The sequence below is a fragment of the Reichenbachiella sp. MALMAid0571 genome, from assembly GCF_040151475.1.
Taxonomy (GTDB): domain Bacteria; phylum Bacteroidota; class Bacteroidia; order Cytophagales; family Cyclobacteriaceae; genus CAXBNB01.
The window spans coordinates 1-40,883 of record NZ_JBDKWG010000082.1; the positions used below are offsets into that span (position 1 = coordinate 1).

At 36.2% G+C, this 40,883-nt stretch carries 37 protein-coding genes; 17 read left to right on the top strand and 20 right to left on the bottom strand.

Annotated features, from left to right (window positions below):
- Positions 1–105: 105 nt before the first annotated feature.
- The 7 genes from AAOP42_RS02030 to AAOP42_RS02060 form a co-directional block, all read right to left on the bottom strand.
- Positions 106–1,107 (bottom strand): cyclic GMP-AMP synthase DncV-like nucleotidyltransferase, encoded by a 1,002-nt coding sequence (locus tag AAOP42_RS02030; protein WP_349526786.1) that lies wholly within the window; start codon positions 1,105–1,107, stop codon positions 106–108.
- 1 nt (position 1,108) lies between these two features.
- On the bottom strand, positions 1,109–1,726 hold the full coding sequence (locus tag AAOP42_RS02035; RefSeq protein ID WP_349526787.1) for a Cap15 family cyclic dinucleotide receptor domain-containing protein: 618 nt from the start codon (positions 1,724–1,726) through the stop codon (positions 1,109–1,111).
- A 2-nt stretch (positions 1,727–1,728) separates the two neighbouring features.
- On the bottom strand, positions 1,729–1,902 hold the full coding sequence (locus tag AAOP42_RS02040; protein ID WP_349526788.1) for a hypothetical protein: 174 nt from the start codon (positions 1,900–1,902) through the stop codon (positions 1,729–1,731).
- Between the two features lie 276 nt (positions 1,903–2,178).
- Positions 2,179–3,291: an amidohydrolase family protein gene (locus AAOP42_RS02045; RefSeq protein ID WP_349526789.1), complete on the bottom strand. Its 1,113-nt coding sequence runs from the start codon at positions 3,289–3,291 to the stop codon at positions 2,179–2,181.
- Between the two features lie 12 nt (positions 3,292–3,303).
- The gene (locus tag AAOP42_RS02050; RefSeq protein ID WP_349526790.1) at positions 3,304–3,855 is read right to left on the bottom strand and encodes a DUF2911 domain-containing protein; all 552 of its coding nucleotides are present in this window, start codon (positions 3,853–3,855) and stop codon (positions 3,304–3,306) included.
- Between the two features lie 112 nt (positions 3,856–3,967).
- Positions 3,968–4,549, bottom strand: a complete 582-nt coding sequence (locus tag AAOP42_RS02055) for a helix-turn-helix domain-containing protein (protein ID WP_349526791.1) — start codon at positions 4,547–4,549, stop codon at positions 3,968–3,970.
- A gap of 31 nt (positions 4,550–4,580) precedes the next feature.
- The gene (locus AAOP42_RS02060) at positions 4,581–6,137 is read right to left on the bottom strand and encodes an SDR family NAD(P)-dependent oxidoreductase (protein ID WP_349526792.1); all 1,557 of its coding nucleotides are present in this window, start codon (positions 6,135–6,137) and stop codon (positions 4,581–4,583) included.
- Between the two features lie 195 nt (positions 6,138–6,332).
- Here AAOP42_RS02060 and AAOP42_RS02065 point away from each other — a divergent pair, with 195 nt between their 5' ends.
- Positions 6,333–8,282: an LTA synthase family protein gene (locus AAOP42_RS02065; RefSeq protein WP_349526793.1), complete on the top strand. Its 1,950-nt coding sequence runs from the start codon at positions 6,333–6,335 to the stop codon at positions 8,280–8,282.
- Here AAOP42_RS02065 and AAOP42_RS02070 read toward each other — a convergent pair.
- Positions 8,269–9,180, bottom strand: a complete 912-nt coding sequence (locus AAOP42_RS02070) for a hypothetical protein (RefSeq protein WP_349526794.1) — start codon at positions 9,178–9,180, stop codon at positions 8,269–8,271. The two genes, AAOP42_RS02065 and AAOP42_RS02070, sit on opposite strands and share 14 nt — an antisense overlap.
- Positions 9,181–9,527: 347 nt before the next feature.
- Here AAOP42_RS02070 and AAOP42_RS02075 point away from each other — a divergent pair, with 347 nt between their 5' ends.
- From AAOP42_RS02075 to AAOP42_RS02090, 4 genes are all read left to right on the top strand, one after another.
- Positions 9,528–11,144: an ABC-F family ATP-binding cassette domain-containing protein gene (locus tag AAOP42_RS02075; RefSeq protein ID WP_349526795.1), complete on the top strand. Its 1,617-nt coding sequence runs from the start codon at positions 9,528–9,530 to the stop codon at positions 11,142–11,144.
- 481 nt (positions 11,145–11,625) lie between these two features.
- On the top strand, positions 11,626–12,183 hold the full coding sequence (locus tag AAOP42_RS02080) for a TOL_0243 family YfiR-like periplasmic protein (protein ID WP_349526796.1): 558 nt from the start codon (positions 11,626–11,628) through the stop codon (positions 12,181–12,183).
- Between the two features lie 5 nt (positions 12,184–12,188).
- On the top strand, positions 12,189–13,589 hold the full coding sequence (locus tag AAOP42_RS02085) for a sensor histidine kinase, YfiR-like protein-associated (protein WP_349526797.1): 1,401 nt from the start codon (positions 12,189–12,191) through the stop codon (positions 13,587–13,589).
- 11 nt (positions 13,590–13,600) lie between these two features.
- Positions 13,601–14,005, top strand: coding sequence for a response regulator (locus AAOP42_RS02090; protein ID WP_349526798.1), 405 nt, complete (start codon positions 13,601–13,603; stop codon positions 14,003–14,005).
- Between the two features lie 23 nt (positions 14,006–14,028).
- Here the strand turns inward: AAOP42_RS02090 and AAOP42_RS02095 are convergent, their stop codons facing one another.
- Complete coding sequence (locus AAOP42_RS02095) at positions 14,029–14,679, bottom strand: pyridoxamine 5'-phosphate oxidase family protein (protein WP_349526799.1); 651 nt, start codon at positions 14,677–14,679, stop codon at positions 14,029–14,031.
- Complete coding sequence (locus tag AAOP42_RS02100) at positions 14,676–15,149, bottom strand: OsmC family protein (RefSeq protein WP_349526800.1); 474 nt, start codon at positions 15,147–15,149, stop codon at positions 14,676–14,678. The genes AAOP42_RS02095 and AAOP42_RS02100 overlap by 4 nt, the downstream gene beginning before the upstream one ends.
- 73 nt (positions 15,150–15,222) lie before the next feature.
- Here AAOP42_RS02100 and AAOP42_RS02105 point away from each other — a divergent pair, with 73 nt between their 5' ends.
- Positions 15,223–16,686: an aminotransferase-like domain-containing protein gene (locus tag AAOP42_RS02105; protein ID WP_349526801.1), complete on the top strand. Its 1,464-nt coding sequence runs from the start codon at positions 15,223–15,225 to the stop codon at positions 16,684–16,686.
- A gap of 3 nt (positions 16,687–16,689) precedes the next feature.
- On the opposite strand, the gene coaD is transcribed toward AAOP42_RS02105, so the two are convergent.
- From coaD to AAOP42_RS02125, 4 genes are all read right to left on the bottom strand, one after another.
- Positions 16,690–17,148 carry a pantetheine-phosphate adenylyltransferase gene (coaD, locus tag AAOP42_RS02110; protein WP_349526802.1) on the bottom strand — a complete coding sequence of 153 codons (459 nt, stop codon included), beginning with the start codon at positions 17,146–17,148 and terminating at the stop codon, positions 16,690–16,692.
- Between the two features lie 11 nt (positions 17,149–17,159).
- Positions 17,160–18,053: a DUF3822 family protein gene (locus AAOP42_RS02115; protein ID WP_349526803.1), complete on the bottom strand. Its 894-nt coding sequence runs from the start codon at positions 18,051–18,053 to the stop codon at positions 17,160–17,162.
- 8 nt (positions 18,054–18,061) lie between these two features.
- On the bottom strand, positions 18,062–18,652 hold the full coding sequence (locus AAOP42_RS02120) for a hypothetical protein (protein WP_349526804.1): 591 nt from the start codon (positions 18,650–18,652) through the stop codon (positions 18,062–18,064).
- A gap of 64 nt (positions 18,653–18,716) precedes the next feature.
- Positions 18,717–19,211 (bottom strand): NUDIX domain-containing protein, encoded by a 495-nt coding sequence (locus AAOP42_RS02125; RefSeq protein WP_349526805.1) that lies wholly within the window; start codon positions 19,209–19,211, stop codon positions 18,717–18,719.
- A gap of 117 nt (positions 19,212–19,328) precedes the next feature.
- Between AAOP42_RS02125 and AAOP42_RS02130 the strand changes: the two genes are divergently transcribed.
- On the top strand, positions 19,329–20,726 hold the full coding sequence (locus AAOP42_RS02130) for an ATP-dependent DNA helicase (protein ID WP_349526806.1): 1,398 nt from the start codon (positions 19,329–19,331) through the stop codon (positions 20,724–20,726).
- A 79-nt stretch (positions 20,727–20,805) separates the two neighbouring features.
- Positions 20,806–21,243: a DUF1573 domain-containing protein gene (locus AAOP42_RS02135; protein ID WP_349526807.1), complete on the top strand. Its 438-nt coding sequence runs from the start codon at positions 20,806–20,808 to the stop codon at positions 21,241–21,243.
- 37 nt (positions 21,244–21,280) lie between these two features.
- Here AAOP42_RS02135 and AAOP42_RS02140 read toward each other — a convergent pair whose 3' ends face one another.
- From AAOP42_RS02140 to AAOP42_RS02155, 4 genes are all read right to left on the bottom strand, one after another.
- Positions 21,281–22,963: a sodium:solute symporter family protein gene (locus AAOP42_RS02140; protein WP_349526808.1), complete on the bottom strand. Its 1,683-nt coding sequence runs from the start codon at positions 22,961–22,963 to the stop codon at positions 21,281–21,283.
- Positions 22,964–23,187: 224 nt separating this feature from the next.
- A complete protein-coding gene (locus AAOP42_RS02145) occupies positions 23,188–25,713 on the bottom strand; it encodes a PIG-L family deacetylase (RefSeq protein WP_349526809.1) in 2,526 nt (841 codons plus the stop codon).
- Between the two features lie 157 nt (positions 25,714–25,870).
- The gene (locus AAOP42_RS02150) at positions 25,871–26,734 is read right to left on the bottom strand and encodes a hypothetical protein (RefSeq protein WP_349526810.1); all 864 of its coding nucleotides are present in this window, start codon (positions 26,732–26,734) and stop codon (positions 25,871–25,873) included.
- Between the two features lie 147 nt (positions 26,735–26,881).
- Entirely contained in the window at positions 26,882–31,138 is a 4,257-nt protein-coding gene (locus tag AAOP42_RS02155; RefSeq protein WP_349526811.1) for a S8 family serine peptidase, read from the bottom strand.
- A 197-nt stretch (positions 31,139–31,335) separates the two neighbouring features.
- Here AAOP42_RS02155 and miaB point away from each other — a divergent pair, with 197 nt between their 5' ends.
- The 9 genes from miaB (at position 31,336) to AAOP42_RS02200 (ending at position 39,177) form a co-directional block, all read left to right on the top strand.
- Positions 31,336–32,790 (top strand): tRNA (N6-isopentenyl adenosine(37)-C2)-methylthiotransferase MiaB, encoded by a 1,455-nt coding sequence (miaB, locus tag AAOP42_RS02160; RefSeq protein ID WP_349526812.1) that lies wholly within the window; start codon positions 31,336–31,338, stop codon positions 32,788–32,790.
- A 13-nt stretch (positions 32,791–32,803) separates the two neighbouring features.
- Positions 32,804–34,072 (top strand): sigma 54-interacting transcriptional regulator, encoded by a 1,269-nt coding sequence (locus tag AAOP42_RS02165; protein ID WP_349526813.1) that lies wholly within the window; start codon positions 32,804–32,806, stop codon positions 34,070–34,072.
- Entirely contained in the window at positions 34,056–34,589 is a 534-nt protein-coding gene (locus tag AAOP42_RS02170) for an LptE family protein (protein ID WP_349526814.1), read from the top strand. The genes AAOP42_RS02165 and AAOP42_RS02170 overlap by 17 nt, the downstream gene beginning before the upstream one ends.
- 42 nt (positions 34,590–34,631) lie before the next feature.
- On the top strand, positions 34,632–35,933 hold the full coding sequence (locus AAOP42_RS02175; RefSeq protein ID WP_349526815.1) for a tetratricopeptide repeat protein: 1,302 nt from the start codon (positions 34,632–34,634) through the stop codon (positions 35,931–35,933).
- Between the two features lie 27 nt (positions 35,934–35,960).
- Positions 35,961–36,284 carry a preprotein translocase subunit SecG gene (gene secG, locus AAOP42_RS02180; RefSeq protein WP_502947639.1) on the top strand — a complete coding sequence of 108 codons (324 nt, stop codon included), beginning with the start codon at positions 35,961–35,963 and terminating at the stop codon, positions 36,282–36,284.
- Between the two features lie 235 nt (positions 36,285–36,519).
- Positions 36,520–36,798: a co-chaperone GroES gene (locus tag AAOP42_RS02185; RefSeq protein ID WP_349526817.1), complete on the top strand. Its 279-nt coding sequence runs from the start codon at positions 36,520–36,522 to the stop codon at positions 36,796–36,798.
- Between the two features lie 37 nt (positions 36,799–36,835).
- Positions 36,836–38,467 carry a chaperonin GroEL gene (gene groL, locus AAOP42_RS02190; protein ID WP_349526818.1) on the top strand — a complete coding sequence of 544 codons (1,632 nt, stop codon included), beginning with the start codon at positions 36,836–36,838 and terminating at the stop codon, positions 38,465–38,467.
- A gap of 126 nt (positions 38,468–38,593) precedes the next feature.
- Positions 38,594–38,809, top strand: coding sequence for a DUF2191 domain-containing protein (locus tag AAOP42_RS02195; protein ID WP_349526819.1), 216 nt, complete (start codon positions 38,594–38,596; stop codon positions 38,807–38,809).
- A complete protein-coding gene (locus AAOP42_RS02200; RefSeq protein WP_349526820.1) occupies positions 38,806–39,177 on the top strand; it encodes a PIN domain-containing protein in 372 nt (123 codons plus the stop codon). Before AAOP42_RS02195 ends, AAOP42_RS02200 begins: the two co-directional genes overlap by 4 nt.
- A gap of 2 nt (positions 39,178–39,179) precedes the next feature.
- On the opposite strand, the gene AAOP42_RS02205 is transcribed toward AAOP42_RS02200, so the two are convergent.
- Together AAOP42_RS02205 and AAOP42_RS02210 are read right to left on the bottom strand one after the other, a co-directional pair.
- The gene (locus AAOP42_RS02205) at positions 39,180–39,647 is read right to left on the bottom strand and encodes a pyrophosphohydrolase domain-containing protein (RefSeq protein WP_349526821.1); all 468 of its coding nucleotides are present in this window, start codon (positions 39,645–39,647) and stop codon (positions 39,180–39,182) included.
- A 160-nt stretch (positions 39,648–39,807) separates the two neighbouring features.
- On the bottom strand, positions 39,808–40,755 hold the full coding sequence (locus AAOP42_RS02210) for a sodium-dependent transporter (protein ID WP_349526822.1): 948 nt from the start codon (positions 40,753–40,755) through the stop codon (positions 39,808–39,810).
- Positions 40,756–40,883: the final 128 nt, after the last annotated feature.

Genomic DNA, 40,883 nt, shown 5'->3' on the forward strand with positions numbered 1-40,883 from the left:
TGTGTTTGAGTTTATAGAAATCTGGTACAACCGTAAAAGAAAACACTCATATCTAGGGTATAAAACCCCCGAACAATATGGGAAAATTAATTGTTCAATATGCGCTTAACTTTTTGTCCGGTTTTTTGTTGTAAGTCCATCTGATGAAATCGCTTTATTAGCGCTATCTATAAATTTATCAAGCGCATTTTTGAAGTAATCTTTTTTCGCCTGCGAATATTCTTTAAATAGATCCTCTCCTTGTGGCGTTGTTGGTCTAGGACATTTAAAACCATTATTACTCAGCCAATTACTAATATTTACTAATGTATTTCTTAGGCAGATATCATCTCGCTCATGTTCTTGATAGTTTGAGTCTGAACCGGCCAGAATAGTCATTACAACACCTGGAAGCATTTCACCTTTTATATGATCACCCCAAGCTTTCAGATACCTTACTATTCTTCTAAGTTGATGGTCTTTTTTTCTCCGATCATTTAGCCATTGATCATATTCCTTTTCATATAATCGACTCTCTAAGATATACTCAGCTTTAAATCCAGACTGAATTAGCTCCTCAAACCAAACTATAAACTCAATAGGATTACTTGTATGCCACCATTCCTTAGTATCAGCAAGATCTGGTTCTCGAACGCTAATAGCATAATAAATGGGTAAGTCTACATGATAGTTGAAATCTCCGTTACGACCCTTATACCTAACCCGCACACACGTATTTTTATCCTTTATCTCTTCAATTTCATTCTCTCCTCGTCCCTTTTTTATTGATTCAATTACAAACTGATGAAATTGATGTGGTTCAGGCCTTTGGCTTCTATTTCTAGTACCAATGAAATAAACTCCATCGTCTATATCATATTCGTCATCTTTTTTACTTGGATTTATTATGGTGTCCATCACATATGAGCCTTGACTTTGAAATTCAATTTCTTCCTCTACCTGTGTATTTAGACTCTCAGCAAAGAAGCGGACACTTTTAAGCTCAGAAAATCCATTTTTTATCCTCTTTCTGAGATTATCCCGTTTTTCTTTTAGAATTCCTCTACGATCGCCATCTAATTTAATGACAGCATTATAAGATTGAAATAGATTGTGTGTATTTGCCATATTAGAAATCGTGTTGTTCGTTATTGCTTACCCATTTAAGATCAGTGAATTTGCCTTTTGTGCTAAATGGAAGCCTCTCGGTAAAATATCTACCTGATAGAACTTTGTTTTCTTTTGAACCAATCACCTTAATAATTTCAGTGCCATAATGTGGTGAGAAACCTTGTTCCTGACTTCCTTGATTTAGATATGAATAGATTAAGTTAAAATGTTTGTCACCGTTAGTCTTTTCAACATACATACCTTGACTTTCAGACATTGAAGATGCTGTTCCATCTGGTTTAATTGTAAATGAGAATATGATGATTTTGCTGCCAGATTGATGGACGATTTTTACGTGTTTGAGCGAACCTGTTTTTATCTGACAATTTTCATCTCTATACTCATATTCCAACCAGCCTTCATATCTTCCTGAGAAGTCATCGACCCAAAACATCCAAGAAAAAAGGCGTGTATTCCAGAGCCACTTATCAATAACGAATAATAGACTGGTCATAATCGAAACGATTGAGATAGAGAGTCCCCAAAAGTCTTTCGCTAAGTACAATGCAATTGCGAGTATTGCTAGAAGTGAAATAAGAATGCTAGATTTATAATATTTAAAATATCCATTATTCATACTCAGGAATTTTCAGACAATAAAAAAAGGGGTTGTAAACCCCTTTTCTTTTCACCATATATATTTAATATCAATGCCACGTGCATGCCTCTTACACCATTCCCCCAAAGATTGTCGTTTGGTGGAGGAAAAGGGAATCGAACCCTTGCTTCAGCAGTATCTTGATTTAAAACCATGCACGTTAAATATCACTTAATGTGCCAAATTTTAATTTTTCCCATTATTGTAGAATAACATGACATAATTACAGTATTTAACTACAATTTCTTGTTATATCAAATATGACTGACTAAAAGACTCATTAAATAAATTGTATTTGACTTCCATTCCCGGAATGAAAAAGTCCATTGAAGAAGGAATGAAAACTCCTTTATCTGAGCCATCCACTAATTTGATGTGGCAAAATCGAAGTAACTCGTCTATGGACACATTATGAATAAGGCGCTTATCTCTTACTCCTCAAACAAACCGGCATCCAAACCGGGAATGACACCAAGGGCATTTTTATAATAGACTTTTTTCAAAACTGAATCCGGGAGATTCAGCCCATACATTTTCCAATGGGCATGACGCTTGCGGTAGTAGTCGAAATACTCGTCGGCTGTTTCAAGCACTCTAAAATAGGTGTAGTATTCCTCTTTTTTATACGTGTCTTTACCCATCATCACCCTATCCTGATACTTGATCATCCAGGCTCTGGCATGTCGTGGTTGTCGGCCAAGCTCAGCAAGCACTGCACCCAATTCGGTGTAAACATTGGGCAACTCATCAAACAATTGCCCTAACCTGTCAAGGTCATTGCCAAACCATCCTAAATGTGCATTGATGAAAATGGTATTAGGGTGCTTACGAAATACATGATGCTGTTCCGTCATGACTTCCTCAAACGACGGATATTTGTCGGGAGACCGATAACGGCTGGGGTATTGTTTCAGTTCCAGCCAACGCTCGTTGTATTTGTCTTTGTCTTTCCAAAATGCAGCAGGCTCACCGGAGTGAATGAGAATGGGAATACCCAATTCACCACATTTTGCCCAGATAGGATCAAGCCTTTCGTCATCAATGGCTATTCTGTTGCCTTCATTGTCTTTGTCTGTAAGACCCAATCCCTTATACACCTTGAGTCCCTTCACGCCTTGTTTCACGGCTTCTTCCATCATTGTCAGGGCATTCTGCGGCCATCCTTCGTCATCAAGTTCTTCGAAGTTGATGTTTAGAAAAATAGCAAACCGATGACCCAGATGGTCTTTTACATTGTCCAAAGACCACTCCAGATATTTGCCACGAAAACCACTGAGATTAACCATCACTGCCATGTTAAGCTCATCCATATCTGCGACCAGTTTGTCCAGGTTTTGAATAGGCATTGTCCATTGATGGTTGTGTACATCAATAAATGGAAATTTTGCCCTTGTCAGCAGGGTTTCAGGTACTTTCAGTGTGGAAATGGGAGAATACTCTTCGACATCCATCACATTCATTCGGTATTGAATTTTACCAATACACCAATAAACTGTACCTAAAAAAACCAAAACAAGCAAGGGCAAAAGAAACCACTTTTTCATAAAGAAAAATGCTTATTGTACGCTTATTGGTATGCTGAATTTTATTTTGTCCCAAACAAAATCCATCATAATATCTGAATCACTGTTGCTAAAGCTGATGGTAAACATTTCAGTAACTTTGTCTTGAGGTACAACCGGAACCGTTACAGAAAAAAGATCCAACTCCGGGTCAGCTTCGGACACAGCGAAAAATACGTCCAGTTCACTGTTCACCCGTACTTCAAAAGAGTCAGCACCGGGAATGGCATACAAACGATAGCTTCCAGCCTGAAGCGGCTTGCCTCCAAACAATACATCTTTACTGAAAGTAACTTCAGTAGCAGCATTGGCTCCTAATCTCCAGTATTTTCCATAAGGTTGCAAGGCTCCCTCGGACTCATTTCCGAAGATCAGACGCCCCTTTTTATAAGGCCGGCTGTAATCAACCGAAATTTCTAAACCTTGTGCTGAATGTTTCACAGTAGCAGGCGGGCTGGCAGGTGTGGCTATAAATATCGAATAAACCACAAAAAGTACAAACAGAAGTACAGCTACTCCTATTCCGATAAAAATTTTCTTAATCATGTTGGTAAGTTTTGTTGAAGAAGTAATATAAACTGCATTGAAGCTGGAATGTTACCAGAATGCCATAAATAATTGTAATGCTATATCACACAGCACTAACTAGAATACATCATTATATGATATTGTCAAGGGTTTTTCGACTGTCATTTTCTCTCATTTTCTTAAATTCAGTGGGGGTAAATCCGGTAACCTTTTTGAATTGTGATGACAGATGAGCCACACTGCTGTATCCTAGTTTGTAAGAAATTTCTTTGACAGACAATTCATCATAAAATAGAAACTCTTTCGCTTTTTCTATTTTTTGTTTGATAATGTATTGCTCCAGTGTGATTCCAGTAACAGTTGAAAATAAGTTGCTCAAATAATGGTAGTCCTGGTTAAGCTTATCTGCAAGGTAATACGACCAATTGATGTTGATATCAAATTGTTCATAATGATGAATTGCCTCAATGACAGTGGTTTTAATAAGCTCCAGTAGTTTGCTTTTTTTATCATCAATTCTTTCGAAACCATGCTTCACCAAAGCTGTGTCCAACAAGCCTAAGGTTTCTCTGGTTGGTTCTTTCGTTAATTCTACCTTTCCCAAGGTAACAGCACCTGAGTCTATGTCAGCTTCTTTTAATATCTGATCTACTACAAGAATGCAGCGGTCACAAACCATGTTTTTTATATACAAACTATGCTTTCCTTCCATACATACTGCGTTTATTAGATTCAATTACAACCTACCAATCTATTGGAAAATAGTCTTTCAGGAATTTACCACACCAGTGTTTGCCTGTGTTTATCCCATCAATCAAAGGATCCATCACCCTCGCTGCTCCATCGACAATATCCAATGGAGGTTGAAAATCATGTACTTCTACTTTCTTTTTTGATAATTCAGCAGGATCTTCATCTGTCACCCATCCGGTATCAACAGCATTCATGTAAATACCATATTTAGCAAAATCCGATGCAGCAGTATGTGTCATCATATTCAATGCGGCCTTTGCCATATTTGTATGGGGATGGCGATCTTCCTTGTGAAAGCGATGAAATTTCCCTTCCATAGCTGACACATTGATGATGTGCTTTTGTCCGGTATTTTCTTTTTTCATCAACTCCACCAAACGATTGCAGAGTACAAATGGCGCAATAGAATTAACCAACTGAACTTCAATCATTTCAGTAGTCTCAATTTCACCCAGTTTTAGCCTCCAACTATTGGTTTTTCTCAGATCTACCTGTTGCAAATCAGCATCTAATTGCCCTTCAGGAAAAACCTCTTTAGACGTAATCGAATTATCAAAACTATAGGGTATTTGAGATAATTTGGCTGAAGCACTGATACCAACTCCCAGCTCTCTTCCATGCCAGGTCACCGGAAGATTCTTACCATCACTGGTGGCAACTCCGGAACTCAATGTTCTGAGTTCGTCCAGACAATAGGCATGATCAGAAAGTAATTCCCGGGCATAGGGAGGTAAAGCATCTATAGGACACTCCTCATTGCCCATCAAATGCTGATAAAAACCAGCTGGCCTCCTTACTGTTTGAGCCGCATTATTGATCATAATGTCTAATCTGTCATATTGCTGCTCTATAAAATTACAAAAGATTTCAACACTGGGAATATGCCTTAAATCAAGACCGTGAATTTTGAGGCGATGGCCCCATTCGGTAAAATCTTCTTCTTTGGAAAAACGAAGTGCTGAGTCAACAGGAAATCTGGTAGTCGCTACCACAGTTGCTCCTGCCCTTAAAAGCATTAAAGTTATATGGTACCCAATTTTCAATCGTGAACCTGTCACCACTGCCACCTGGCCAGTCAGATCAGCTGTTTGAAATCGTTTGGCATAATTAAAATCACCACATTCAGGACACATGGTATCATAAAAGTGGTGTAATTTGGTATAAACAGCTTTGCATACATAACAATTTCTGGGAGATTCCAACTTCAAGTCTCTCTGTTTATGCTCTCCTGATAAAGCAATCATTTTTGGGGCAGAAAATACAGCAGCTTCCCGGGCACTTCTTATCCCCGTTTCGGCACGAGCATGCTTGTCTCGTTCTATTTGTTTACGCCTGGCTGCTTTTTTAGCATCCTTCCTTCGGCGGGCAAACTCTTCTCGGCTTGGTCTGGTGAGTAAGCCAGCCATTTTCATCAACTCCACCCTCTTTTCTTCAGGTAGTTCAAAAAGCTGATTGGTATCCCCTACCAACTTGCTCAATATAGATATACAATCATCAATTTGCTTGTGACTGACCGTCTCTTCCTGTTCTAAATTGTTATCACTCATAAATCTCACTTACATGCCGCAAAGATAGGCTTAAGTAGCATTATTGACTATTCTCAATAGTAGCTTTTCTTCAGAACAATGAAACATGACAAATAGAAATGGAGTTAAAAATCACGAGCAAACTAACCCTGAATTAATACTCTGTTAATGATAAATTAATTTTTAGTTTTGCGACATCATAATTTTAATTCGTAAATGGCAAAATCACTCAGCAGTCCTTCCTTTAAATTAAATATCTACCCTGCTCTGATTTATCGATTACTGATTGTTTTTGTACTATTGGCACTGTGCAGGTTGTTTTTCTTTTTATACAATCATGAATATTACACTGACATAGATTTTCCTCGCCTTGCATTGATCTTCTGGGGTGGGTTTAGGTTTGATTTGACTGCATTGCTCTACTTAAATGCCTTGTATCTTTTTATGCAAATCATTCCCTTCAAAATCAGGCATAACCGGATATATCAGCAGACAGCCAGATGGATCTTTGTATTCACTAATGCAGTAGGTATTATTATAAACATGGCTGATACTGTGTACTATCAGATTACTTTGAAAAGAACTACAGCTGCCATATTTCAGCAATTTGCCCATGAAGTAAATTTACCCGGACTGGTTTTCAGGTTTTTAGTAGAGTATTGGTATGTGGATGTACTAGCAGTTTTTTTTATTATCATTTTAATTTTTTTATACAATAAAGTAGAGGTTAAACCTGCTCCAAATCAAAATATATGGAAATATACGGTGTTTCAGTTTGCACTCATGGCAGTGACTGTTTACCTGACGATAGTAGGAATCAGAGGCGGTTTCAAACACAGTACACGACCGATTACCCTCAGTAATGCATCTGCTTATATAACTAAACCAAACGAAAGGGCTATCGTCCTTAATACTCCCTTTGCTATTTTCAGAACACTAAAGAAAAACTCGTTGCAGGAAAAGCAATATTTCAGTTCTCAGGAAGAACAGGAAAAAGTATTCACTGCATACCATTCAGGAAAACCGGATAGTATTATGGCCAAAAAGAATGTGGTTGTTTTCATATTGGAAAGTTTTGGAACAGAGCATATCGGAGCATTGAATAGAGATATTGAAGGGTACAAAGGCTATACGCCATTCCTTGACAGTCTGATAGGTCATTCATACACCTTCAGAAATTCTTACGCCAATGGCCGTAAATCCATCTCAGGTATGCCCTCAGTATTGGCAAGTATTCCGTCATTGGTAGCTCCATTTGTTTTATCGCATTATTCCGGAAATAAAATCAACAGCCTGGCTTCAACTCTTGGAAGTGAGGATTACTACACAGCGTTTTTTCATGGTGCTGCAAATGGTTCTATGGGATTCGATGCTTTTACCAATCAGGCAGGGTTTGATGATTACTTTGGCAAAGATGAATTCGATAACAATGATGCTTATGATGGAATTTGGGGAATTTGGGACGAAGAGTTTTTTCAATATTTCAATACTGAAATGGGGAAAATGAAACAACCATTTTTCACTGCTTTGTTTTCAGTATCTTCTCATCATCCATTTATTCTGCCAGATAAATACAAAAATAAATTCCCAAAAGGCAGTCTGAAAATTCATAAAAATGTTGGATACACCGACTATTCGTTAAGAAGGTTTTTTGATGAAGCCAAAAAATCTGATTGGTACAACAACACTATATTTGTATTGACCGCAGACCATGCTTCGACTTACAGTGACATTTTAAAATACAAAACATCGCTCGGAACATTTACTGTACCTATTATCATATTTAATCCTGAAAACGAGCAACTGACGGGATTTGATCAGACTACTATAGTGCAGCAAAATGACATTATGCCTACTGTGCTCGGCATGCTTAACTACCCTAAGCCTTATGTTGCCTTTGGTAACGACATGTTTGATCAGCAGGCTGAACATTTCACCATTAACTATGTAGGAGATTCTTATCAACTGATCATGGATGGTTATATGCTTCAGCACAATGGCGAATCAGCCACCAACCTTTTTGATATTGAAAAAGATGAATTGCTGACTCAAAACTTACTGGGGACTTTGCCGGATGTAGAAGCCAAAATGGATAGGAAGCTCAAAGCGATTATCCAGGAATACAACAGAAGATTGATCAGAAATGAAATGGTCATAACTCAATAACAAAAAACTTTTGCTTTTTGTTTGAAAACCCAATGGCAGTATTTCCCATTCTATCTTCAAAATACAAGTCACCAACATCTAAGAAAACACTATTAGTATCTTTTTCGATCTTCAGGTCAAACCTGTTGATGCTTCCATCCTTGCAGTACCATATAGTCTGATCTTCACTATTATACAATGCATTGTATAAATCAATGGAGGTACTCCTATCAAATGTTGTTTTGGATTGTAATTCAGTCAACGAATAAGATGTATAGGATTTGGGTGAAACAAGTAAAAAATGATTTTTCGATTCATCAAATAAAAGGAGACCCTTATCATAAGCCCTTGAAACCGCTAATACACCATCTGAATAAATATCTATCTTTTGAAAAACATCATTTGATCTTCTAAAGATAACCTCCGGTGAACCTGTTTGATAAAACCTACTGGTATAGTCGGTAATACTGTCATTCAGTTTTGATTCTGAAATTTTCTTCTCTCCAATAGTATAAGTAACAAACCCTTCGAAAATTGACCCGAAAGCATACTTTCCTCCAGGATGGATATAATAATAAGGAGCATTATTTTTAATCTTCTTTACTGTTGTATTTCCACTTTCATTCAAAATAATGTATTCGTTCTTTTCGTGGTGTGTGATGTAAGCAAGTGAGCCATTGTCAAGTAGATTAATACTTTTTACATTTTCCTTCATCTTAAAAGAAACAACTACCTCATTGTTTTCATAATCCCAAAGTCTGGCCCGTTCAGGTATTTCATCAACAAGCCACACTTTGGAGGTTCCCTTCACAAGCCATGCTCCCCAAATATCACTTCCTTCAATTGAGTTTTTTAGAGATTGTGCATGAATAGATGCAGACAGGGATAATGATAATAAAGTAATAAGCAGTTTGTTCATATTGCATTTTTTAAATTCTACCATATAACTTTTCAAAAGCTTACTTATTTTTTAAATATAACAATTTTCGTTTGAGCTATCAAAACGGATTATCGATAAAAAAACATACTTTGAAACAGTAAATGAAAAACAAATAACTCAAATTCAACGAAGGCAACATAAAATCAACCGAAGACCAAGAGAAAAACTTAATTTTAAATTTCCTAAAAAAATCTTTTATCTAAAAGCTGCCTGACTTTTGCACCTGAGTTGAACCTACGTAAATGCAGAAATTCCTATAAATATTGCATCCGGGTAAGTTTTCACTATTTTTTACCCTAATTTTGCGGCTTCAAAAGCCTTGAATTATGATTTCTACTCAAAACATATCCCTTCAATACGGTAAGCGTATTCTATTCGATGAAGTAAACATAAAATTCACTTCTGGTAATTGTTATGGAGTGATAGGTGCCAATGGTGCGGGAAAATCTACCTTCTTAAAAATATTATCAGGAGACATTATCCCTAATTCCGGTAAGGTGATAATTGAGCCAGGCAAAAGAATGGCCGTATTGAACCAAAACCATTTTGAGTTTGATGAACATACGGTTTTGAATACCGTGATGATGGGCCATACCACGATGTGGGAAATCATGCAAGAAAAGGATGCCATTTATGCCAAGCCAGACTTCTCAGAAGAGGATGGCAACAAGGCTTCAGAACTAGAAGCCAAATTTGCTGAAATGGATGGATGGAATGCCGAGTCTGATGCAGCTGCTTTACTCAGCGGACTAGGTATAGTAGAGAGTGATCATTACAAGTTACTCAAGGAATTAAATGGTACGCAGAAAGTAAGGGTACTTCTTGCTCAGGCTTTATTTGGGAATCCAGATATTTTAATTCTTGACGAACCCACAAACGATCTGGACATCCAAACTATCACCTGGTTAGAAGATTTTTTACTTGATTTTAAAAATACGGTTATTGTTGTTTCTCACGACAGACATTTCTTAGATACAGTTTGCTCACATGTAGCTGACATTGATTTTAGTGCGATCAAATTGTTTACCGGAAATTACTCCTTCTGGTACGAATCAAGCCAATTGGCATTGAGCCAGCGGTCTTCATCCAATAAGAAAGCAGAAGAAAAGAAAAAAGAACTTCAGGAATTTATTGCCAGATTCAGTGCCAATGCATCAAAGTCTAAGCAGGCCACCAGCAGAAGAAAGCTGCTGGACAAAATCAATATTGAGGAGATACAACCCTCCTCCAGAAAATACCCTGCCATTATCTTTAATCAAAGCAGAACAGCAGGTGATCAGATTTTACAAATTGAAAAACTAAACAAAAGCGCATCAGGCACTCCCTTGATAAAGAATTTAGATTTATTTGTAAATAAAGGTGATAAAATTGCTGTCATCAGTAAAAACAGTCATGCTGTAACCGCTCTTTTTCAGATTCTAATGGAGGAGCAAAAAGCTGATTCAGGCACTTTTAAATTTGGTCAAACCATAACAACGGCTTATTTACCAAACGAAAACAGTGAGTATTTTACCTCGGATGACAACCTGATTGATTGGTTGCGTCAATACAGCGATGGTGAAAAAGATGAAGTATTCATCAGAGGATTTCTTGGAAAAATGCTTTTCTCTGGAGAAGAGACTTTCAAAAAATGCAGTGTACTATCAGGAGGAGAAAAAGTAAGATGTATGGTATCTAAGATGATGCTCGCTCAGGGAAATCTATTGATACTGGATGAGCCTACCAACCACCTTGACCTTGAATCAATACAAGCATTTAACAATGCTCTGGTCAACTTCCCTGGTACAGTCCTTTTCACTTCACATGACCATACATTTACTCAGTCTGTTGCCAACAGAATTTTGGAATTAACTCCCAATGGCTTCATTGATAAGTTAACTGATTTTGATGACTACATTTCTAATGAACAAATCACAGCGCAAAGGGAAGAAATGTATGTCTAAAATATAATCAAAGAAATACATCCTAATCAAATTTATACCCTTAGCTTCTTGCTTATAAAATACATTTTATTAAAAAATTATACCAGCCTGTTACCATTACGGCTATGCTCAAATTCTCACCTTTTTTGACAGAGAAATCATACAAGTACATTACATACTAATTCAACTAGATTTAAGTAATATAAAATATAACTTTTTATAGCTTAATTAAATATAAATACCTATATTAGTAATGTTATAAACCAGATTAATTCTACTGAAGTAGATTATAAACATCCAGATCACACCAGCTAATGAGAGGAATAAAACGCTATTTTTCATTTCTTTCTTCTTTCATTTTAATTGTATTATTTATACTTAGTGCAAATAGTACAATCTTAAGTGTTGCTGGACAAAATTTATTGGAAAATCAACACGCTGAATTCATTCCTTCATCACCTGCTCCGAGAAATCTAGAACGTAGTATATATGGAAAAACAGTATGGCAACTCTAAAAACTATAATATATTCTATTGCACTGGCCTTAATACTAATTTGTGGTACATCATTATATGCACAAATTTCTATATCCAGAGAGTATCAAATTAAAGCTGTTTTCCTTTTAAATTTTACTCAATTCATAGAGTGGCCAGAAGATGCATTCGCAACAACAGATTCCCCTCTTGTAATTGGTGTACTAGGAGAAAATCCATTTGGTACTCAGTTGAAAGAAACTATAGCCGGGGAAAAAATAAATGGGCATCCATTAGCTGTTGAGTATTACAAGAAAGTTGAAGACATCAATTCATGCCACATCTTATTTGTTAGTTCATCACAAATGCCAAAATTCGAGGAAGTTGTATCAAACCTGACAGGAAAAAATGTTCTAATTGTAGATGATGCCAATAACTATATGCACCAGGGAAGTATGATTAAATTTTTTAACCAAAGCAACAAAATACAATTTCAAATTAATCCCGATGCAATTAAAAATACCCAGTTGACTGTTAGCTCCAAACTATTAAGAGTAGCCAAAGTTGTTAAACCTAAGAAAAATTAATGTTCTTGTTAAAAGACATACCAATCAAAAAACAATTGATGACAGTAATTTTGTTCATCAGTGGTACGGTGTTGATTTTGACTTGTACTGCATTCATTGCCTACGACTTTTATACTTTCAAAAAAACCACAATACAGCAACTTTCAACATTAGCAGAAATAATAGCCAGTAATAGTACTGCCGCTCTTGCATTTGATAGCCGTGAAGATGCTGATGAAATATTAAGTAGTTTAAAAGCCGAAAAAAACATTGGCACTGCATCTCTTTATGACAAAGAGGGGCATCTTTTTTCCCAATATCCTGAAGAGGCAACAGTCAGTGAATTTTTAGCAATGTCAAGTGAAAATGGTTTTTATTTCAAAGGTTCAAATATTGAAGGAGTTCAAACTGTTTTACAAGGCGACAGAAAACTTGGCACCTTGCATTTAAGCTATAACATAAGGATTATCCAAGAACGTCTTAGATCCTACATTTTGATATCTATTTTAGTTTTTCTTATCTCATTTGTATTAGCATATCAGCTTTCCAGGATTTCACAAAAAAGTATTTCTTCACCCATTCTCAATTTAGCTAACATAGCTCGTGCAATATCTGAACGTCATGATTATTCAGTACGTGCGCCTTTAACGGGAAAGGATGAAATAGGGCTACTCAATAATGCTTTCAATCGAATGTTGACACAAATTCAAGAACAGAATCAGTCTTTGCTGGACAAAAATAACGAGCTCAAAAAAACCAACGAAGACCTAGATAGTTTTGTATATGCTGCTTCTCATGATTTAAAAAGCCCTATTGTTAACATTGACGGATTGTTTAATCTACTGGCTCCAGAAATTTACAGCAAAAATGAAACTACAAATTACCTAATAGACCGAATGCAGCATTCAATAACACGACTCAAAAGAACCATTACAGATCTCTCTACGGCCGCAAAAGCTCAAAAAAATATTTTTGATGATATAGAAGAAGTGAAATTTGAAGATGTTTTTCAGGAAGTCTCAATAGATATCGAAACTCTGATTAATTCATCAAACGCAGAAATAAAGACTGATTTTTGTGAGCTTAGTACAATTAAATACTCCAGAACGGCTATTAAAAGTGTAATGTATAATCTGTTGTCTAATTCGATTAAGTATAAATCATATGACAGGCCTCCTGTTGTCCATATTGAAACGGGAAAAATAAATGGCAAAAAAGTTTTGACTGTAAAGGATAACGGGTTGGGCATAGATTTAAATAAAGATAAAGAGAAGCTTTTTGCAATCTTCAAAAGGCTGCATAGTCATGTGGAAGGCACTGGAATAGGACTTTATGCAGTGAAAAGAATTATTGAAAACAATAATGGTAGTATTGAGGTAGAAAGCACTATAAACAAAGGAACATTATTTAAAATTTTTTTTAATTAAAAGTGTATGAAATGAACAATGTTAATAATATCCTATTGGTAGATGATGACGATACTGGAACTTTTCTTACTAAAATCGTTATAAAAAAATTAGATCAATCAATCAATGTAGATAATGTATGGAATGGAAAAGAAGCATTAGATTATTTTGGAGGAAATGACAATACATCTCTGAGTAAACACCCTGATCTTATTCTTCTGGATATCAATATGCCAATAATGAATGGATTTGAATTTTTAGAAGAGTTTAATGGAAACAATACATACCCAAAAAACATACCTATCGTAATACTCACCACATCAACCTATTCAAATGACTTTAAACAAGCAATTAAATATAATGTATTAGAATTTCTGGAAAAACCATTATCTGTTGACATGCTATCTTCAGTACTGGACAAAGTAAGACAGAGTTAACAAATAAAAATAGTTATAAAAAATCAGCATAGTTTTTTTTCCACACTAGGACTAATTTCAATCCCATTCTTTAGCTTTTCATCTGAAACTGGTTTACCAAAGCAAGTATTTAAAGGTAAATGGCCTGCCCATATATCAAGGTCATAATCTTCCTGATCATCTACAGGCCCTCCCATTCTAACCTTTGCCGATGCTGATTCTATTTTTATTGCCAATACACCAGTAATATCCAACTCCTTGTCATTCGGTTTTCTTGTCTCTTCCCATCTTCCTTTAAGGATATTTTCGGTAATGCAATACAGTGCATCATTTTTATCACTTCTTTCTGTCACCTCTACCGCTGTACCATAGATAATCACTGATCTGTAATTGACCGAATGATGGAATGCTGATCTGGCTAATACCAACCCATCCAAATGAGTAACTGCAAGGCAAACAGGCACACCTTTAGCTATATTTTTAATTGTCCTGCTCTTCACTGAGCCATGTATATACAACAAATCACCACGCCTTCCATAAGCCGTTGGAATCATAAAGGGCTGATTATTAATATTAAAAGCCACATGACATAAAAAACCTGCATCTAAAATATCGTATATCTTCTGCTCATCATAAGTAGCTCTTTTAGCACCTCGGACAACTTTATTCTTTTTAGTTATTTCAAATTGACTCATCTCACTACTTCTATTTCTGGTTCAACATTTAATGGGAAATTTATTGAATTGGCGATAAAACAATATTCGTGTGACTGATGATGCAATTCCACAGCTTTTTCCAACCTATCGGCTTCCAAAATTTTTATCCTGGGCTTTAAAGTTGCGGAAACAAAGTGTCCACTACCCCTTGCCTCTTCTTCCATCACACCCACCGAATTGTCAATGTATTCTACTACTGTAATCTGATTATCAGAGCAGAAATGCAAATACATTAACATGTGACATGCAGACAAGGTTGACAACAACAACTCCTCAGGATTGTACCTTTCAGGATTTCCTTTAAACACCGGATCAGACGATCCAAGAATGACTCCTCCCGTCTTTTTACTGATTTCATGGTCACGGGTATAAGCAGCACTTGATTGCGTTCCTTTCCCTAAATTTCCTGTCCATTTTACTTCTATGGTATAATTGTGTTCTTTGCTCATTTTCATTTATTTGTTTTTCTATAAGTAAAAGTATTATCATTGTGGATGACTGTAATAGTCCAATATTAAATAAATGCATGGTCCGGATATGCTTCCATGGAAATCTATTATTAGAGTAAATAAAAAGGAATCTCGTGCTGTTTATCTACAAGTAGCTGATGCTATCATAGATGAATTAATGGCTGGAAGGATTTCGAAAGCATATAAAATGCCCGGAACCAGAATACTGGCAGAAGAATTAAAATTGAATAGAAAGACTGTATCTCTGGCTTATGACGAACTTTTGGCTCAGGGATGGTTAGAAGTGATACCTTCGAAAGGTACTTACATTAAAAACTCCCTTCCTATACAAAAACACCAATCCTTACCACAGAATCCATCTTATCAGCCCGGAAGATTTGTTGAAAGCCTCTCCAACTTATCATTTGTAGCTAATCAGGATTTTACCTGTCCTATTAATACAATAGATGACGGTACACCGGACTACCGCATGGCACCAATCGATATTCTGCTAAAAACAGCACGATCAATTTCAAGGGGAAATATCGGACGGTCTGTACTGCTAAACGCAAGTTCTTACGGCAATATTACACTTAGAAAAACCCTTGTAACTTATTTATCATCAACCAGAGCACTCAATGGATCTGAAGAAAATATTTTGGTCACAAGGGGAAGTCAAATGGCAATTTACCTGCTCTTCAATGTACTTTTAAAAAAAGGAGATAATGTAATAGTTGGAGAGCTAAACTATAAAAATGCAGATCAGATCATTCAACACCTCGGAGCAAACCTGATTAAAATTCCACTTGACAATACTGGTCTGAACATACAAGAAATAGAAAAAGCTTGTTTGGAAAACAAAATCAGAGCAGTATATATATCACCTCACCACCACTACCCCACTACTGTGACTATGCCCACAGAAAACCGCATAAAACTACTTGAGTTATCGTCTCAATACAACTTCGCTATTGTAGAAGATGACTATGATTACGATTACCATTATACCGGAACTCCGATTTTGCCTTTATCCAGTTTAGACAGGTCAGGGAATGTCATTTATATTGGTTCATTCAGTAAGATTCTGGTGCCGTCCGTCCGAATGGGTTATGTATTTGCCCATCCAAAAGTAATACATGAAATTGCCAAATTGAGGAGAATGATAGACAAGCAAGGTGACCCAATAACAGAAAGGGCTTTGGCCGAACTTATCAAAGAAAATGAAATTCAGAGATGCCTGAAAAAAGCAGTAGTAGCCTACAAAAACCGAAGAGATATTTTCTGTTCAAGACTTCAAAGTGAATTAGCGAATGAAATTGATTTCAATATCCCGGATGGGGGAATGGCAATTTGGGCTACATTTAACAATGATATTATTGTGAAAGAACTCGTTAAAAAAGCAAAGCAAAACAATTTGTTTCTAAACATTGATCCTGAAAGAACACCACACTCTTGTCGGCTAGGCTTTGCTTCTATGAATGAAGAAGAAATGGATTGGAATCTAAATGCACTTCTTAAAACAGTAAAGGAATATTGATCCTTACAACTTGAAAGGCAGGAATGGGCTAACATCTCCACCATATTTATGTACTTCTCTTATGATAGTGGAACTGATATGAGCCAACTCTGGAGATGTAATCAAAAACACAGTTTCCAAATTGGAATTAATGTAGCGATTGACTTGAGAAATACTATTTTCATATTCAAAATCAGTAGTGTTTCTCAAACCCCTCACCAAAAAATTGGCTCCCGTCTTCTTTGCCAGATCTGCCGTCAATTCATTATAAGTCAACACGCTAATACGATCATCCCCGGTGAAACAAGACTGGATTCTTTCAACCATATAATCCACTTCGAAATAGTGTTTTTTAGCCGCATTGTGACCAATGGCAATAATGACTTCATCAAACAGGGTTAAACTTCTTTTTACTATATCTTCATGACCTTTCGTGAAAGGATCAAAAGAACCCGGAAAAAGAGCTATTTTTTTTTCTGACATTCCAAAGGAAGTTAGTCACAAAGAAATACGCTGAACAAGTCGAAGTTTTGATGATCAGGAATTTCATCAAACTCAAAACTGAAATTCAGGTAGGAAGGTTTGCTTCCAAATGAGATATTTCCTATATACTTTTGGAGTAATCCGAAATGCTCAGAGTCGTGCTTTATATTACCCCAAACAATCACTTTCTGGTGTCTTTGACTCAATCCAAATTCCTTAAACACCAACATGATATACTTCAGATAATCTTTGCTTATTTTGACAGCAAACTGATTGTAATAATGAAGCTTTTGATTTTCAGAAACGAAGACATGCAAAATACCACGATCAACTATGCAAAACATCGTCTTTTCATGGGTATGATCATCGTATCTTAAAATACCTTCTATCAGGGCACTTCCCTGATGAATTACCTGAAGGTTTTTAGATGGATACAAAGAGCGCATCCATTTTACGAGTCTTTTATCAGCTGCAAAAATATTAACAGCATTTGAACTGATGTGCTTATAGTAATAGATATCTTCCACTGAATCGTTTATTTCACAGTTCAGCAGAAGATAATCTCTCATAGATTCTTCAATAAAATGAGATGATGGGATTAAAGAGAACTTGTGACTCTTGATGGATAACTTAACAGATTTCCAAAATCCGGCCATCAACAGATGATGATTCTCAAACAAAGAAGCCAATATTGCTAAACGGGTCTTGATCGTTTTTACATCCTCAAAGATATAATCCTCCAGAAGCAGACAAGTATTGGTTTCTACATCAGTAATACAAAACTGAAAATCCCGAATACCTACTTGCATAGACAAGCTGTATTGATGCAATCTTTCTACATCAAACTTTTCATCTTTAATTTTTCTTACGAGCTTATAACTCCCCGATTTTGCTGCGGCTTCCAATATATTATTTATTCCCAGTTACCTGATGTAGTTACACTTGTTCTAGAACCAAATCTCAGTGGCTTTCTGGTTCTTGCTTCATTACTTTCTTTTCGGGCAGGGTTTACAGATGCTGTACTCCAAACTTCAACTACATCTACACTTACACCACTCTTATCGATTTTATCTGCCCACATACCAAACTTTTTGCTAGGATCTACTGGTGAATATGGCAGTGTAGCCAGGTCAAACTTAGGATATTTTGCAGGTGAAAATATAGAATCTCTTACCAGTTTAGTTCCCAAAGTGTCAATTTCAAGATAAATACTATCTGCACCATAATCCAACGTAATAATGTGTTCAATTTTAGAAGTAATGTAAAATTGACCTGAATCGATGAAGCTAATCAGTTTATTCCAATCGCTGGTATATTGTCCATTCACCGACTGATATGCAATCTGAGCATCACGGATCATCATCAATTTATTAATTATTTTACCTTCCATTTTTTCAATTCTCTCTGCTTCATCAATTGAATCAAAGATACTATTGTATAAAAGAACAGCAAGAACTATGGAAACAATTAAAGCTGCAATGGAGATGATTCTGGTTGTGTTCATATTAGATTGTTTTTGTGCAATATTAAATATTTTTAAAGTAAGTTTTGGTTACGAAAACGCTATTTTAGAGATTATTTTCAAAATTAAAAAATCCAGCACTGTTTAATAACTCCTTAGTACTACTACAGTTTAGAAATATCCCATGGAAGTACTCCTTGTTCATGCTATTGATTTCCTTAAAGTCCATCATCCTTACCTCATCTATTATCTGTTGAGCCTCTCCTGCTTCAGGATCAATACCCACTTTTAATGTTCCTTTCTTTAATTCGACTTTGAAAAATAGTTCAATAGCATGCAATGGTTGCTGTATAAATTCAGAAGCAAACAAAAAGTCACAAACTTCCACAAATAATCCTGTCTCTTCCAGAAATTCTCTTTTCAAACTTTCGGATATCGACTGTCCAAACTCTACTCCACCACCAGGCGGCATCCAAAGTGTTTGCTTCTTTCCAAGGTTTTTATGCTTAACCAGTAATATAGAATCCCCTTCTACAAGAATACCACAAACTCTAACCCTCACTTTACCTCCATATATTTTTGATATTTCTTCTTTGTCCATTGTGCTCAAAAATATAGAAAAATGATTTTATCAAGTGCTAATAATTTTCCTATATAAAATTAATCGGGGAGTCTGTTTTGTTACATTCGCAGTAAACTTCACATATCAAGCAAAAAATTGCCACAACCCTCATCTATACTAAAAAATAAATTTCCATTTGAACCCACTAGTGGGCAATTAAAAATCATTGATTATTTAGATGAATTTCTTGAAACCAGAGAACATAAGCCTACAGTCATAATAAAAGGCTATGCTGGTACAGGCAAAACAACCCTAATGGGTGCATTGGTGAAAGTTTTACCCTTGTTTAATCAGCAATTTGTATTGCTGGCTCCCACAGGTAGGGCCGCAAAAGTATTGAGCAGTTATTCCGGCCGGGTGGCATTTACAATTCATAAAAAAATATACAAAAGCGTTGGTGGTCAAGGTGAGGTAGGCTTGAGTTTTAAAAGGCAGAAAAATTACCAGAAAGACACTATTTTTATAGTTGATGAAGCTTCCATGATTCCCGTTCAAAAAGACTTTAATGGCAGAAGTCTTCTCACCGATCTCATAGACTATATATTTGAAAAAGAAGGAAACAAACTCATTTTGATCGGAGACACAGCCCAGCTTCCTCCGGTAATGCAGGAAGAGAGTTTTGCCTTAGACCATGCTTTCTTATCCGACATGTATCGATTAAATATTGTTAATTTTGAATTAACAGAAATCACTCGTCAGGCTCTTAACAGTGGTATTTTACAAAACGCCACTCAACTCAGGTCTCAGCTCAATCAAAACCCAATCAAAATCAAGTTCAACACCTCTCAATATCCTGATATTTTCAGAATGACCAGCGAAAGACTAGAGGATGGATTGCGCTACTCTTACGACAAATATGGTATTGAAAATACTCTTATTATTTGTCGGTCAAATCGATCTGCGGTACAATACAATAAATTTATCCGCCATCAATTGCTGTTTCGTGAGGAAGAATTGGAAGCTGGAGATTTACTTATGATTGCCAAAAACAATTATATGTTTTTACCCGACGATATGCCATCAGGTTTTTTGGCCAATGGTGATTTTGTAGAGGTACTCAAGATAAAAAACACGGAAGAAATGTATGGTCTCAGGTTTGCCGATCTTGAACTCAAATTACTGGACTACTCCTACAAAAACTCATTCGAAGCAAAAGTGATTTTAGACACGCTACACTCAAACACTCCTGCTTTACCTGCTGATTTAAATAAAGCTCTATATGAGCAAGCGTTAGAAGACTATGGTGGCCTAACAAGAAAGCAGCAAAAAGAAGAAATGAAAAAAGACCCATACATTAATGCACTACAAATTAAGTACGCTTATGCACTTACCTGCCACAAATCTCAAGGTGGTCAATGGAACGCTATTTTTGTAGATCAGGGATATCTTACACTGGAAAAAATCGACAAAGAATTTTTGAGGTGGGTATATACAGCAGTCACCAGAGCCAGGAATGAATTATTTTTATTGAATTTTCATAGCAGTTTTTTTTAATTTGCCGTTATATACATCTAATGCCCTTCTTGGGCATACAATTTGTTACGATTATCACAAGTATTAATATTTGAAAACCATGAAGAAACTATCATTATTATTATTCATTGCCCTATTTGCAACATTCACCTCATTTGCTCAGGAATCCGAAAAAAAAGCAGAACCTCAGCCGGGTCCATACATTACATTTGAGGAAAAATCTCATGATTTTGGAGATATCGAACAGGGTGATATTGTTGAATATGTTTTTAACTTTGAAAATACTGGTGATGCCCCGCTTATTTTATCCAATGTACAAACTACCTGCGGATGTACTACTTCTTTCTGGCCAAGAGAACCAATTGCTCCTGGAGCCAAGTCAAAAATAGAGGCAAAATTTAACAGTAGAGGAAAAAACGGAAGACAAAACAAAGTGATTACCATCACATCCAATGCTATAAACAATCCTGAAAGAGTCAGTATTATTTCGAATGTGCTTCCTAAAAAAACTACAGAAACAAAAGAGACTGAAGGTTAATCAGATTACTCACTTTCACATTTTTTTGTGGTCTATGCTATTGCTTTTTTAGCATGGACTGCAACAACATGCTGAGTAGAATTGTCATTACACATCCTATTACATTGAACCACAGATAGCCAATATCAGTGAAAAGAAAAAGCAGAAAGATCGTAATTTGAGAAACTATTGCCGCTATAAATACGGCATTGCCTTTTACATGTTTGACGAAGAAAGCGACCAGAAAAATTCCCAGAATATTACCATAAAAAATAGAACCAAGAATGTTCACCATTTCGATAAGGTTCTCTGACAAATGAGCCATAAATGCAAATGCAATAGCCAACCCTCCCCAGAGTACTGTTAGCCATTTAGACGCATTCAGGTAATTTTTGTCTGAAGCTTTAGTATTGATAATGTTCTTATAAAAATCAACAACGGTAGTAGAAGCCAATGCATTTATTTCTGACGATGTGGAAGACATTGCCGCAGAAAAGATCACAGCAATCAGCAACCCAATCAACCCATGGGGAAGGTAGTTTAATATGAATGTGAGAAAAACATAATCAGAATCTTTGGTCTTAATAGCCCCATCCACAGAAGAAATCAATGTTTTCATTTCATCTCTTTTAGAATCAACAGCAGCGGCATTTTCTATAAGCTCATCCCCAACTTGTTGTATATTGCCATCACCCTTTTTTAAGGCATCTCTATAATCCAAAGCTGATTGTTTTCTCTTTTCAATCAGGTCATCATGATCAGATTTTATTTGATTGAGTTCAATGGTTTTTCCAGCACCTTTCACTGTTTCTAACGATGCATTATTGAAGTGTACAGGAGGCTGATAAAAAACATAGAACACGTATATAAGTACCCCTGTAAGTAAGATGAAAAACTGCATAGGTATTTTCAATATGGCATTGAACATGAGTCCCATTTTGCTTTCCGTAGTATTTTTACCTCCCAGGTAGCGCTGAACCTGAGACTGATCGGTACCAAAATATGAAAGTGCCAAAAACAACCCTCCTAATACACCAGACCATACAGTATATCGTGTCTCAAAATTCAAACTAAAATCTACCGCATTAAGTTTGTTTAATCTACCAGCGATCTCCAATGCTCCGGTAAACGACACAAAAGGAGACAAATAATCAAGAATGTAAAAGAAGGCCATCACCATGCCTATCAGGATTACCGCCATTTGGTACTTTTGTGTCAGGCTAACCGCTTTTGTACCCCCAGACACGGTGTAAATAATTACTAAGATTCCTACAAGTAATATTGTCCAGGACAAGTCCCAAACCAAAATAGTCGAAAGGATGATAGCAGGAGCATAAATGGTGATACCTGCAGCCAAACCACGTTGTACCATAAATAAAAATGCTCCTAACAATCTGGTTTTTTGATCGAACCTTTTTTCTAAAAATTCATACGCTGTATATACATTCAGTTTGTAATAGAGAGGAATAAAAACAAAAGCTACAATGATCAAAGCGATAGGTAGTCCAAAATAGTTCTGAACAAACCCCATTCCGCTTTCATAACCCTGGCCTGGCGTGCTTATAAAAGTAATGGCACTGGCTTGGGTAGCCATCACGGACAAACCAATAGTCCCCCATTTCATACTTTTATCACCAAGTAAATACCCTTCTATATTTCTATTGCCCTTCGTCTTCCAGACACCATATCCAACAATAAAACCCAGTGTTCCAAATAGTACTAAGAAATCAAGAAAGTGCATTTAATGTAATTGATATTATAAATAATTTTACTGTAAAAGCTTCGGTAATTACTTAAAAGAGATACTAAACCAATAAAGAAGCAATATCATGCCGACCAGATTAAAAAAGACGAAAAGGTACATATTTTTCCAAGTACGGAAAAACGGTGGTTTATCTTCTGTTTCCATATTATTTAGATAGCATTTTTATATAATCCTGAAGTTGCCCTTTCATAAAACTAAAATCACTCCACTCCTATCTTTACATTTTTACTTTCTGTCAGATTTTCTTTGTTGCCCAATGAAATCATATTGGTAAACAACCTGTACGCCCCGGGCACTCCTGCCGGTAGTTCCCTAAACCATGAATAACCAGAATAGATATAGTATCCTTTTCCATATTGGGCAACTAACAGACCTCCACTTTTTGCATCTTCATTAGGATCATTAGAAGAAAGCAGGGCTTCATATTTTTCATCCCATTCATTGGGGAAATAAAGTCCCCGCTCCTGCACCCATCCTTCAAAATCCTTTTTTGTAATCTTGTTTGGCACATTCATCAGAGGGTGTTTGTCATTCAGAATTCGGACTTCAGCTTCTTCGACTGTGACCCTGTCTCTGGACAACTGAAACGGATACGGCCCCAATTCTTTGGTATTCAACCTATGATTCGTATTGTATTGTACAATCATTGTTCCTCCATTTTCGACATATTTCATCAGTTTGTCCTGATGAAATTTCATTCTTTCTCTGGTATTATAAGCTCTAATCCCAACAATGACAGCATCTAAATCTTTGAGGTTTTGGGCGGTAATGTCTTCATCACTCATCTCCCATACGTTGTAACCTATTTGCCGGAGACTGGCAGGTATCTCATCGCCAGCTCCCATAATATAACCAACATTTTGACCTCTCCTTTTAAAGTCAATTTTTACTACTTTGGAAGAGGATTTTGGAAACAAAGTTTGTAGTGGAATATGGTCATAGTCTATCCTCACTAAACTTTTATTATACTCTTTACCTTCAATATTAGCAATTGCCACTACTTCACCCTCACTTTGTCCTTTTGGAGGTGTGACTTTAAATTGAAAGGTTTGTTCTTCTCCTTTTTGCTTCAGATCAAAATTAGTATTAACAGGTGAAGACTTCCATCCTTTTGGAAGTTGGATCATCAAACTTCCTGAAATATTGGCTTTTCCTGCCTTCACTATTATATTAACTTCTTTACTCACGTCAGAACCAAATACATATACTTTTTCAGCAATATTGGTAAATACAGGTGGAGTAAACTCCAACGGTTGGTACACTTCACCATCAACAGGATCATTTTTCTTGAAAATCACTGGCAGATTATAATCAAGATATACTCCTTCAACTTCTACAGTAAATATTGCATGCAAAACCGCTTCATTTTCCGGAGTTCCAATCAAACTCTCATCCGCTACTGAATACATTCCTAATGTACCCTCCTTTTTCAACCAGTAAGGCTGGGAATATTCCAGATCTTGAGGTAAAACGTAGTGCTTATCTGAATGAAAAGGACTGTTGTTTTGAAGTTTTTGATTTAAAGAAAATGTCTCCAGTTTATCTATTGCAATCGAAGACAACATCACTCCTACTTTGGACCTATTAATAGCCTCAACGCTGAGTTTTATAGAATCACCTGGTGTAAATGCACTATCATTTGCCTTGATCTCCAGATACAACCCGAGACATGCTTTAATGATAGTTTTGACTTCATCTTTCTTTATTTTTTTCCAATGTTCATCTTCCAATTGATCCAAAGCCTTGTAAGCTTTAATAAGGTCATCAACCATCAATTCTGGATTAGTTGCATCGAAACTCATTAATGCATTCTCAACATGCGCCGCAACTTTATCCCCTCCCTCTACTCTATTCCAAGAAGTATCAATACCACCAAACATACCTGTAGAAGGATCACCAATAATTGGTATAAAATACTCCACTTGAGAACCTCTGGTTCCTGTTGAGCCAAAGCCCTGGCTCTTATGCATACTCCTGCTCAATGAAGCTATTTCGGGGTAGGATTTACCCAAAAGTGGATTGTAAAGGCCCAAATCTTCCGTTACATATTGTGAAGTATCCTCTTTGTCCAACCCTCCAAAGAAATAAGGATGGGTATTGAAAAATAGTTTTTTTGGGCTCCAAACACCAAATTCCTTTGCCAAATCGGGATATTTGCTTGCATCTCCGGATGCCTCAAATGCTTCTCCAGCTAAAATAGCTGATGCAGTATGATGCCCATGCCCTCCTCTTCCATCAACCGGAAAACGGGTAATAACCACGTCTGGTTTGAATTTTCTAAATGTCCGAACAAAATCAGACAACACTTGATCTTTATCCCAAATGTTAAAGGTTTCGTCGGGATTTTTAGAATATCCAAAATCATTGGCACGAGAAAAAAATTGTTGCCCTCCATCTGTTCTTCTGGCTGCAAGTAATTCCTGAGTACGGATCAATCCTAGCAATTCTCTTATTTCAGGCCCAATCAAATTTTGTCCTCCATCGCCACGTGTCGCAGACAGATAGGCTGTATTATACAATTTTTCGTTTGCCAAATAAGCTATCAACTTGGTATTTTCATCATCGGGATGAGCGGCCACATATAGCACAGTACCCAGTACATTGAGCTTTTGAAGCATCAACTGTATTTCTGCTGCATTGTGTTTTTTTGGTGCTTGTGCAATAGAACTGCTTTGAACAAAGCATATTGTTAATAGTAAAGAAACAGTACGAATTAGTTTCAACATAAAGTTTTATTTATCCGACAATAATAAATGGATAATAAGGAAGTAAAAAATATTATCGGTTAAACGGTAAAACACAATCTTGGTTTGTTGAAATAATTTCACAAAAAAAGCCGTCGGATAGACCGACGGCTTGCTATTTTGAATTTTGGCCTATTATTTATCCTCTTCTCCTAATCTGATGTCCTCTCCTTCTCTTTACCGCATCAACTTCTATTTCTTCTACTACATCTCCTTGAGTCACTGTTGCGATATTATCACATGACCCATCTCCAAAATCGACCACTTTATCAAGTTCTCCCTCCACACTAATCGTTGCAATTCCTGAAACCGGAGCAAAAAATCCTTCTTCTTTACATGAATGCTTAAATGTAATTGGAGTGGCTTCTTCTACAACTTTAGAGTAGGTCAATCCATCCATATTGATACCTGATGCAGAACCAAATTTGGTTTTGATTTTATCATCTTCTGTTTCTTCTGAGGTAGTAGTATGAGAAGCTTCTCTGGTCGCAATGCTTCCATCTTCAAATGTCATTTTTCCTCCTGTTAATGTTACGGTATATATTCTAGGATTGGCATCATGCCCGGATACATCCACAGATGTACGTGTACCTTCTATAGCTACTCCACTTACTACATAATCTTCAAAAGTGACTGTTTTAGTAAATCCTGCTTCACCTCTTTCTCCCGACCATGTAATGATGATTTTACCAGATCTTACTCTATCATTTCTTCCTTCACACCCATCACCAAAATCAATGGTAATCATCTGAGCTTCTTCATCTTTAGTAATATCGGCACAACCGAAAAACTTACCTTGACCATCTCTCCCAGAACTTAAAAAATCATACCCAAGAGCTTCTTCTGCTGCATCTTCCACATCGTCATAAGCCGCCTCTGAAGTAACTACAAAATCTACATCATCTGCATAAATCGACGATGCATCCTCCAATTGATTGTCTTCTGTACATCCAATCATAAATGTTGCTGTAAACGCAATTAGAATTCCAAATATCCTTTTCATTTTAGTATTTGTTTTTGTTAAAAATTAAACCTGTTTAAAAGATTATTTGGGGGTTAGATGAGACTATAGTAGAAAGGTTTAATTGAACATTGAAAAAATTATATTTATTTCCAACATTGAGGTAGTGGTCAAAAAGGAAAGTTTAGACTACTTTTTCTGGACAATTATTCTGTGAATAGAATAGTTTGATTTAAAAGAGCTTTTCAAAAAATACACTCCGTTATTTATTGGTGTCAAATCAAGTACTGCTTCAGTCCGATTATTTTTGGAAAGGAATTCTGCTGCCAATTTTCCAGTAGTATCGAACAAATAGAGATTCTTAAATGGTTCTGACCCTTCCAGTTTCAAAAGGTTATTAACCGGATTTGGGTAAAATTTTATTTGAGACAATGCATTCATATCAATACCTGTAATGGGCACATCTACGATTTTATAAGTAGTAGCAGTAGTATCTACACATCCCCTACCATCTATAGCTATCAATTGTATATTGTAATCTCCAGCCTCTTCAAAATTCAATCTTGGAGAATTGACTGACTCAGCAAAGACATCATTGATATACCATTTTGTTGAAACCACATCTTGTTCAGACAGATAAGAAAAAGAGGCTGTGCTATTTTGGCTTAGCACCAAAATTTCGGGATCAGCGACTATTTCAGTCTCAAACAAATATGTATCTATTACCACAGTCTTCGGAGCACTTTCGAGAAATCCATCAACTCTGGTCACATAGTAAGTAGAATTAGAGGAAACTTTACCCAGATTCATTGACCTTCCTTTATAGATTGGTGAACTCAAATCAGCATTGTCATAAAAATAAAAAACACTGCCAACCGTAGGTTTCAGAACCACTTCATCAAAAGGACAAATAGTAATATCGTCTAGCTCTGGAATAGGTGATACCTCTATGGTTACGGCCTTTGTAAAGAAGTCCATACACCCCATTTCATTGGTCGTGATCAATTTCACTTCCAGAAAGGTTTGATCGGTAAACGTAAAATTAACCTGCTCTTCTGTTCCAACTTGCTCTCCATCCACATACCATTCAAAACTTTGAGCACCAAGGCTGTTGTCTGAAAAATTAATTTGATTTTTTGTGTTCAAATCCAATGTATCTGCCACAGCTACAAAATCAACATTCAAATGATTGACATTTACCTGAACTGCTACCGGATGGCTTTCAAATACTTCTTCCGTAGAAGTAACATAGAACACAGTGTCATTCAAAATAACATCCGAAGTAAACTGAGCACCTGAAAATATCGGGTTTTCATCACTCAGATTTTTATACACATTTAACTTTGATGAGTTAGTAGCTGACAATACAACTACTTCACCTTTGCATATTGTCTGATCCTCAATGACAGGTTCAACACTCCTTTCAGCAACAGTTATTTTATTGGTAACACTTCCACTGCATCCCATTTCGTTGGTTACGTCTAAACTCACATCATAAACGCCCGACTCATTATATATCATTTTAGGATTTTGAACAGTAGAAAATGAGCCATTCCCGAAAGACCATTGCCATGATATGGCATTTTCAGATTGATCCGTAAATGACGCCTGGTTTATCTGAGCATCACCCAGATAAAGTGTATCAGGGCTAATACTAAAATTCCTTTTTAAATTCTCAACTTCAATAGCTACTCTGTAAATATCAGACGGATAATCCAAACCAATATTTCTTACATACAGCAATGAATCTTTGGTCAACTCTGAGAAATCAAACCCATTTCCTGTTAAGAGAAGATTGGTCATATCATAAGTATCATATATTTCAAATTCATCGCCATTATCGAGTGTAAGATTAAAAGGCTGATTAGCACAAAACTGATGAGATTCAGCAATAGGTGGAGTTTCTAAAAAATCATTGTATTTATTGATAGCCTTTACGATACTATTTTTTAAGGATTCTAAATCATCCCCTCCCGCTATCACAAAAGCCACCTTTTGACTTCCATAAGCATCGAGACTACCGATTTGTGCTGTGAGTAACTGAGCTACATCATTTCCCTGACCCAATTCACCCGCTATCTGTTTTTCCGTCGTTAGAAATGCATATTTCTCTGCATCTGAAAATGTATCTGACAAGTCAGCACTATTGCCATTTTCATTCAGTAAATCTATAGAATACACATGGGCATTTTGACTGGAAATAAGTGCTATACCCATAAATTGAGTCGAAACCTCATTATGAGTATATGCCAGTTTGTGTTCCAAATCCCAGTTAGATTTATTTTTAAGCTTATTTTCCAAATCCCAATCAGCAAAAAAACCAACCTTTAAATTCTCTTTAACTTTTGCAGTATTGTTTGTAACTCTATATTCAATAATGGCAAACTCACTATTCCCATCGTCATCCCAAAGCAAAACTTCTTGCTCCACTACTACACCCAAAGAAGTCGTTCCTGCATTAGAATCACTGAACGAACTCTTACCATAAATATCTGCTACAGATTGGTTATAAAGTTTGATTTTATTTAAAGCTTCAAAATCCTGTTCGTAAGAGAATTGAGCAAAATCATTCAATAAATTATCTGAAATGGAATCTTCATGACTTCCAATTAATACACCTAAATGTTCAGAAACAAGGTTCTCGTTAAAATAGAGGCCATAATTGTTTTGTTGATCATTATTAGAACGCCCGATATTTCCATTTCGATCTATATTAAATGAAATAGCCGGATTATTTATCCCGAGGTTAGCAGGGCTTATCGGAAACTCAAAATATTCAAAGTCTTCATATTCACCATCCAAAAAGTCAATTCGAACTATAATTCTTTCTTCATGCTGTGCTTCCTCAGTTATCATAATAGCTATTTCAAATACTTCACTTGATTCCATTTCACCAAGTGCTCCAATTGTTAATACAGGATCGGGAATAATGACATTTGGATTCTCTGAAGAAAGAGTAGCAGTAGCATTAATAGTTGGATTGAGGTAATTATGAAAATTCAATGATACTGTAACTGTATCATTGAAAAATGCATATTCCCCAAATGAATTTGAATATGAGAAATCTTTAATCCGAATAGAATGAGAAGTCCCTTCGGAAACTGCTCTAAGCACATTCAGTCGTCCTTTTCCAAGCTGACCCAAGTAATTTTGATTCGCTTCAACATCGTATATATCATCCGCAGTAACTCTAATCTGTTCCATTATCTGAAGTGCATTCCAATGAGGAAACACGCTTTTCACCAATGCAGCAGCTCCTGCTACCTGAGGAGAAGAAAAAGAAGAACCACTTTCACTGGCATATGAATCACCGTTTTTAGTGGAGTATATGCCAAACCCTGGTGCTGTTAAATCTACCTTATAACTATAGGTAGCACCGGGAGACTTATTATCTTCCATATCGGTATTTGCCACTGAAAGCACATAATCATATGAAGCCGGATAAAATTGAAGTTCCTCGTTAGTATTACCAGCGGCTGACACTACAACCATATCTTTTTCCAAAACTGCATAATTGATCACATCCTGAGCAAACGAAGAATACGTCCCTTCCGAACCCCATGACAGGTTGATCACATCATACCCCTGATCTGCAGCATATATTATAGATCCGTAGGTATCAAATGAATTGCCACCAGAAGAGCTAAAAACTTTAAGTGGGACAAATTTCGAATTGTAGCCAATACCAGCCATACCTATACTATTATCAGTTACTGCACTACTCAACCCTGCTACAAAAGTCCCGTGTCCGTTTTGATCTGCCGTAGGATCATTGTCCAAATCGGCAAAATCCCACCCCTGATAATCATCTACGAAACCATTTCCATCATCGTCTAAACCATTTACAGGATCAGCTTCATTCAAATGTAAATTGTCAGCCAAATCCACGTGATCCAATTGTACTCCTGTGTCACTCACACCGACAATAATGGATTCACTACCTCTGGTAATATCCCATGCCTCTTTCGCCTTTATCAAATTTAAATTAGTCTGCAAACCAATATTAGTGTCATTGGGAGTAAATAACAGTTGCTCTTTATAAAACGGTTCAACATACACAACATTAGAATATTTGCGTAGGTTATTAATGATTTCCTCAATATTTTGTTCTGTGCCTGTTTCAATGATATATATGTTGTCCAAGACAGAGTTACCAGTGGATAACGGAGCTGTTTTAAGGTTCGTATTTCTGTTAAATTTTAGACTTTCTATGCTTTTTATTCCTGAGATGGATTCTACATTATCAGGGTCTATAGTGTTGGAAATTTGCTTACCCTGACTAAGAATATTTACCTTCCGCTTTAATTTCATTACTACCTTTCCTGATACAATAAGTTCTTTATTATTAAGAGTAGAACTAACATTTTTCAATGTTTGCGCTCTTGTTGATAAGCTGAAAATCAGAATAAAAAGAAATAAAACGATATAGATAGTTTTTATTCGCATGCTTAGTAAAATGAAATAAAAACTAAAAATAAACAAATTGGGTTTTAAGAAGGGAACAAACCTTCATATTAACAGTATTAATCTATTATATCAGAAAAGTTGCAAAAGCCATTCCCACATATTCAATAACTATTCAGAATTAAACTGCCATTTTGTCTTAATTATCTATCTTTGCAATCTTTAAAAAAAATGAACCATTGAAGGAAGTAATTAATGATATTGAAATCCTTTCAGAGGATGCAAATGCTTGCGAAACAATAAAAATTTCTCAAGACACTGATAGCAGTAGCGGGAAGAAATTATACATCGAAAGCTATGGCTGTCAGATGAATTTTTCAGATAGTGAGATTGTTTCATCCATCATGAATAAAGAAGGAGTCGGTACTACATCAAAAATTGAAGATGCAGACATTGTATTTCTCAACACATGTTCTATTAGGGAAAAAGCAGAAATAACAGTTCGCAGGAGGCTTAATCAAATAAATGCTTTAAAGAAGCACAAGCCAGAATTAATGGTGGGCGTATTGGGCTGTATGGCAGAAAGGTTGAAATCAAAGCTGTTAGACGAAGAAAAAATTGTTGACCTGGTAGCCGGACCAGACGCTTACAGAGACTTACCCGGATTGGTAAAAGAAGTAGAATCAGGCCAAAAAGCGGTAAACACTTTTTTATCAAGAGAAGAAACTTATGCCGATATAAGCCCTGTCAGATTAAACTCTAATGGAGTAACCGCAATGATATCCATCATGAGAGGATGCGACAATATGTGCTCCTTTTGTGTTGTGCCCTTTACCAGAGGAAGAGAAAGAAGCCGAGACCCTCATTCCATTGTAGCAGAAGCTCAGGATTTATTTGACAAAGGATACAAAGAAGTAACCCTGCTGGGACAAAATGTTGACTCATATAAGTGGTCGCCCCAGGAAAACAATAAAGCAAAGCTGGAAAAATCTGAAGTAGAGGAAATAGTCAATTTTGCAGACTTGTTAGAAATGGTTGCTCTGGTAAGCCCATATCTTCGCATTAGATTTTCTACTTCCCATCCAAAAGATATCACCGACGATGTATTGTACACTATGAAAAAGTACAACAACATCTGTAAAAATATTCACTTACCTGCTCAAAGTGGGAATTCCAGAGTTTTGGATCTAATGAATAGAACATACGACAGAGAATGGTACATTAAAAAAGTTGATGCCATTAGAAACATTTTGGGAGAAGAATGTGGTATTTCATCAGATATGATCACTGGTTTTTGCACTGAAACCGAAGAAGAACACCGTGAAACTCTTAGTTTAATGGACTATGTGAAATACGATTTTTCCTATATGTTTTATTATTCTGAAAGACCAGGCACTTTAGCTGAAAAAAAGCTGAAAGATGACATTCCTCTTGAAATCAAAAAAAGAAGGTTAGGTGAAATAATAGACAAACAACAGCAGATTTCTTTAGAAAGAAACAAGCTTGATATTGGAAAAATACACCAAGTGCTGGTAGAAGGATTTTCGAAAAGATCTAAAGAACAAATGCAGGGAAGAAATAGTGCAAACAAAGTAATTATATTCCCGGCCAACGGAATCAAAAAAGGAGATTTTGTAAATGTAAAGGTAAATGAATGCACTACTGCTACCCTTTTTGGGGAAATAATAAAATAGAACCAGGTCAAATATGGATATACAAACCATAAAGCAACGGTACGGAATTGTAGGAAACTCTCACCTGCTTAATCATGCCATCCACGTAGCTACTCAGGTAGCTCCTACCGACATGAGTGTCTTGATAACTGGCGAAAGTGGCAGTGGAAAAGAATCTTTTTCTAAAATTATTCATGCCCTCAGTTCTAAAAAACATGGGCAGTTTATTGCAATCAATTGTGGTGCTATTCCTGAAGGCACGATTGACTCTGAACTTTTCGGTCATGAAAAAGGCTCATTTACTGGAGCCAATGAGGCCAGAAAAGGTTACTTTGAAGTAACCAACGGAGGAACTATTTTTCTTGATGAAATTGGAGAAATGCCATTGGGAACACAAGCAAGACTTCTAAGAGTTCTGGAAAATGGTGAGTTCATCCGGGTAGGTTCATCAAAAGTACAAAAAACTAATGTAAGAGTAATAGCTGCTACCAATGTCGATTTGATTGATGCTGTCAATGTTAAAAAATTCCGACAAGACCTTTATTATAGGCTAAGCACAGTCCCTATTTATGTACCCTCATTGAGAGAAAGAGGTGATGATGTAGAGCTTCTATTCAGAAAATTTGCTTATGACTTTTCTGAGAAATACCGAAGCGAGGCAATAAAACTCAACGAAGACGCAAAAAAAATATTAGTAGGCTATCATTTTCCAGGAAATATCCGCCAACTTAAAAACCTGGTAGAGCAAATCTCTGTTTTGGAAATGGAAAGGAACATTGATGCCGAAACATTAAGAAAATATTTACCCACTTCTTCAAGCAATCTGCCAGCACTTATCTCTTCTGAGTACAAGGAAAAAGGAGAAAACTTTTCTGAAAGGGATTTACTGTATAAAATTCTTTTCGATATGAAAAGTGATATGAATGACTTAAAAAAACTCGTACTGCAAATACTAAAAGACGAAAGTTCAGGTTCTGAGATATTGAAGCAAAACGAAGAATTGTTCAACAATATTCAGCAAACAAATGAAACTTTCAACAACCATACTCCTGCAAGAGTAAAAGAAGAAGCTTTAGTTATTAAAACCAATAAAGATTTGTCTCCTTATGAATTGGAACGAATAGAAGACATCTCTCACGAAACAGAAATGGATGATTCATTGTCTATAGAGAAAAAAGAAAAAGAGTTGATAATAAAAGCACTAAGAAAAAATAGAAACAAGAGAAAATATGCAGCATTGGATCTTGGCATTTCCGAACGAACATTGTACCGCAAAATCAAACAGTATGAATTGGAAGATTAAAAATATTTTATTTATTCTGGTTTCATTTTGTCTCGCATTCTCATCCTGCGGTATATATTCTTTCACAGGTGCATCTATATCGTCTGACATAAAAACAATGTCTATCCAGACCTTTTATAATAATGCACCTTTGGGTCCCTCTAACATGAGTGCCGTATTCACTGAAAAAATTAAAGATTATTATCAACAAAATACCAGTTTAACCCTTGTAGATGAAGAAGGTGATCTCCAGCTCGAAGGGTCTATCACCAATTATACCTTAACGCCAGTAGCACCGTCCGCTTCACAATCTACCAACCAGGTTGATTATACGAGTCTGACCAGAATTACTATCACCGTATCTGCTGCCTATGTCAATATTCAAGACGATCAGTATGATTTCGACCGGAATTTTTCATTTTTTGTAGATTTCGATCAAAATACCACAGATTTATCTTCAAACGAGGATGACTTTGTAGATACGATATTTGATCAAATAGTTCTTGATATATTTAATAGTTCTGTGGCTAATTGGTAATTTTTATTAACTTTAGCTTTTTAGAAAACCAAAACTACCACCGTGAATAAACAAAAGTTTGTTGATTTACTACGACAACCTGAAACTATATCTACTTCCTCTCTTGACGAATTGGAACAACTGGTGGTTGACAATCCGTATTTCCACTGTGGACACATTGTTATTGCAAGAGCAAGCAGGCATTTAAAAAGCGAACAAACAGGCAAAAAAATCAATACTGCTGCCATATATGCGACTAGTAGGAAAGCTTTTAAAAACTATATTCAGGGAGATGTTATTTTCGAAAAATCATCCAGGGTAGTAGCTCCTCAACAAAAAGAGGAAGTAGTTCAAAAAACATCTTTTGTATTAACCGAAACAAAAAACACTTCTACTACTGCATCTCCACAAACTTTTGAAGCGAAAAATCATTTATCTCAACTAGAACATGACTCGTTGATCAATGAAGTGTATCAAAATATTGAGGAATGGAAAAAAAGCAGAAATCAATTTCTTGACTATGAATTATCTATTGAAGAGCCTAAATCTAAAAGTGAAGTTGACAAGCTTAAATCCCAAATAGCGGAAGAAATAATAGCGGAAGAGGAACAAGTAAGTAAAGCATTAAAAGGAATTGAAAAAAAGGAAGTTGACAAAAAAAAGGACTCTCCTACCAATAGCAGTGAAACCGACAAGCTCATAAATGAAGACCTGGCAAATTCGGAAGAAAGTCAAAATAAAGAGGAATTGGCCGATGAACCCAATGATGACAGTCTGAGTTTAAGCAAGCAAAAAGAAAATCTTAAACTATCTCCAGCCAATAAAGGTGGTAAAAAATTCAGATTAAATATACTGCGACCTGCTCCAAAATCAAAAGCAGAGCCCACCAAAAAAGCCGCACCAGCTAGAAAAAACACGAATAAAGCAACATCTGGAAAATCTAGCAAAACCACTAAAGAACCTACTGCCAAAAAATCTCAAACAAAGGGCAAATCAACAACAGGTAAAACAAAAAAAACTGATTTAGAAGACGGCAAAAAAAAAAAGCCTAAAGAAACTTTAACACAAACCTCGCCTCGCAAGAAGGTAGTAATAGAAGAACAAATAGAACTAATTGATAAGTTCATTTCTGCCAATCCTTCAATTGATGCAAAAAAAAATAAAGGAGACAATGAACCTAACATTGATTTGTCAGAAAAAAACAAAGATTTTCCTTCTGACATTGTTACCGAAAACATGGCTAAAATATTCGAATCTCAGGGAAAGATGGAAAACGCCATTTCTATTTATGAACAATTAATTTTGAAAAATCCTGAAAAAAAGTCTTACTTTGCGACTCGAATTAAAAATTTAAAAAACAAGTAAATGTTAATAGCAATAATAAGTATAATAATGCTGGTATCTGTTGTGCTGGTATTAGTGGTGTTGGCTCAAAATTCTAAAGGTGGTGGACTAACCAGTCAATTTGGTGGATCTGGTACTTCTCAACTAATGGGAGTTAAAAAGACAGGAGATTTACTGGAAAGAATTACCTGGGGATTAGCTATTGCACTTATGATATTAACTTTATCTACAAAATTCGTGGTGAATACTGGAGAAACAAATGAGTTTTCTAGTCCGAATATAGAGAGTGCTCAAGATAAAAATGTAGCCCCTGCTATAGAGATACCTACTGATCAACCTATTAACTCAAGCGATACTGACTCTGTCAACTAGGCATTACCAATAAAAAAACGAATAAAAAAAGCTCCTAAAAGGAGCTTTTTTTATAATCATATAGTGACAATTCCTGCAATCTTGTCAGACTTACAGAGTTACTAATTTGATACACCCTTCCAACCTGAAAAATTGACCGAATTTGTCAGTAACATTAGCAGTGGCACAACTTATGTAAGAAGCAGACTCGATTAATAATCTTTTTAATTTAACAAATAATTAAATATCTAAAAAAATGTCAAAAGTGAATTTCAAACCAAACGAAGACAGAATTTTGGTGGAATCTGCTGCTGCTGAAGAAAAAACAGCATCAGGAATTATCATACCAGATACTGCTAAAGAAAAACCACAAGTAGGAACCATTGTAGCCGTAGGTGAAGGAACCACGGAAAAACCAGTGACTGTAAAAGTTGGTGACAAAGTATTGTATGGTAAGTACTCTGGCACTGAAATAACTATTGATGGTGCTGAATACCTGATTATGAGAAACTCAGATGTATTCGGAACAGTTTAATTAATTCAACAAAATCTAATCATTAAAATAACAAAAAATGGCTAAGGACATATTTTTCGATACCGATGCAAGGGATCGAATAAAAAAAGGAGTAGATGCATTGGCGAATGCCGTAAAAGTAACATTAGGACCTAAGGGAAGAAATGTTTTATTAGACAAGAAATTTGGAGCACCTAATGTAACCAAAGATGGTGTATCAGTTGCTAAAGAAATAGAATTAAGCGATCCTGTTGAAAACATGGGTGCTCAGTTGGTAAAAGAAGTGGCTTCAAAAACTGCAGACGATGCAGGAGATGGTACTACTACTGCAACTGTATTGACCCAAGCCATGTTCGGCGTGGGTATAAAAAACGTGGCTGCCGGAGCAAATCCAATGGATTTGAAAAGAGGTATTGACAAAGCGATAACTGCTGTAGTTGAAAACTTAAGAAAACAGTCCAAACCAATCAAAAACACCAGTGAAATTCAGCAAGTAGCATCAGTATCTGCTAACAATGACGTTGAAGTGGGTAAAATGATTGCTGAGGCAATGGACAAAGTTGGAAAAGACGGTGTTATCACTGTAGAGGAAGCAAAAGGAACCGAGACTGAAGTAAAAACAGTAGAAGGTATGCAATTCGACCGAGGATACTTGTCTCCATATTTCGTAACTGACACGGAAAAAATGGAAGCCAACCTTGAGAACCCTTACATATTGATTTATGACAAAAAAATATCAACAATGAAGGAATTGCTACCTATTTTGGAGGCAACAGCTCAAACCGGTAAGCCATTGTTGATTATTTCAGAAGATGTGGACGGAGAGGCTCTTGCTACACTGGTTGTGAATAAAATCAGAGGATCTCTGAAAGTATCTGCTGTGAAAGCTCCAGGATTTGGAGATAGAAGAAAAGCAATGTTGGAAGATATTGCAGTCCTAACAGGAGGAACTGTAATCTCTGAAGAAAGAGGGTACAAATTAGAAAATGCAACGCTTGAATCTCTTGGAACCGCAGAAAGAGTAATCATAGATAAAGACAACTCTACGATCGTAAATGGTGCAGGTAAGGCAGAAGACATCAAGGCAAGAGTAAATCAGATCAGACAACAAATAGAAAACACAACTTCTGATTACGACAAAGAAAAATTGCAAGAAAGACTTGCTAAATTATCTGGTGGTGTAGCCATCCTATACATAGGTGCCGCTACTGAAGTAGAGATGAAAGAGAAAAAAGACAGAGTGGATGATGCGCTTCATGCTACAAGAGCTGCCGTACAAGAAGGTATAGTACCTGGTGGTGGTGTTGCTCTAATCAGAGCACTAGATTCTCTGGAAGGTCTTAAGTTTGATAATGAAGATCAGAATACTGGTGTAAATATCGTGAGAATTGCATTAGAATCTCCTTTAAGGACTATCGTTGCAAATGCAGGTGGTGAGGGATCTGTGGTAATAAACAATGTAAGAGCTGGAAAAGGTGATTACGGTTTCAATGCTGCTACCAACACTTACGAATCTATGTTCAAAGCTGGTATCATTGATCCAACCAAAGTAACCAGATTGGCTCTTGAAAACGCTGCTTCTATTGCTGCATTGTTGCTTACTACTGAATGTGTAGTGGCTGATGCCCCTGAAAAAGATGCTCCATCTATGCCTCCAATGGGCGGTGGTGGAATGCCAGGAATGATGTAATATCATTAAATTGATATATTAAAAAGCCCTTCATTTAATTATGAAGGGCTTTTTTGTTCTTAAATATTAAGGCTTTTTTATAAATACGATTTTCTATCGTATATTTGTCGTATAAAACATACGATCATGAAAGTAACAGCATTAATAGACGACAACCTCATAGAGCAAGTTAAAAAGATGTCAGGAGGCAAAAACATCACAGAAAGTATTGTTATTGCTCTAAAATACTATTTGAATAATCAAAAAATCTACGATGTATTGGATGCAATAGATAAAGAACCATTGCAATTCAACGAAGATTTCACAGCCTACAACATTCGTAAAATCAATAGAGACTTATGATATTAGTGGACACTTCTGTGTGGATTTCCTTTCTAAAAAAAAGTGATCCGCACATCGTTGACATCATCAAGATATACATCAAAAAGCAAGAAATTTATACTGTTAGTGCTGTATTTGGTGAATTGCTCCAAGGAGTAAAAAATCAACGGGAAAGGGATATCATAAACATATTATGGGAAAGTCTTCCAAAAGTAGATGAACAATATCTTTTTATTAGGGCTGGCAACATCTCTAATAAATACAAGCTTTTTGCCAAAGGAGTTGGATTGATTGATTGTTATCTCCTGGCTGCATGTGCAGATAATGATCTGGCTCTTTGGACTTTGGATAAAAAACTTCAAAAATCATTTGACGAATTGGCTTTGTAATTTCAACCTAATATTCCTTTAATATCAGCAGGGCTATAATTGATGGATTTCAAAGTTTTGTTGTCTTCAGAACGATAAACAAGGTACAGACCACCCACTTCTTTGATGTAACTGTTGGTCTCCTTATTTTCTTTATAATGTTTCACAGTCGCTTCTGCTTCCTCTAATGTCTTGCAGGCTTTACTCATATTTGAGCGCTGTACTTCATCAAACAGGGTCTTAAACTTCTCTCCCATCCCGAACTCCAATATAGCACCTGACAACACATACTGGATGTCACAAAGTGCATCTGCTATCTCTACAAGATCCTGATCCGCTATTGCCTGTTCCAACTCCTTCAGTTCTTCTGAAATAAGCTCTACTCTGAGTTTGCACCGCTTTTCATCAGGAATGGTTGGCGATTCCAATATTGGGTGTTGAAAAGTTCTATGAAAATCTGCAACCTGATTTAAGGGATCAATTTTATCCATGTTTACTTTATTTTTTTTTCAAAACCAAAACTAAGTGTTCATTGATGATAATGAAATATTCACTACTCTTTTTCTTTTTTTATCGTCAAATAAAGAAAATATACAAAGCCTCCCATAACAGTTCCTAATATCAAAATCATACTTATAACCGAAGCTAAGCTCATACCGCTCTAACAATTTTTTTATACAACAAACGATTGAGTAAAAAGCCAACAAACAGTACCACTCCCCACTGTGTAAGCACTGTTGAATTGCTATACACGTCAAATAAGTTCCAATGCCCATTCTCACCAAACCAAGGGTATGTGCTATATCCTCTTGAAAGCCACCAATAAATCAGAATGATTCCTATCAATAAATTTGCAACAATACAGACAAAAAAATACTTTAATGAAACCCTGAAATCAGAATCTTTATCGATCAAATCAGTTTTAAATTTAACTATGCCATATTTAACAACTGCAAAAGCGATAAACAAGCCACTCAAAATCAATCCTATGCCCCAGACCCAATCCTGATTAGTGAAAAAATCTAAGCTATAAACAGACGGAAAACCAGCGATTACAAAAACTATGATTACCAATAAAATTGACTTCTTTCTGGAAAGTCCTGTCCTCACAACATGACTGATAAATAACTCAATCATAGGTAAAAGAGAGCTGAAAGCTGCTAAAAAAAGTGCTAAGAAAAATACTGAAGACAGGATATCCCCTCCATAAATATTGGCAAACAATCTTGGGATAATTGTAAATACCAACGCTTGGTTTCCACTTTGCAAATAACTAATAGCATCACCTTCTAAGGCTGACAGAGCAAACACAGCCGGCAAGATTGCCATCCCTGCTAAAAGTGATGCCGTATTGTTACCAAAAGCACCAACGAAAGTATTGAGAGTTACATCTTCATTTTTATTAGAATATGAAGACAAAGTAATCAACAACCCCCACCCTGCTCCTGTTGACCAGGCAGATTGAGAAACGGCTTCTATCCAAATATTGGGTTGAGTAAAAAGATTAGTATCAATGGAAAACATATATTCCAATCCCTTTACTCCATTTTCCATATTCAGTGCCACAGCACAAACAAGGATCAGTAAATAACTAAGCATTCGTGCAATAACTAAGCATTCGTGCGGCCGATAGGCCAAGCATGAATGTAGTGTTGAACGAACCGTAGTTGGTATTTGGCAGATAGTCTTATGGGTTTTTCGGTCTGTGGATTTGGTTGACCTGTAGA

Excerpts from the sequence above, each read along its gene's own strand:
- AAOP42_RS02200 (WP_349526820.1), top strand. The coding sequence starts at position 38,806 with ATGATATTAGTGGACACTTCTGTGTGGATTTCCTTTCTAAAAAAAAGT.
- AAOP42_RS02065 (WP_349526793.1), top strand. The coding sequence starts at position 6,333 with ATGGCAAAATCACTCAGCAGTCCTTCCTTTAAATTAAATATCTACCCT.
- AAOP42_RS02075 (WP_349526795.1), top strand. The coding sequence starts at position 9,528 with ATGATTTCTACTCAAAACATATCCCTTCAATACGGTAAGCGTATTCTA.
- AAOP42_RS02195 (WP_349526819.1), top strand. The coding sequence starts at position 38,594 with ATGAAAGTAACAGCATTAATAGACGACAACCTCATAGAGCAAGTTAAA.
- AAOP42_RS02150 (WP_349526810.1), bottom strand. The coding sequence starts at position 26,734 with ATGAAAAGGATATTTGGAATTCTAATTGCGTTTACAGCAACATTTATG.
- AAOP42_RS02090 (WP_349526798.1), top strand. The coding sequence starts at position 13,601 with ATGAACAATGTTAATAATATCCTATTGGTAGATGATGACGATACTGGA.
- AAOP42_RS02210 (WP_349526822.1), bottom strand. The coding sequence starts at position 40,755 with ATGCTTAGTTATTTACTGATCCTTGTTTGTGCTGTGGCACTGAATATG.
- AAOP42_RS02030 (WP_349526786.1), bottom strand. The coding sequence starts at position 1,107 with ATGGCAAATACACACAATCTATTTCAATCTTATAATGCTGTCATTAAA.
- AAOP42_RS02100 (WP_349526800.1), bottom strand. The coding sequence starts at position 15,149 with ATGAGCAAAGAACACAATTATACCATAGAAGTAAAATGGACAGGAAAT.
- AAOP42_RS02145 (WP_349526809.1), bottom strand. The coding sequence starts at position 25,713 with ATGTTGAAACTAATTCGTACTGTTTCTTTACTATTAACAATATGCTTT.
- AAOP42_RS02120 (WP_349526804.1), bottom strand. The coding sequence starts at position 18,652 with ATGAACACAACCAGAATCATCTCCATTGCAGCTTTAATTGTTTCCATA.
- secG (WP_502947639.1), top strand. The coding sequence starts at position 35,961 with ATGCTGGTATCTGTTGTGCTGGTATTAGTGGTGTTGGCTCAAAATTCT.
- AAOP42_RS02055 (WP_349526791.1), bottom strand. The coding sequence starts at position 4,549 with ATGGAAGGAAAGCATAGTTTGTATATAAAAAACATGGTTTGTGACCGC.
- AAOP42_RS02060 (WP_349526792.1), bottom strand. The coding sequence starts at position 6,137 with ATGAGTGATAACAATTTAGAACAGGAAGAGACGGTCAGTCACAAGCAA.
- AAOP42_RS02045 (WP_349526789.1), bottom strand. The coding sequence starts at position 3,291 with ATGAAAAAGTGGTTTCTTTTGCCCTTGCTTGTTTTGGTTTTTTTAGGT.
- groL (WP_349526818.1), top strand. The coding sequence starts at position 36,836 with ATGGCTAAGGACATATTTTTCGATACCGATGCAAGGGATCGAATAAAA.
- AAOP42_RS02140 (WP_349526808.1), bottom strand. The coding sequence starts at position 22,963 with ATGCACTTTCTTGATTTCTTAGTACTATTTGGAACACTGGGTTTTATT.
- AAOP42_RS02125 (WP_349526805.1), bottom strand. The coding sequence starts at position 19,211 with ATGGACAAAGAAGAAATATCAAAAATATATGGAGGTAAAGTGAGGGTT.
- AAOP42_RS02050 (WP_349526790.1), bottom strand. The coding sequence starts at position 3,855 with ATGATTAAGAAAATTTTTATCGGAATAGGAGTAGCTGTACTTCTGTTT.
- AAOP42_RS02080 (WP_349526796.1), top strand. The coding sequence starts at position 11,626 with ATGGCAACTCTAAAAACTATAATATATTCTATTGCACTGGCCTTAATA.
- AAOP42_RS02170 (WP_349526814.1), top strand. The coding sequence starts at position 34,056 with ATGAATTGGAAGATTAAAAATATTTTATTTATTCTGGTTTCATTTTGT.
- AAOP42_RS02095 (WP_349526799.1), bottom strand. The coding sequence starts at position 14,679 with ATGAGTCAATTTGAAATAACTAAAAAGAATAAAGTTGTCCGAGGTGCT.
- AAOP42_RS02105 (WP_349526801.1), top strand. The coding sequence starts at position 15,223 with ATGCATGGTCCGGATATGCTTCCATGGAAATCTATTATTAGAGTAAAT.
- coaD (WP_349526802.1), bottom strand. The coding sequence starts at position 17,148 with ATGTCAGAAAAAAAAATAGCTCTTTTTCCGGGTTCTTTTGATCCTTTC.
- AAOP42_RS02155 (WP_349526811.1), bottom strand. The coding sequence starts at position 31,138 with ATGCGAATAAAAACTATCTATATCGTTTTATTTCTTTTTATTCTGATT.
- AAOP42_RS02165 (WP_349526813.1), top strand. The coding sequence starts at position 32,804 with ATGGATATACAAACCATAAAGCAACGGTACGGAATTGTAGGAAACTCT.
- AAOP42_RS02070 (WP_349526794.1), bottom strand. The coding sequence starts at position 9,180 with ATGAACAAACTGCTTATTACTTTATTATCATTATCCCTGTCTGCATCT.
- AAOP42_RS02035 (WP_349526787.1), bottom strand. The coding sequence starts at position 1,726 with ATGAATAATGGATATTTTAAATATTATAAATCTAGCATTCTTATTTCA.
- AAOP42_RS02205 (WP_349526821.1), bottom strand. The coding sequence starts at position 39,647 with ATGGATAAAATTGATCCCTTAAATCAGGTTGCAGATTTTCATAGAACT.
- AAOP42_RS02135 (WP_349526807.1), top strand. The coding sequence starts at position 20,806 with ATGAAGAAACTATCATTATTATTATTCATTGCCCTATTTGCAACATTC.
- AAOP42_RS02040 (WP_349526788.1), bottom strand. The coding sequence starts at position 1,902 with ATGGTTTTAAATCAAGATACTGCTGAAGCAAGGGTTCGATTCCCTTTT.
- AAOP42_RS02185 (WP_349526817.1), top strand. The coding sequence starts at position 36,520 with ATGTCAAAAGTGAATTTCAAACCAAACGAAGACAGAATTTTGGTGGAA.